55 protein-coding genes and 1 pseudogene (1 of these 56 cut by a window edge) are annotated in these 55426 nt (G+C 68.8%); 33 read left to right on the forward strand and 23 right to left on the reverse strand.

Annotated elements, in window-relative coordinates; all coding sequences use genetic code 11:
• The first annotated feature begins 342 nt into the window (after positions 1 to 342).
• The 5 genes from IT40_RS16940 to IT40_RS16960 all read left to right on the forward strand — a co-directional run bounded on the left by IT40_RS16940 (position 343) and on the right by IT40_RS16960 (position 5002).
• Complete coding sequence (locus tag IT40_RS16940; RefSeq protein WP_036757705.1) at positions 343 to 651, forward strand: DUF485 domain-containing protein; 309 nt, start codon at positions 343 to 345, stop codon at positions 649 to 651.
• A 26-nt stretch (positions 652 to 677) separates the two neighbouring features.
• Positions 678 to 2363: a cation acetate symporter gene (locus IT40_RS16945; protein WP_275600449.1), complete on the forward strand. Its 1686-nt coding sequence runs from the start codon at positions 678 to 680 to the stop codon at positions 2361 to 2363.
• Between the two features lie 93 nt (positions 2364 to 2456).
• Positions 2457 to 2828: a response regulator transcription factor gene (locus IT40_RS16950; RefSeq protein WP_036757709.1), complete on the forward strand. Its 372-nt coding sequence runs from the start codon at positions 2457 to 2459 to the stop codon at positions 2826 to 2828.
• A gap of 105 nt (positions 2829 to 2933) precedes the next feature.
• Positions 2934 to 3902, forward strand: a complete 969-nt coding sequence (locus IT40_RS16955; protein ID WP_279432832.1) for a bifunctional enoyl-CoA hydratase/phosphate acetyltransferase — start codon at positions 2934 to 2936, stop codon at positions 3900 to 3902.
• Positions 3899 to 5002, forward strand: a complete 1104-nt coding sequence (locus IT40_RS16960; protein WP_036757712.1) for an acetate/propionate family kinase — start codon at positions 3899 to 3901, stop codon at positions 5000 to 5002. Before IT40_RS16955 ends, IT40_RS16960 begins: the two co-directional genes overlap by 4 nt.
• Here the strand turns inward: IT40_RS16960 and IT40_RS16965 are convergent.
• The 6 genes and pseudogenes from IT40_RS16965 to IT40_RS16990 form a co-directional block, all read right to left on the reverse strand.
• Positions 4999 to 6765 carry a PHA/PHB synthase family protein gene (locus IT40_RS16965; protein ID WP_036757714.1) on the reverse strand — a complete coding sequence of 589 codons (1767 nt, stop codon included), beginning with the start codon at positions 6763 to 6765 and terminating at the stop codon, positions 4999 to 5001. The genes IT40_RS16960 and IT40_RS16965 overlap by 4 nt on opposite strands.
• A gap of 62 nt (positions 6766 to 6827) precedes the next feature.
• Entirely contained in the window at positions 6828 to 7811 is a 984-nt protein-coding gene (locus IT40_RS16970; RefSeq protein WP_036757716.1) for a zinc-dependent alcohol dehydrogenase family protein, read from the reverse strand.
• A 100-nt stretch (positions 7812 to 7911) separates the two neighbouring features.
• A pseudogene (locus tag IT40_RS16975) lies at positions 7912 to 8694 on the reverse strand (heme ABC transporter ATP-binding protein); the annotation flags it as partial.
• Complete coding sequence (locus tag IT40_RS16980) at positions 8682 to 9758, reverse strand: FecCD family ABC transporter permease (RefSeq protein ID WP_036757720.1); 1077 nt, start codon at positions 9756 to 9758, stop codon at positions 8682 to 8684. The pseudogene IT40_RS16975 and the gene IT40_RS16980, both read right to left, overlap by 13 nt.
• Positions 9758 to 10636: a heme/hemin ABC transporter substrate-binding protein gene (locus IT40_RS16985; RefSeq protein WP_036757722.1), complete on the reverse strand. Its 879-nt coding sequence runs from the start codon at positions 10634 to 10636 to the stop codon at positions 9758 to 9760. The genes IT40_RS16980 and IT40_RS16985 overlap by 1 nt, the downstream gene beginning before the upstream one ends.
• The gene (locus tag IT40_RS16990; RefSeq protein ID WP_036757724.1) at positions 10633 to 11673 is read right to left on the reverse strand and encodes a hemin-degrading factor; all 1041 of its coding nucleotides are present in this window, start codon (positions 11671 to 11673) and stop codon (positions 10633 to 10635) included. The genes IT40_RS16985 and IT40_RS16990 overlap by 4 nt, the downstream gene beginning before the upstream one ends.
• Before the next feature lie 148 nt (positions 11674 to 11821).
• Between IT40_RS16990 and IT40_RS16995 the strand changes: the two genes are divergently transcribed.
• The 5 genes from IT40_RS16995 (at position 11822) to IT40_RS17015 (ending at position 18436) form a co-directional block, all read left to right on the forward strand.
• Positions 11822 to 13876, forward strand: a complete 2055-nt coding sequence (locus tag IT40_RS16995; RefSeq protein ID WP_036757726.1) for a TonB-dependent receptor domain-containing protein — start codon at positions 11822 to 11824, stop codon at positions 13874 to 13876.
• Between the two features lie 411 nt (positions 13877 to 14287).
• Complete coding sequence (ugpB, locus tag IT40_RS17000) at positions 14288 to 15583, forward strand: sn-glycerol-3-phosphate ABC transporter substrate-binding protein UgpB (RefSeq protein ID WP_036757728.1); 1296 nt, start codon at positions 14288 to 14290, stop codon at positions 15581 to 15583.
• 50 nt (positions 15584 to 15633) lie between these two features.
• Complete coding sequence (ugpA, locus tag IT40_RS17005) at positions 15634 to 16515, forward strand: sn-glycerol-3-phosphate ABC transporter permease UgpA (protein ID WP_036757729.1); 882 nt, start codon at positions 15634 to 15636, stop codon at positions 16513 to 16515.
• Complete coding sequence (gene ugpE, locus IT40_RS17010) at positions 16508 to 17371, forward strand: sn-glycerol-3-phosphate ABC transporter permease UgpE (protein WP_036757731.1); 864 nt, start codon at positions 16508 to 16510, stop codon at positions 17369 to 17371. The genes ugpA and ugpE overlap by 8 nt, the downstream gene beginning before the upstream one ends.
• Positions 17372 to 18436, forward strand: a complete 1065-nt coding sequence (locus IT40_RS17015) for a sn-glycerol-3-phosphate import ATP-binding protein UgpC (RefSeq protein ID WP_036757733.1) — start codon at positions 17372 to 17374, stop codon at positions 18434 to 18436.
• Between the two features lie 17 nt (positions 18437 to 18453).
• Here IT40_RS17015 and ligD read toward each other — a convergent pair whose 3' ends face one another.
• Entirely contained in the window at positions 18454 to 19362 is a 909-nt protein-coding gene (ligD, locus tag IT40_RS17020) for a non-homologous end-joining DNA ligase (RefSeq protein WP_052096087.1), read from the reverse strand.
• 126 nt (positions 19363 to 19488) lie between these two features.
• Between ligD and IT40_RS17025 the strand changes: the two genes are divergently transcribed.
• The 12 genes from IT40_RS17025 (at position 19489) to IT40_RS17080 (ending at position 31170) form a co-directional block, all read left to right on the forward strand.
• A complete protein-coding gene (locus IT40_RS17025) occupies positions 19489 to 20919 on the forward strand; it encodes an alkaline phosphatase D family protein (RefSeq protein WP_116171216.1) in 1431 nt (476 codons plus the stop codon).
• A gap of 94 nt (positions 20920 to 21013) precedes the next feature.
• Positions 21014 to 21715 carry a 7-cyano-7-deazaguanine synthase QueC gene (queC, locus tag IT40_RS17030; protein WP_036757735.1) on the forward strand — a complete coding sequence of 234 codons (702 nt, stop codon included), beginning with the start codon at positions 21014 to 21016 and terminating at the stop codon, positions 21713 to 21715.
• Positions 21715 to 22068 carry a 6-pyruvoyl trahydropterin synthase family protein gene (locus IT40_RS17035; RefSeq protein WP_036757737.1) on the forward strand — a complete coding sequence of 118 codons (354 nt, stop codon included), beginning with the start codon at positions 21715 to 21717 and terminating at the stop codon, positions 22066 to 22068. Before queC ends, IT40_RS17035 begins: the two co-directional genes overlap by 1 nt.
• A complete protein-coding gene (gene queE, locus IT40_RS17040; protein ID WP_036757739.1) occupies positions 22065 to 22772 on the forward strand; it encodes a 7-carboxy-7-deazaguanine synthase QueE in 708 nt (235 codons plus the stop codon). Before IT40_RS17035 ends, queE begins: the two co-directional genes overlap by 4 nt.
• 17 nt (positions 22773 to 22789) lie before the next feature.
• On the forward strand, positions 22790 to 23254 hold the full coding sequence (gene queF / locus IT40_RS17045) for a preQ(1) synthase (protein WP_036757741.1): 465 nt from the start codon (positions 22790 to 22792) through the stop codon (positions 23252 to 23254).
• A 146-nt stretch (positions 23255 to 23400) separates the two neighbouring features.
• Entirely contained in the window at positions 23401 to 24708 is a 1308-nt protein-coding gene (locus IT40_RS17050) for an ABC transporter substrate-binding protein (RefSeq protein ID WP_036757743.1), read from the forward strand.
• Positions 24709 to 24807: 99 nt separating this feature from the next.
• Entirely contained in the window at positions 24808 to 25677 is an 870-nt protein-coding gene (locus tag IT40_RS17055) for a carbohydrate ABC transporter permease (RefSeq protein WP_036757744.1), read from the forward strand.
• A 5-nt stretch (positions 25678 to 25682) separates the two neighbouring features.
• On the forward strand, positions 25683 to 26513 hold the full coding sequence (locus tag IT40_RS17060) for a carbohydrate ABC transporter permease (protein WP_036757746.1): 831 nt from the start codon (positions 25683 to 25685) through the stop codon (positions 26511 to 26513).
• A 10-nt stretch (positions 26514 to 26523) separates the two neighbouring features.
• Positions 26524 to 27522 carry an ABC transporter ATP-binding protein gene (locus IT40_RS17065; RefSeq protein WP_036757748.1) on the forward strand — a complete coding sequence of 333 codons (999 nt, stop codon included), beginning with the start codon at positions 26524 to 26526 and terminating at the stop codon, positions 27520 to 27522.
• A gap of 65 nt (positions 27523 to 27587) precedes the next feature.
• Positions 27588 to 29051 (forward strand): mannitol dehydrogenase family protein, encoded by a 1464-nt coding sequence (locus IT40_RS17070; protein ID WP_036757750.1) that lies wholly within the window; start codon positions 27588 to 27590, stop codon positions 29049 to 29051.
• Between the two features lie 4 nt (positions 29052 to 29055).
• Positions 29056 to 29712: an HAD-IA family hydrolase gene (locus IT40_RS17075; RefSeq protein ID WP_036757752.1), complete on the forward strand. Its 657-nt coding sequence runs from the start codon at positions 29056 to 29058 to the stop codon at positions 29710 to 29712.
• 15 nt (positions 29713 to 29727) lie between these two features.
• Positions 29728 to 31170 carry an FGGY-family carbohydrate kinase gene (locus IT40_RS17080; protein ID WP_036757754.1) on the forward strand — a complete coding sequence of 481 codons (1443 nt, stop codon included), beginning with the start codon at positions 29728 to 29730 and terminating at the stop codon, positions 31168 to 31170.
• A gap of 3 nt (positions 31171 to 31173) precedes the next feature.
• Here IT40_RS17080 and IT40_RS17085 read toward each other — a convergent pair whose 3' ends face one another.
• A complete protein-coding gene (locus IT40_RS17085) occupies positions 31174 to 32106 on the reverse strand; it encodes a sugar-binding transcriptional regulator (RefSeq protein WP_036757755.1) in 933 nt (310 codons plus the stop codon).
• Positions 32107 to 32417: 311 nt separating this feature from the next.
• On the opposite strand from IT40_RS17085, the gene IT40_RS17090 reads away from it, so the two are divergent.
• From IT40_RS17090 to IT40_RS17125, 8 genes are all read left to right on the forward strand, one after another.
• Positions 32418 to 34640 (forward strand): TonB-dependent receptor family protein, encoded by a 2223-nt coding sequence (locus tag IT40_RS17090; RefSeq protein WP_036757756.1) that lies wholly within the window; start codon positions 32418 to 32420, stop codon positions 34638 to 34640.
• 143 nt (positions 34641 to 34783) lie between these two features.
• On the forward strand, positions 34784 to 35191 hold the full coding sequence (locus IT40_RS17095; protein WP_036757796.1) for an RrF2 family transcriptional regulator: 408 nt from the start codon (positions 34784 to 34786) through the stop codon (positions 35189 to 35191).
• Between the two features lie 3 nt (positions 35192 to 35194).
• Positions 35195 to 35815 (forward strand): hypothetical protein, encoded by a 621-nt coding sequence (locus IT40_RS17100; protein ID WP_036757757.1) that lies wholly within the window; start codon positions 35195 to 35197, stop codon positions 35813 to 35815.
• Positions 35812 to 36117, forward strand: coding sequence for a TehB family protein (locus IT40_RS17105; RefSeq protein WP_036757758.1), 306 nt, complete (start codon positions 35812 to 35814; stop codon positions 36115 to 36117). Before IT40_RS17100 ends, IT40_RS17105 begins: the two co-directional genes overlap by 4 nt.
• A 106-nt stretch (positions 36118 to 36223) precedes the next feature.
• Positions 36224 to 37219 carry an ABC transporter substrate-binding protein gene (locus IT40_RS17110; protein ID WP_036757759.1) on the forward strand — a complete coding sequence of 332 codons (996 nt, stop codon included), beginning with the start codon at positions 36224 to 36226 and terminating at the stop codon, positions 37217 to 37219.
• The gene (locus IT40_RS17115) at positions 37216 to 38034 is read left to right on the forward strand and encodes an ABC transporter permease (protein ID WP_052096088.1); all 819 of its coding nucleotides are present in this window, start codon (positions 37216 to 37218) and stop codon (positions 38032 to 38034) included. Before IT40_RS17110 ends, IT40_RS17115 begins: the two co-directional genes overlap by 4 nt.
• Positions 38031 to 38780, forward strand: a complete 750-nt coding sequence (locus IT40_RS17120) for an ABC transporter ATP-binding protein (protein WP_036757760.1) — start codon at positions 38031 to 38033, stop codon at positions 38778 to 38780. The genes IT40_RS17115 and IT40_RS17120 overlap by 4 nt, the downstream gene beginning before the upstream one ends.
• Entirely contained in the window at positions 38777 to 39946 is a 1170-nt protein-coding gene (locus tag IT40_RS17125; protein ID WP_036757761.1) for an NnrS family protein, read from the forward strand. The genes IT40_RS17120 and IT40_RS17125 overlap by 4 nt, the downstream gene beginning before the upstream one ends.
• Before the next feature lie 20 nt (positions 39947 to 39966).
• Here the strand turns inward: IT40_RS17125 and IT40_RS17130 are convergent, their stop codons facing one another.
• A complete protein-coding gene (locus tag IT40_RS17130; RefSeq protein ID WP_036757762.1) occupies positions 39967 to 40515 on the reverse strand; it encodes an FMN-dependent NADH-azoreductase in 549 nt (182 codons plus the stop codon).
• 135 nt (positions 40516 to 40650) lie between these two features.
• Between IT40_RS17130 and IT40_RS17135 the strand changes: the two genes are divergently transcribed.
• A complete protein-coding gene (locus tag IT40_RS17135; RefSeq protein ID WP_036757763.1) occupies positions 40651 to 41016 on the forward strand; it encodes a winged helix-turn-helix transcriptional regulator in 366 nt (121 codons plus the stop codon).
• A 43-nt stretch (positions 41017 to 41059) separates the two neighbouring features.
• Here the strand turns inward: IT40_RS17135 and IT40_RS17140 are convergent, their stop codons facing one another.
• Entirely contained in the window at positions 41060 to 41371 is a 312-nt protein-coding gene (locus IT40_RS17140; RefSeq protein WP_036757764.1) for an H-NS histone family protein, read from the reverse strand.
• Positions 41372 to 41887: 516 nt separating this feature from the next.
• Between IT40_RS17140 and IT40_RS17145 the strand changes: the two genes are divergently transcribed.
• Both IT40_RS17145 and IT40_RS17150 read left to right on the forward strand, forming a co-directional pair.
• Positions 41888 to 42949 (forward strand): YeeE/YedE family protein, encoded by a 1062-nt coding sequence (locus IT40_RS17145; protein ID WP_036757799.1) that lies wholly within the window; start codon positions 41888 to 41890, stop codon positions 42947 to 42949.
• Positions 42950 to 43071: 122 nt separating this feature from the next.
• On the forward strand, positions 43072 to 43656 hold the full coding sequence (locus tag IT40_RS17150; RefSeq protein WP_036757766.1) for a rhodanese-like domain-containing protein: 585 nt from the start codon (positions 43072 to 43074) through the stop codon (positions 43654 to 43656).
• Positions 43657 to 43707: 51 nt separating this feature from the next.
• Here the strand turns inward: IT40_RS17150 and IT40_RS17155 are convergent, their stop codons facing one another.
• The 13 genes from IT40_RS17155 to IT40_RS17215 form a co-directional block, all read right to left on the reverse strand.
• On the reverse strand, positions 43708 to 44646 hold the full coding sequence (locus IT40_RS17155; protein ID WP_036757768.1) for an MBL fold metallo-hydrolase: 939 nt from the start codon (positions 44644 to 44646) through the stop codon (positions 43708 to 43710).
• Positions 44646 to 45557, reverse strand: coding sequence for an MBL fold metallo-hydrolase (locus IT40_RS17160; RefSeq protein WP_036757770.1), 912 nt, complete (start codon positions 45555 to 45557; stop codon positions 44646 to 44648). Before IT40_RS17160 ends, IT40_RS17155 begins: the two co-directional genes overlap by 1 nt.
• 17 nt (positions 45558 to 45574) lie before the next feature.
• On the reverse strand, positions 45575 to 46837 hold the full coding sequence (locus IT40_RS17165) for an NAD(P)/FAD-dependent oxidoreductase (protein ID WP_036757772.1): 1263 nt from the start codon (positions 46835 to 46837) through the stop codon (positions 45575 to 45577).
• Between the two features lie 54 nt (positions 46838 to 46891).
• Positions 46892 to 47602 carry a c-type cytochrome gene (locus IT40_RS17170; protein WP_036757774.1) on the reverse strand — a complete coding sequence of 237 codons (711 nt, stop codon included), beginning with the start codon at positions 47600 to 47602 and terminating at the stop codon, positions 46892 to 46894.
• Positions 47603 to 47605: 3 nt separating this feature from the next.
• Positions 47606 to 48757, reverse strand: a complete 1152-nt coding sequence (locus tag IT40_RS17175; protein WP_036757776.1) for a c-type cytochrome — start codon at positions 48755 to 48757, stop codon at positions 47606 to 47608.
• Entirely contained in the window at positions 48741 to 50033 is a 1293-nt protein-coding gene (gene soxC, locus IT40_RS17180) for a sulfite dehydrogenase (RefSeq protein ID WP_036757778.1), read from the reverse strand. The genes IT40_RS17175 and soxC overlap by 17 nt, the downstream gene beginning before the upstream one ends.
• A 23-nt stretch (positions 50034 to 50056) precedes the next feature.
• Positions 50057 to 51751 carry a thiosulfohydrolase SoxB gene (soxB, locus tag IT40_RS17185; RefSeq protein WP_036757779.1) on the reverse strand — a complete coding sequence of 565 codons (1695 nt, stop codon included), beginning with the start codon at positions 51749 to 51751 and terminating at the stop codon, positions 50057 to 50059.
• Between the two features lie 120 nt (positions 51752 to 51871).
• The gene (gene soxA / locus IT40_RS17190) at positions 51872 to 52744 is read right to left on the reverse strand and encodes a sulfur oxidation c-type cytochrome SoxA (RefSeq protein ID WP_036757781.1); all 873 of its coding nucleotides are present in this window, start codon (positions 52742 to 52744) and stop codon (positions 51872 to 51874) included.
• A 35-nt stretch (positions 52745 to 52779) separates the two neighbouring features.
• Complete coding sequence (gene soxZ, locus IT40_RS17195) at positions 52780 to 53109, reverse strand: thiosulfate oxidation carrier complex protein SoxZ (RefSeq protein ID WP_036757783.1); 330 nt, start codon at positions 53107 to 53109, stop codon at positions 52780 to 52782.
• A gap of 22 nt (positions 53110 to 53131) precedes the next feature.
• The gene (soxY, locus tag IT40_RS17200; RefSeq protein WP_036757785.1) at positions 53132 to 53554 is read right to left on the reverse strand and encodes a thiosulfate oxidation carrier protein SoxY; all 423 of its coding nucleotides are present in this window, start codon (positions 53552 to 53554) and stop codon (positions 53132 to 53134) included.
• Positions 53555 to 53593: 39 nt separating this feature from the next.
• Positions 53594 to 54067 (reverse strand): sulfur oxidation c-type cytochrome SoxX, encoded by a 474-nt coding sequence (gene soxX, locus IT40_RS17205; protein WP_036757787.1) that lies wholly within the window; start codon positions 54065 to 54067, stop codon positions 53594 to 53596.
• A gap of 114 nt (positions 54068 to 54181) precedes the next feature.
• Complete coding sequence (locus tag IT40_RS17210) at positions 54182 to 54742, reverse strand: SoxW family protein (protein ID WP_116171215.1); 561 nt, start codon at positions 54740 to 54742, stop codon at positions 54182 to 54184.
• 13 nt (positions 54743 to 54755) lie between these two features.
• On the reverse strand, positions 54756 to 55426 hold the 3' portion of the coding sequence (locus IT40_RS17215) for a cytochrome c biogenesis CcdA family protein (RefSeq protein ID WP_036757789.1). Its footprint extends 67 nt past the window's final position; 671 of the gene's 738 nt are visible here — the last part of the coding sequence; the start codon falls outside the window, past its right edge; its stop codon occupies positions 54756 to 54758.

Raw genomic sequence — 55426 nt, forward strand, 5'->3', positions numbered from 1 at the left:
GCTCGGGCAAGATCATGCGCCGCATCCTGCGCAAGATCGCCGAGGACGATTTCGGCGCGCTCGGCGACATCTCGACGCTGGCCGACCCCGGCGTCGTCGACGAACTGATCGAGAACCGGATGAACCGGCACTGACAGCCGCAGCGGGCCGTCGGCGGATCGCCGGCCCGGCATGGTGCAAGACGGACCGCCATGGGCGATGCGCGCCCATGGACCGGTCGCGGCATGGCCGGAGGAGCCTGCCGCCCGCCGAAAAGCCTTCCAGAAGAAGATCGTCTCGCCGGCATGGCGCCGGCGCGGCTGAAAAGACAGCATATCGTGGCAGTGGAGGAGCACGACCCCGATGCAAGACAACCTGGCCGAACGGATCGCCGCAGATCCGAACTATCAATTACTGAAAGCGAAACGATCCCGCTATGGCTGGATCCTGACGATTGCGATGCTCGTGGTCTATTACGGCTATATCCTGCTGATCGCCTTCGACAAGGAACTGCTCGCCTCGCGGATCGGCGACGGCGTCATGACCTGGGGCATCCCCCTGGGCTTCGGCGTGATCGTCTTTACCATCATCATCACCGGCGTCTACGTGCGCCGCGCGAACAGCGAGTTCGACGAGCTGAGCGAGAAGGTTCGCCGGGAGGCGCTGAAATGACCCACAAGATCCTGCGCAACGGCCTGATGGCCGCGGCCCTGGCCATGCCGGGCGCCGCCATGGCCGCCGACGTGATCCAGGGCGCCGAGAAACAGGCGACGAACTGGACCGCGATCACCATGTTCGCCGCCTTCGTGCTGGCGACGCTCTACATCACCAAATGGGCGGCGTCGCGGACCAAGTCGGCGGCGGATTTCTATACCGCGGGCGGCGGCATCACCGGCTTCCAGAACGGGCTTGCCATCGCCGGGGACTACATGTCGGCCGCCTCGTTCCTGGGGATCTCGGCCGCGGTCATGATCTCGGGCTATGACGGGCTGATCTATTCGATCGGCTTCCTGGTCGGCTGGCCGATCCTGACCTTCCTGATGGCAGAGCGGCTGCGCAACCTCGGCCGCTTCACCTTTGCCGACGTGGCGGCCTTCCGCTTTGCCCAGACCCCGGTGCGCATCTTTGCCGCCTCGGGCACGCTGGTCGTGGTGGCCTTCTACCTGATCGCGCAGATGGTGGGCGCGGGCTCGCTGATCCAGCTGCTGTTCGGCCTGGACTACTGGATCGCGGTGGTGATCGTCGGCGCGCTGATGATGATCTACGTGCTGTTCGGCGGCATGACCGCGACGACCTGGGTGCAGATCATCAAGGCCTGCCTGCTTCTGGGCGGCGCGACCTTCATGTCCTTCATGGTCATGTGGCACTATGGCTTCAGCCCCGAGGCGATGTTCGCCGATGCGGTCCGCGTCAAGGCCGATCTGGCCACCGCCGGCGGCAAGACCGCCGAGGAAGCCGCCGTCGCCGGCCAGTCGATCATGGGTCCGGGCACCTTCATCAAGGATCCGATCTCGGCCATCAGCTTCGGCATGGCGCTGATGTTCGGCACCGCCGGCCTGCCGCATATCCTGATGCGCTTCTTCACCGTGCCGAGCGCCAAGGAAGCGCGCAAGTCGGTGATGTGGGCGACCGGCTGGATCGGCTATTTCTACCTCCTGACCTTCATCATCGGCTTCGGCGCCATCACCTTCGTGCTGACCAACCCGGAATTCCTGGACGGCTCCGGCGCTCTGGTCGGCGGCAGCAACATGGCGGCGGTGCATCTGGCCAAGGCGGTGGGCGGCAACGTCTTCCTGGGCTTCATCTCGGCCGTGGCCTTTGCCACCATCCTGGCGGTGGTCGCCGGCCTGACGCTCTCGGGCGCCTCGGCGGTCAGCCACGACCTCTATGCGACCGTGATCAAGAACGGCAACCCCGCGCCGGGCAGCGAGCTGCGCGTCTCGCGCATCACCACGGTGGCCCTGGGCCTGGTGGCGGTCGTGCTCGGCATCGCCTTCAAGAACCAGAACATCGCCTTCATGGTGTCGCTGGCCTTCGCGGTGGCTGCCTCGGCCAACTTCCCGGTGCTGTTCATGTCGGTGCTGTGGAAGGATTGCACGACCAAGGGCGCCGTGGTCGGCGGCTTCCTGGGGCTGATCTCCTCGGTGGTGCTGACGGTGCTGTCGCCCTCGGTCTGGGAAGCCACGCTGGGCAACCCCGCCGGCTCGGCGCCCTTCCCCTATACCTCGCCGGCGCTGTTCTCGATGACCCTGGCCTTCCTGGGCATCTGGCTGGTGTCCAAGATGGACAACGGCACGCGGGCGCGCATCGACCGGGCCGGCTTCCTGGCCCAGCAGGTGCGCTCGGAAACCGGGATCGGCGCGGCGGAAGCCTCGTCGCACTGAAAACGCAGGCCCGCCCCCTTGGGGGCGGGCCATCGTCGTCCCGGAACCGACCCGCCTGGCCCGGCTTCGGTGTCCGATCCTTCGGAGGGGGTGATGGCCCATATCCTGATCGTCGAGGACGAGGACAATATCGCCGCCGCGCTGGAGTTCCTGCTGGCGCGGGCCGGCCACAGCTACAGGCGGATCGCCGGCGGCACCGCCGCGCTGGACGAGATCCGCGCCAACCGCCCCGACCTGGTGCTGCTGGACATCATGCTGCCCGACATCTCGGGCTACCAGATCGTCGAGGCGCTGCGCGCCGACCCCGGCCTGCGCGACGTGCGGGTGCTGCTGATGACCGCCCGTGGCTCGGTGGTGGAACGCCGCAAGGGGCTGGCGCTTGGCGCCGACGGCTTCATCGCCAAACCCTTCGAGCTGTCGGAACTGCGGGCCGAGATCGCCCGGCTTCTGGACCGCACCGGCTGACCGCCGACGCCGGCCCCCGCGCCGGATCGTCGCAGCGGGCCGGCCTTTCCCGCGGCGCTTGCGGCGGGACGCCGCTTTTCCCTTGCCTCCCGCCGGCATATCGGGATCCTCGGGGGCGCGGGATCCGCGCCAGCACGGAGGATAGCGATGACCGACGCCTATCAAGCCATCATCGACCGCTGCGCCGGTTTGCCGCCACTGCGCACCGCCGTGGTCCACCCGGTCAGCCATACCGTCTTCGACGCGGTGGAAGAGGCGCGCGCGGCCGGGCTGATCGAGCCGGTGCTGGTCGGCCCCGCCGCCCGCATCGCCGCCGCGCTGACCGAGGCGGGGCAGGCCCCCGACACCTATGAGATCGTGGATACCGAACACAGCCACGCCGCCGCCGCCCGCGCCGCGCAGATGGCCGCGACGGGCCAGGTCGGCGCGATCATGAAGGGCTCGCTGCATTCCGACGAGCTGCTGGGCGCGGTGATCCACCCGCAATGCGGGCTGCGCACCGAGCGGCGGATCAGCCACGCCTTCCTGATGCTGACCGAGGATTATCCGCGCCCCTTCATCATCACCGATGCGGCGGTCAACATCGCCCCCGACCTGATGGTCAAGGCGGACATCCTGCACAATGCCATCGTGCTCTGGCGCGTGCTGTGGGGGCCGGCCCGGCCCAAGGCCGCGATCCTTGCCGCGGTCGAGACGGTCAATCCCAAGATGCAGGCCACGCTGGACGCGGCGGCGCTGTGCAAGATGGCCGATCGCGGCCAGATCGAGGACGCCGATCTGGACGGGCCGCTGGCCTTCGACAATGCGATCAGCCCGGCGGCGGCGCGGGAAAAGGGCATCGTCTCGCCCGTGGCGGGGCAGGCCGACATCCTGCTGGTGCCCGACATCGAATCGGGCAACATGCTGGCCAAGCAGCTGGTTTTCATGGGCGGCGCCGATGCGGCGGGGATCGTGCTGGGTGCGCGGGTGCCGGTCGTCCTGACCAGCCGCGCCGATTCCGTGCGCGCCCGGATGCTGTCCACCGCGCTGGCCGTGCTGATGGCCGAGGCGCGCCGGCTGGGGCAGGTGAAATGACCCCGGCGATCCTGACGCTGAATGCCGGCTCGTCGAGCCTCAAGTTCCGGGTCTTCGCGCGCGAGGGGCTGGCGCTTCTGGCGCGCGGCGCGGTCAGCCGGATCGGCGCGGATGCCGAGCTGGCGGCCCGGCTGGCCGGCGAGCCCGAGTTCCGCGGCCCGGTCGCGGGCGGCGATCATGCCGCCGCCATGCAGGCCGTGCTGGATTTCATCGACGCCCATGACGAGGGCTGGCGGATCGAGGCGGTGGCGCATCGCATCGTCCATGGCGGCACGCGCTATGTCCGCTCGACCCCGGTCACGCCGCAGGTGCTGGAGGATCTGGCGGCGCTGATCCCGCTGGCGCCGCTGCACCAACCGCACGGGCTGGCCGCCATCGCCGCCGCCCGCCGGCTGGTGGGCGACGAGGTGCCGAACCTTGCCTGTTTCGACACCGCCTTCCATGCCGGGCGGGATGCCCTTTTCACCCATTTCGCCCTGCCCGAGCCGCTGTTCGAACAGGGCGTGCGCCGCTATGGCTTTCACGGCCTGTCCTATCAATGGCTGGCGCAGGTGCTGGCGCGCGACCATCCCGACCTGCACCGGGGCCGGGTGGTCGCCGCGCATCTGGGCAATGGCGCCAGCCTTTGCGCCATGCATCAGGGGCGCAGCGTCGATACCACCATGGGCATGACCGCGGTGGACGGCATTCCCATGGGCACGCGCTCGGGCGCCGTCGATCCCGGCGCGATCCTGCTGATGCAGCGCAGCTTCGGCATGACGCCCGAAGAGATCGAGGATCTGATCTATAACCGTTCGGGCCTTTTGGGCATGTCGGGCAAGTCGAACGATGTGGCGGCGCTGCTGGCGGATGGCTCGGCGCAGTCGCGTTTCGCGCTGGACTATTTCGCGCTCAGATGCGCGCAGGCGGCGGCGGCCATGGCGGTCTCGCTGGGCGGCATCGACGCCATGGTCTTCACCGGCGGCATCGGCGAGAACGCCGCCCCGGTGCGCGAGGCGATCCTGCGCCGCATGGCGCCCTTGGGCGATTTCGCGACGCTGATCATCCCCGCCAACGAAGAGCGGATGATGGCGATGGAGGCCGCCGCCCTGCTGGCCTAGCGCTGGCGGACATAGCTGCCCGGCGCGTCCTCCAGCGCCGGATAGCCCGCGGCGGCCGCGCCCATGCCCGGCGGCGCCACCCGCTCGGCCGCGGAATGCCGCGCCAGCCAGTCGATCCAGGCCGGCCACCAGCAGCCCTCGCGCAGCGCGGCGGCGTGCAGCCAGTCGTCGGGCGGCAGGCAGGTGCCGTCCCGCCCGCGGGTGGCGATGCGGTGATGGCCGGGTCCGGCCGGGTCCAGGATGATCCCCGCCAGGTGGTCCCGATCCCCCAGCACGAAGGTCAGCTCGGCATCGCTGAGGCAGTGCAGCCGATAGACCGAGCGCCAGGGGGCGACGTAATCCTCTTCGGTGCCGACGGCAAAGACCGGCGCGCGGATGTTGCGCAACGCCACGGGCCGGCCGTCGGCCAGCAGCCGGTCGCCGGCCAGCGCGTTTTCCAGGTAGAAGCGGCGCAGGTATTCGCCCTGCATGCGATAGGGCATCCGGGTCGAATCGCTGCTCCAGGCCAGCATGTCGGTCATCGGCTCGCGCTCGCCCATCAGATAGGCGCGCACCATGCGCGACCAGATCAGGTCGTTCGAGCGCAGGAAGCGGAAGGCGCCCAGCATCTGTTCGGCCGTCAGGTAGCCGCGTTGCCGCATCGCGCTTTCCAGGCTGTTGAGCTGGTCGTGGTCGATGAACAGCCCCAGCTCGCCCGGCTCGGCGAAATCCGTCTGCGCCGCCAGCAGCGAGACGCTGGCCAGCCGGTCGTCCCGCGCCCCGCCCATCGCTGCCGCCGCGATGGCCAGCAGCGTGCCGCCCAGGCAATAGCCCGCCGCATGGATGCCCCGCCCCGGCAGGATGGCCGAGATCGCATCCACCGCCGCCATCACCCCCAGGCTGCGGTAATCCTCCAGCGTCAGGTCGCGGTCCTCGGCCGTGGGATTGCGCCATGAGATGCAGAAGACCGTGTGCCCGGCGCCGACCAGGTGCCGGACCAGCGAGTTTTCCGGCGAAAGGTCGAGGATATAGTATTTCATGATCCAGGCCGGGACCAGCAGCACCGGCTCGGCCAGCACGGTGTCGGTCGCGGGGGCGTATTGGATCAGCTCGATCAGGTGGTTGCGATAGACCACCTTGCCGGGGCTTGCCGCGACTTCGTGGCCGACGCGGAATTGCTCGGCCCCGACCGGGGGCTTGCCGGCGGCCAGCCGGGCCATGTCCTCGGCCCAGTTGCGCATGCCCATCCATTGGTTCAGCCCGCCGGTCTGCAGGGTGCGGGCGATCACCTCGGGATTGGTGAAGGGCAGGTTCGCCGGCGAGGCCATGTCGAGCCATTGCTGCACCATCGCCGACAGCAGGTTCTGGCGATGCGGATCGACGCCGGGCACGTCGCGCGTCGCCTCCTGCCACCATTGCCGCGCCAGCAGGAAGCCCTGGGCCCAGAGGCTGAAGGGCGGGTTCTGCCAGGCCGCGGCGGCGAAGCGGCGGTCCTGCGGGGGCGGCCGGATCACCGGCTCGGCCGCCGGATCGGCGGCGAGCGCCGCGGCATGGGCCAGCAGCGCCGCCGTCTCGCGCGCGGCCTTGTCGGCCAGCTCCAGCCGCTTGCCCGGCGCGGCGGCCAGGTGCGCCGACCAGTCCATCAGCGCCATGCCGAGCGCCAGGGGCGAGACGCCGGTGCCGAAGCCGGCGGCCATCGCCTCGCGCAGCCGGTCGATGGCGCGAAAGGGGCCGGCATCGGTCGGGACGGGGCCGGTTGCAAGGGTATTCGCCGTTTCCTTCATGGCAGCAGATCCCGGTCGGAAAGAGAGGGGCTGGCCGGGCGCGGCCGCGCCCGGCGGGCGGCTCAGGGCACCAGCACGGCCGCGCCGTCGAAGCGGCCGGCGCGCAGGTCGTCCAGCGCGCGATTGGCCTCGCGCAGCGGATAGGTCGTGGTTTCGGTGGCGATGCCGATGCGGGGCGCCAGCGACAGGAAGTCCAGCCCGTCCTGCCGCGTCAGGTTGGCGACCGAGGCGATCTGGCGTTCGTGCCAGAGCAGCGCATAGGGAAAGGCGGGGATGTCGCTCATGTGGATGCCGGCGCAGACCACGCGGCCGCCCTTGCGCACCGCCTTCAGCGCCGCCGGAACCAACTCGCCCACCGGGGCGAAGATGATCGCTGCATCCAGCGGCTCGGGCGGGGGCTGGTCCGAGCCGCCGGCCCAGACCGCGCCCAGCCGGCGCGCGAAATCCTGCGAGCGCAGGTCGCCGGGGCGGGTGAAGGCATGGACCGCGCGGCCCTGCCACGCCGCCACCTGCGCGATGATATGGGCGGCCGCGCCAAAGCCGTAAAGCCCCAGCCGCGGCGCCTTGCCCGCGATCACCAGCGCGCGCCAGCCGATCAGCCCGGCGCAAAGCAGGGGCGCCAGCGCCACGTCCTCGCCGGCCTCGCCCAGGGGAAAGGCGAAACGCGCGTCGGCGATCGCCGCGGTCGCATAGCCGCCGTCCCGCGTGTAGCCGGTAAAGCCCGGCGCGTCGCACAGGTTCTCGCGCCCGTCGCGGCAATAGGGGCAGGCGCCGCAGGCGTGGCCCAGCCAGGGGATGCCGACCCGCTGGCCCAGGGCAAGGCCGGTAACGCCGGGGCCGAGCGCATCGACCCGGCCGACGATCTCGTGTCCGGGGATGATCGGCAGCACCGGGTCGGGCAATTCGCCGTCGACCACGTGCAGGTCGGTGCGGCAGACCCCGCAGGCCAGGACGCGGACCCGGATCTCGCCCGGACCGGGGTCACGGTCGGGCAGTTCGGTCCAGACCAGCGGCGCGCCGATCCTGTGCAGCAGCATGGCATGCATCGGGCATCTCTCAACAGCGGGGTCATGTCCAATATGCGGATGCCGGGGCGGGCTTGTAAATGGGCGCGGCCTTTGGTCGCGGGTCTTTCGGCCCGGCCGGTCACGCCGCCGCGTGCGGCAGCACCCAGATGCCGCTGTCGGGCACGGCATTGACGCGCAGCCGGCAGCCATAGGCGCTGGACAGCGCCTCGTCGGTCAAGACCTCGTCGGGGCGGCCCTGGCACAGGACGCGGCCGCCGCTCATCAGCACCAGCTTTTGCGCGAAAAGCGCGGTCAGGTTCAGGTCGTGCATGACCGCCACCACGCCGCCGCCGGCCCTGGCGTAATCGGCGGCCAGCCGCATCACCGTCAGCTGATGGGCGATGTCGAGGCTGCTGACCGGCTCGTCCAGCATCAGCCAGCGCGGGCCGTCCGCGTCCAGCGGCTGCCAGACCTGCGCCAGGACGCGGGCCAGTTGCACCCGCTGCTGCTCGCCCCCCGAAAGCTCCTGGTAGAGCCGGCCGGAAAAGCCCGGCAGATCGACCGCCCCCAGCGCCGCCGGCACCAGCGCATCGGCGCGCTCGCCGCGGGCCTCGACGCCGATGCGCACCACCTCGGCCACGGTAAAGGGGAATGACAGGGCGGCGGCCTGCGGCAGCACGGCACGGCGCCGGGCCAGTTCCTCGGGCGACAGGGCGGCGATGTCGTGCCCGTTCAGGGTGACGGCCCCGCGGCAGGCGAGTTCCCCGGTCAGGCTGCGCATCAGCGTGGTCTTGCCCGAGCCGTTCGGCCCGACGATGGCGGTGATCTCGCCCGCCCGCGCCTCGACCGAGACGCCGTGCAGGATCTGCTTGCGGCCAAGGCTGACCTGGATGTCGCTGGCGATCAGGCTCACAGGTCCAGCACCCCGCGGTTGCGCAGAAGGATCCACAGGAAGAACGGCCCGCCCATGACGGCGGTGACGATGCCGATGGGCAGCTCGGCCGGGGCGATCACCGTGCGGCTGACCATGTCGGCCAGCAGCAGCGTCACCGCGCCCAGAAGCGCCGAGTTGACCAGCAGCCAGCGGTGGTCCGGCCCGCTCGCCAGCCGCAACAGATGCGGCACGACGATGCCGACGAAGCCGATCCCGCCCGAGACCGCGACCGCGGCGCCGGTGGCGGCGGCGACGGTCAGGATGGCGCGGTTCTTGACCTTCTGCACGCGGATGCCGACATGGCCGGCCGCCGCCTCTCCCAGCGCCAGCGCATTGAGTCCGCGCGCGAGCCAGGGGGCGTAGAGCAGGGCCAGCGCCATGATCGGCGCCCCGGCCAGCAGCTTGGGCCAGTTCGCCCCGGCCAGCGAGCCGAGGCCCCAGAAGGTCAGGTCGCGCAGCTCGCGGTCGTTGGCGCGCAGGATCGCCAGCCCGGCCAGCGCCCCCATGATCGCGGCCAGCGCGATGCCGGCCAGCAGCATGGTCGCGACCGAGGTGCGCCCGCGCCGGGTGGCGATGCGGTAAAGCGCCATGGTGGTCAGCCAGCCGCCGGCAAAGGCGGCGACCGGGACCAGATACCAGCCGAAGAACGCCGCCACCCAGCCGGGCAGCGCGCCGCCCAGCACGATGGCCAGGATCGCCCCAAGCGAGGCGCCGGAACTGACGCCGACGATGCCCGGATCGGCCAGCGGGTTGCGGAACAGCCCCTGCATCACCGCGCCCGAGACCGCCAGCGAGGCGCCGACGAAGATGCCCATCAGCACCCGCGGCAGCCGGATGTCCAGCAGCACCACCCGGTCCTGCACCGCGAGTTCGCGCCCCGCCAGCAGGTCCGAGAGCGCGCGGGCCAGCGACGTCCCCGAGGCGCCCCAGCCCAGCGAGATCACCGCGACCACCGCCAGCAGCAGCGCCAGGAACAGCCCCAGGCGCCGCGCGCGATGGCTGCGGTCGCCTTCCAGCCGTCCGGGGCGAAGGTCGGGCGTCGCGGCCACCATCACGACCCCGCGTATATCAGGTCGTGCAGCTCGACCGCCGCCTCGCCGGTGCGGGGACCGAACCCCAGGAGCTTCAGCCCGTCCATCATCACCACCGCCCCCGCGCGGCCCGCCGGGGTCTGGGCCAGCGCCGGCATGGCCAGCACCGCCTCTTTCGCCGCGGTGTGGCTGCTGCCGCCATTGGCCTGCGCATCCGCCTGTTCGTCGCCGCGGCGCATCATCAGGATGACGTCGGGCGCGGCCTCGATCACCGCCTCGTCGGTGACGGGCTTGTAGCCCTCGACACCCTGCAGGGCGTTCTGCGCCCCGGCCAGGCGGATGATGCCGTCCGCCGCGGTGTCCGCGCCAGCGGCCATGACCCGCTCGCCTTGCAGCGACAGCACGAACAGCACCTTTTTCGGCTCGCCCGCCACCGCCTGCGCCCGGCCGAGCGCCGCTTGCAGGTCGGCCGCCAGCTTGTCGTGCAGCGCGCGACCCTTCTCCGGCACGCCAAGCGCCTCGGCCACCGCATCGACCTTGTCCAGCACGCCCTCGGCGTCATAGCGCTCGTCCACGCTGACGAAGGCCACGCCGGCCGATTGCAGCACCGAGACCGCCTCGGGTGGGCCTGCGCCCTCTTCGGCGATGATCAGGTCGGGCGAGACCGACAGCACCCCTTCGGGCGACAGCGCGCGGACATAGCCGACATCGGGCAGGGCATTGGCCTGGGGCGGCCAGTTCGAGGTGGTGTCGCGGCCGATCAGCCGCGCCTCTTCCCCCAGCGCATAGACGATTTCCGTCACAGAGCCGCCCAGCGACAGCACGCGCCGGGCCTCGGGGTGGCCCTCCGCGCCGGCCGGGCCGGCCAGCAGGACCAGGGCAAGCGCCAGCCGTTTCATTCTGCCGCCTCGGCCAGCGCCGGCAGGCCGGCGACCAGCGCCGCCCATTGTTCGGCATTACCGCCCTTTTCCGGGCGCAACCCGAAGCATTGGAAGATCAGCGCCCCCTCGGCATCGAAGGCCTCGACCGAGATCGCCGGGCCGCGCTTGGTGGGCTTGTCCACCGCCCAGACCTCGGCGACGTGGTCGCCGCGCAGGTGCAGGTTGAAGCGCGGGTCCATGACGTTCAGCCACGGCCCCATGGGCCTCAGCGAATGGATCTTGCCGGAATGGATCTCGATGCAGCCCATGTTGCCGACGAAGAACATCACCCCCACGCCATCGGCATGGACGCGCTCCAGCAGCGCCGGCACCGCCTCGACCGCCAGCGGCCGCACCAGCGGCGCGCCGGCGATGCGATAGGCGCCCAGCCGGTTCATCTTGAGCCGGCGGATCAGGATGTTGAACTGATGCGTATCGGTCATGTCGGCCCATTCCCGGCGCAGCGCATCGGCGCGCTCGGCGCCGGCCCTGGGCGGCTCGACCGGCGCGCGCGGCTCGAAGCGGGCGGTGTCGGACTGGTCCGCCAGCGCCAGGTCGCGACGCAGCGCCTCCCAGGCTGCCAGGTCCGAGCCCTCGCGCAGGTGGATCTTGTGGACCGCGTCGCCCGCCGCGTCGAAGACCTGGACCGAGCGGCGAGTGCCGCTCTCGGCCTGCTGCTCGACGGCGAAGGCATGGACCCAATGGCGGGGAAAGATGCGCAGGTCGATCTCGGGGTCCACGGTCATGGCGGCATGCTCGCCGTCGTGGAAATCGTTGTAGGTGCCGACCTTCTCGATCACGCAAGAGCGGTTGCGGGTCAGCGCCATGACCTCGCCCAGGGCCTGCACCTGCGGGATCAGCCGGCCGGGCAGGGCGTCGATGCAGGTCGCGCCATGGCCGACCCGCGCCGCGACCAGCGCCGCCTCGGGGACGCCCAGCCGCTCGGCCAGGTCAAAGGGACGGCCGCCGTCCTCGGCCAGGATGCGGCGCAGCTCTGCGGGGGAATGGTCGGTCATCGCGGTGCCTTTCGCTGCTGTTGCATGCCCGGTTCGGACCGGGAAGATGCAAGGAATCATTGACAGTTTTACTAAGAATATTTTAACCGGCGCAAGATGCCAGCCCCGTGGCCAGCCGTAAACTTCACGACATGACGACGGGGATCACATGCCACGCCATCCGATTCGCGGCGCGCTTCTGGCCGGAAGTGCCTGCACCCTTCTCTTTTCCGCTCCGCTGCTGGCGCAGGAACGCGCCGAGGCCCAGTCCGCGCAGACCGCCTATGTGCTGGACCAGATCGTGCTGCGCGCCGGCAAGCCCAAGGTGGCTTCCGAGGTGCCGCAATCGGTTTCCGTGGTCGACGGCCAGCAGCTTCAGGACATCGACCCTGGCCATATCGGCGAGGTGCTGGCGACCGTGCCCGGCGTCGCCGGCGTCGGCTCGGGCAGCTTCTTCGGGCAGGGGTTCAACATCCGCGGCTTCGGCGCCAGCGAGCAGGCGGCGTCCGAGGCGGGCATCGTGCAGCTGCTCGACGGCGAAAAGAAGTTCTACGAATCCTATCGCCAGGGCGCGCTGTTCGTGGAACCGGACTTCCTGCGCCAGGTCGAGGTGCTGCGCGGTCCCGGCTCGTCCACGCTTTACGGCGCCGGCGCGCTTGGCGGCGTGATCGCCATGGAGACCATCGAGCCGGGCGACCTGATCGCCGAGGGCCAGACCTTCGGCGGCCGGGCCAAGCTGGGCTATGCCAGCAATCCCGACACGGTGCTGGGCAGCATCGCGCTTGGCTGGCGGCCGAGCCATGACTTCGAGGCGCTGGCGGCGCTGGCCTGGCGCAAGCTGGGCGATACCAAGGATGCGGACGGCAACACCACGATCCGCTCGAACTCCAAGACGCCGAACCTGCTGCTGAAGGCAAGAAAGAGCTTCGGCGACCACTATGTCGCCCTCTCCTATCAGCACCTGGAGGCCAAGGGCGAGGACCAGGATTTCGACCAGCTGAACGGGGCGCAGAAGGATCTGTTCTATCCCGGCTTTTCCTGGGGCGTGGGCGACATCACCACGCGCGACCAGACGGCCAGGCTGACCTGGGGCTGGAACCCGCAGGACAACCGCTATGTCGATCTGACGGCGACGCTGTCCTATACCAACACCATGAAGGAGGTGCAGCAGGGCGACGACCCCGCCGAGCCGATCATGGCGTCCTTGCTGGGCCGGCGCGACTACCGGCTGTGGAAGTTCCGGCTGCAGAACGCCGCCGACCTGTCCGGCGCCGGCTATGACCACCACCTGACCGCGGGGATGGAACTGTCCCGGCAGGACCGTTCCTCGCGCGTGCCCTCGTCCTCGCATCCCGAGGGGATCACCCGGTTCTGGTCCGCCTTTGCGCTGTCCGAGGTGACGTGGGGCGACCTGACCGTGAACACCGGCCTGCGCTATGACCGCCAGCGCATCGAGCCCAAGGCATCGGTGACGGCCACCGACGACCGCTACAGCTCGGATTCCTTCGAGCCGCAGCTGGCCGCGATCTGGCGGCTGGACGACAACTGGTCGGTCTTCGGCTCGGCCGCCTTCGTGAACCGGATGCCCACGGCGGACGAGCTGTTCGATACCTATATGGGCGGCGCGCCCTCGCCCGACCTGAAGGACGAAAAGGGCAAGAACCTGGAGGCCGGCGTCTCCTATCGCGGCTCGGGCATCTTTGCCGAGGGCGACGAGGCGGTGATGAAGCTGACGCTGTTCCGCAACCATATCGACGACATGATCGTGCGCACCGGGGCGGCGGCGCCCACGCCCGCCTATGTCAATATCGACCGCGCCTATCTGCGCGGCGGCGAGCTGGAGGCGACCTACAGCATCGACGCCTTCGAACTGGGCGCCGCGGTCTCGGTCGTCGATGGCAAGGACCAGGACGGCACGGTGCTGGACACGCTGCCCAACGACCGCGTGACCTTGCAGGCGATCTGGCAGGCCAGCGACGCCTGGCGGCTGGGCCTGCGCAGCACCCTGGCCAAGGGCCGCGACAAGGCGGATGGCGAACATCGCGCCGGCTACGGCGTGCATGACGTTTTTGCCACCTGGGCGCCGCAAGCCGGGGCGGCGGCGGGGATCGAGGTCCATCTCGGCGTCGACAACCTTACCGACCGCGACTATACGCCCGCCTCCTGGCTCAGCGGCCCGGCGCCGGGGCGGAACTTCAAGCTGTCGGTCTCGCGCAGCTTCTGACGGGGCTTTCGGGCAGTCACCGGAACGGCCGGCCCTGGTGGCCGGCCGATTTCATGCCCCGCACCGGCTGCGGCCGTCCATGCGACCCTGCCAACCCCCGGCGGTTTACGCTACGGAACCGGTGCCTGCCCCTTGCTGCCGACAGGGGGCGGGCAGTCGGAAATTGCCTCAAAAGATTGATTTTACCCATTGCTGTCATTGGATTTTCACAAATCCATGCCACAGAGCCGGAGTTTCCGGCGCGGTGCTTGCCTGCCGCCTGCCATACCAAACCGACCAGTTGCGAATTGACACCCCGGCCCCCGGCAGGTGACAAATCCGCACAGGGAGGCGGATGGCGCATGGCGGGCCCTGGCCCAGCTGCTGCCGTCCGGGAACGATGACGCCGCAAGGCACGACTCGGAGGATACCATGCAGAAAACCCCATTCTGGCTTGCAGGGCTGATGGCGCTGCCCGTCGCGGCCGAGGCCAAGACCGAAATCTCGTGGTGGCACGCCATGACCGGCGCCAATGCCGAGGTGGTGACCAAGATCGCCGGCGATTTCAACGCAAGCCAGGCCGATTACGAACTCAAGCCCGTCTTCAAGGGCACCTATCCCGAAACCCTGAACGCCGGCATCGCCGCCTTCCGCGCGGGCCAGGCCCCCGACATCATCCAGGTCTTCGACGTCGGCACCGGCGTCATGATGGGCGCGCAGGGCGCCATCAAGCCGGTGGCCGAGGTGCTGCAGGAAGGCGGCTACGAATTCGACAAGAGCCAGTATCTGCCCGGCATCGTCGGCTATTACTCGACGCCCGAGGGGGACATGCTGTCCTTCCCCTACAACTCCTCCTCGCCGATCCTGTATTACAACAAGGACATCTTCGAAAAGGCGGGGCTGGACGTCGAGAACCCGCCCAAGACCTGGGCCGAGGTCTGGGCCGCCGCGCGCAAGATCAAGGAATCGGGGGCGGCGACCTGCGGCTATACCTCGACCTGGCTGACCTGGATCCATACCGAGAACTTCGCCGCCTGGAACAACGTCAGCTGGGGCACGAACGAGAACGGCCTGGCCGGCACGCCCGAGCTGAAGATCGACGGGCCCCTGTTCGTCAAGCATTTCCAGGAACTTGCGGACCTGGCGAAGGAGGGCGTCTTCGTCTATGGCGGCCGCACCAGCGAGGCCAAGCAGAACTTCACCTCGGGCGAATGCGGCATCCTGACCGAAAGCTCGGGCGGGCTTGGCGACATCGTCAAGTCGGGCATGAACTACGGCATCGGCCAGCTGCCCTATGACGAGACCGCCGAGGGCGCGCCGCAGAACACCACGCCGGGCGGCGCCTCGCTCTGGGTGATGGGCGGCAAGTCGGACGAGACCTACAAGGGCGTCGCCGCCTTCTTCAACTATCTGTCCCAGACCGAGGTGCAGCAATACCTGCACGAGCAATCGGGCTATCTGCCGGTGACGATGGCGGCCTACGAGGCGACCAAGGGCTCGGATTTCTACCAGCAGAACCCCGGCCGCGAGACGCCGATCCTGCAGATGATGGGCAAGCAGCCGACTGAGAACTCCAAGGGCGTGCGCGCGCCGAACCTGCCGCAGCTGCGCGACATCCAGAACGAGGAGTATGAAAAGATGCTGGCCGGCCAGCAGGATGCGGCCACGGCGCTGAAGAACGCCGCCGAGCGCGGCAATGCCGCCATCCGCGAGGCCGCCGGCGGCTGAGGCCAAGGGGCGGGCGTTCCGGCGCCCGCCCGATGCGACAAGGGGGACGGATGAGACGCACGGTCTTTCCGCACAAGCTGCTGCCCTGGCTGCTGCTGGCGCCGCAGCTGGCGATCACGCTGATCTTCTTCTATTGGCCGGCGGCGCAGGCCTTTCGCCAGTCGGTGCTGCGCGAGGATGCCTTTGGCCTGAAGACGACCTTCGTCGGGCTGGCGAATTTCCGCAAGGTGCTGGGCGATCCGAACTACCTGAACTCGGTCCGGGTGACGGTGGTGTTTTCGGTGCTGGTCGCCTTTTGCGCCATGGCGATCGCGCTGTTCCTGGCGGTGCAGGCGGAAAAGATCGTCCGCGGCAAGGGGTTCTATCGCACGCTGATGATCTGGCCCTATGCGGTGGCGCCCGCCATCGCCGGCATGCTGTGGCTGTTCATGTTCAACCCCAGCTTCGGCACGCTGGCCTGGCCGCTGCGGCAGATGGGCATCTACTGGAACCCGCTGCTGGACGGCGAGCAGGCGATGGCGCTGGTGGTCGCGGCCGCGACGTGGAAGCAGATCAGCTACAACTTCCTGTTCTTCGTCGCCGGCCTGCAGGCGATCCCCCGCTCGCTGCTGGAGGCGGCGGCCATCGACGGCGCCTCGCGCCGCCATGCCTTCTGGACCATCACCTTCCCGCTGCTGGCGCCGACGACCTTCTTCCTGCTGGTGGTGAACACGGTCTATGCGCTGTTCGACACCTTCGGCATCATCCATGCCGTGACCGGCGGCGGCCCCGGCAAGGCGACCGAGACGCTGGTCTACAAGGTCTATAACGACGGTTTCGTGAACCTGATCATGGGCGACAGCGCCGCGCAATCGGTGATCCTGATGATCATCGTGATCGCGCTGACCGCCTTCCAGTTCCGCTTCATCGAAAGGAGGGTGCATTATGGCTGAGCCCTCCCCCCTGGCCGCGCGCGGCGCCGGGCGGCTGCTGGCGCATCTGTGGATGGTGCTGGGCGTGATCGTGGTGGCCTTCCCGGTCTATTACGTCTTCGTCGCCTCGACCCATTCGGTGCAGACCATCCTGCGCCCGCCGCTGCCCCTGCTGCCCGGACCCGAGGCGGCGCGGAACTATTCCGACGCCTTCTCGGGCGGGATCAGCCGCATCGGCGGGGTCAGCCTGTGGCGGCTTCTGGCCAATACCACCATCGTCGCCATGGGCATCGCGCTGGGAAAGATCGCGATCTCGATGGCCTCGGCCTATGCCATCGTCTTTTTCCGCTTTCCGCTGCGCATGGCCTGCTTCTGGCTGATCTTCATCACCCTGATGCTGCCGGTCGAGGTGCGCATCCAGCCGACCTACAAGGTCATGGTCGACCTGGGCCTGATCGACACCTATCCGGGGCTGATCCTGCCGCTGATCGCCTCGGCCACCGCGACGCTTCTGTTCCGGCAGTTCTTCATGACCATCCCGGACGAGCTGCTGGAGGCGGCGCGGGTCGACGGCGCCGGGCCCTGGCGGTTCTTCAAGGACATCCTGTGGCCGCTGTCGCTGACCAATGTGGCGGCGATCTTCGTGATCCAGTTCATCTATGGCTGGACGCAATACCTGTGGCCGCTGCTGGTCACCAATTCCAACGAAATGAACACCATCGTCATCGCGCTGAAGAAGATGATCTCCTTTGCCGATGCCGATACGCCCTGGAACCTCGTGATGGTCACAAGCGTGCTGGCCATCCTGCCGCCGATCCTGGTGGTGGTGCTGATGCAGCGCTGGTTCGTCAAGGGCCTGGTCGAGACGGAGAAATAGATGGCCCGCATCCTGCTCAACGACGTCCGCAAGAGCTATGCGGGAAACCAGGTCATCCACGGCATCACCATGGAGATCGCCGACGGCGAATTCGTGGTGATCGTCGGGCCGTCCGGCTGCGGCAAGTCCACGCTCCTGCGCATGGTGGCGGGGCTCGAGGCGATCAGCGCCGGCACGGTCGAGATCGGCGGCAAGGTGGTCAACGAGCTTGAGCCGCGCCAGCGAGACATCGCCATGGTGTTCCAGAACTACGCGCTTTATCCGCATATGTCGGTGCGCGAGAACATGGCCTACGGGCTCAAGATCGCGAAGCTCCCGAAAGCCGAGATCGAGGCCCGCGTCGCCAAGGCCGCGACCATGCTGGAGCTGGAGCCCTATCTGGACCGCAAGCCGCGCGCGCTGTCGGGCGGCCAGCGCCAGCGCGTCGCCATGGGCCGGGCGCTGGTGCGCGAGCCCGCGGCGCTGCTTCTGGACGAGCCGCTGTCGAATCTCGACGCCAAGCTGCGGGTGCAGATGCGCCTGCAGATCAAGGAGATGCACCTGCGCACCGGCCAGACCACGCTTTACGTCACCCATGACCAGGTCGAGGCGATGACGCTGGCCGACCGGCTGATCGTGATGAACAAGGGCGTGGCCGAACAGATCGCGACGCCGCTCGAGGTCTACCAGCGCCCGGCCAGCGAATTCGTGGCCGGCTTCATCGGCTCGCCGGCGATGAACATCTTCACCGTTTCGGCGGCCGAGGGGCGGGCCACGCTGCCCGGCGGGGCGGTGCTGCCGCTGCCGGGCCTGCCGCGCGGCGGCGATCTGCGGCTTGGCCTGCGTCCCGAGCATCTGCGGCCCGCCGCGCCGGGCGAGGCGGCGATCCCGGTCGTGCTGCGCTCGGTCGAACGACTGGGCGCCGATGCCTTCGGCTATGGCATGATCGAGGGCTCGGACGTGCCCCTGGTGCTGCGCCTGCCCGGCACCAGCGGGCTGGCGCGCGGCGACCGGGTCGAGGTGGCGCCCGATCCGGGGCACCTGCATTTCTTCGATGCGCAAGACGGCCGGCGCATCGAGGGCTGAACGGGGCTGAACCGGGCTCAGCCGGCCCCGGCCAGCGCCTTGTCCAGCGCGGCGAAGATCGGCCGGGTCAGGCCTTGCGGCTTGCGCGTCACGCCGGCCCAGCCGCGTTCCTGCGCCGCCTGGGTGTCGAAGGCGCGGGCGGTGGTGATCCCGGCCAGCTCGTCCCAGCCGACCGGCGCCGCCACCGGGGCGCCCGGCCGCGCCCGCACCGAAAACGGCGCCACCGCCGTCGAGCCGCGCTCGTTGCGCAGCCAGTCGATGAAGATGCGGCCCTTGCGGCCGGCCTTGGCCAGTTCCACCGTATAGCGGTCCGGTTCGTCCTGCGCGCAAAGCGCGGCGAAGCCGCGGGCGAAGCGCTTCAGATCGCCCCAGCCGATGCTGCGGCGCAGGGGCACCACCAGATGCACCCCCTTGCCGCCGGTCAGCATCGCCCAAGGGTCAAGGCCCAGGTCCAGCAGCCGGCCGCGCAGCGACAGCGCGGCGCTGCGCACGGCGTCGAAGCCCAGCCCCTCGTCGGGGTCGAGGTCGAAGACCAGCCGGTCGGGCCGCTCCAGCCGGTCGCGGCGGGCGGGCCAGATGTGGAACTCGACCGTGCCCATCTGCACCGCGGCGACCAGCCCGGCCGCGTCGGCGACATAGGCATAGGCCGCATCCTCGCCGTCGCTTTCGGTGATCTGCATCTGCCGGATCGCCTTGGGAAAGCCCTTGCCGGGGTGCTTCTGGAAGAACCGCTCGCCCGCCATCCCGTCGGGCAGGCGCAGAAGCGACAGCGGGCGGTCCGCGGCCTCTTCCAGCATCAGCGGCGCGATCCGCTGGTAATAGCGCGCCAGCCCCGCCTTGGTCAGCCCGGCCTTGCCCGGCCCGGCATCGTCAAAGATCACCCGCTCGGGATGCGAGATGGTCACGCCTTCGATCCGCTCGGTCATCGCCGGCTCCTGCGCTGCCTTTCGGGACCAACGCCGGCACCGGGGCCGCGGTTCGCCGCCGGTCCGGTTTGCGCTTGGCCGCGCCGCACCTATATCCCTCGCTGCAATGCGAAAGGGACAGGTTGAATGATGGACGAGGCGCAGCAACCCGGCCGGGCGGGGCCGATCCTGCATTTCCGCGGCATGGCGGGGCAGGGCATCCGGCTGGCGGCCATCGTCATCCGGCCGAAGGACGAGCCCGCGCCGCCGCCGATCCGCCTGTCCGGCAGCGAAATCCCGGCGCGCCGCATCGCCGAGATCGCCGGCATCGCCGCCTGGCGCCACGATTTCACCCTGACCCCGGCGGATCGCGGCTATGAGTTCGAGGGCCGTTTTCACGCGGTCGCGACCGATCTGTCGGGCGACCTGCGCCTGGCCTTCGTTTCTTGCAACGGCGAGGAGAACGGCGACCTGGACCGCGACGGCGCCGAGCGCAACCTGATGTGGACGCGGCTGGCGCGCGACCATGCCCAGGCGCCCTTTGCGTTGCTGTTGCAGGGCGGCGACCAGATCTATGCCGACGAGGCGACGCAGGGCCATCCGCTGAGCCAGGACTGGCCCGACAAGGTGCCGCAGGTGGAGGATCCCGCCCAGCTTGCCGATCTGGCCGCGCATCTGCGCCGCCGCTTCGTCGCCCGCTATCTGCATGTGCTGCAGGCGCCGGGCTATGCCGCGATGGCGGCGCAGGTGCCGGCGTTGTCGGTCTGGGACGACCATGACATCTGCGACGGCTGGGGCTCGCTGCCCGAGAAGCGCAGCCGCTCGGCCGTGGGCCAGACCCTGTTCGCCGTCGCGCGCGAAACCTATCTGCTGTTCCAGCACGGCGCGGTCGAAAGCGACATTCCCGAGCTGTTCCTGGATGCCTCGGGCGCGAGCCTCAGCTGGAAGCGCGAGCTGCCCGGCCTGACCATCGCCGCGCCCGACCTGCGCTCGGAACGCCACCGCCATCGCATCATGGGGCCCGCCGGCTGGCAGGCGGTCGAGGCGCTGGCGCCGCAGGGCGAGCAGGTGTTCCTGGTCTCCAGCGTGCCGCTGCTGGGTCCCCGCCTGTCGCTGCTGGAGCGGGTGATGATGGCCATGCCGCGCATGCAGCATTACGAGGACGACCTGCGCGACCAGTGGCAAAGCCGCGCGCATCGCGCCGAATGGCGGCGGATGCTGGGCGAGGTGCTGAAATGGCGCACCCGTGCCCATGTCACCGCGCTGTCGGGCGAGATCCATCTGGCGACCCGCGCCGTCATGGGGCCGGAGGCGCAGCGGGTGCATCAGCTGGTCGCCTCGGGCATCTCGCATCGCGCGCCGCCGCAGGCCTATGCCCGCGCGCTGGGGCTGTTCGCGGGGCTGGGCGAGGCGCCCTTGCCCCGCCATCCGATCCGCATCCACCCGCTCCCCGGCCAGCGCCACCGCTATGTGGCGGAACGGAACTACCTGACCCTGGCCCGCCAGGACGGGCGCTGGCAGGCGGTCTGGCACCTGGAGGACAGCGGCGAGACCCCGGCGCTGGATCTGTCCGACTGACGCCGGCGGGCGGTTGCGCCGCCCGCCAAAGCCCGCTATGTCGGGCGCCCATACCGGTCGCAGCCTACCCGGTCATCAAAACAAGGGTCACATCATGAAGACGACAGTTGTCTGCTCGGGCGGACTCGATTCCGTGTCGCTGGCGCATATGGTCGCGGCGCAAGGGAGCCTGACGCGCCTGATCTCCTTCGACTACGGCCAGCGCCACCGCAAGGAGCTGGATTTTGCCGCCGCCGCCGCCCGGCGGCTGGGCGTGCCGCATCACGTCATCGACATGCGCGGGGTGGGGGCGGTGCTGACCGGCTCGGCCCTGACCGGCGGGGCCGAGGTGCCGGACGGGCATTATGCCGAGGAAACCATGCGCATCACCGTGGTCCTGAACCGCAACGCCATCATGCTGACCATCGCCTTCGGCATGGCGGCGGCGATGGGCGACGAGGCGGTGGCGACCGCCGTGCATGGCGGCGATCATTTCATCTATCCCGACTGCCGCCCCGCCTTCAGCGAGGCGTTCCAGCACATGCAGGACGCCGCGCTCGACGGCTATGCGCAGCTGCGGCTGCTGACCCCCTTCGTGCATCGGACCAAGGCCGACATCGTGGCCGAGGGCGCGCGCCACGGCACGCCCTTTGCCGAGACCTGGTCCTGCTACAAGGGCGGGGCCGTCCATTGCGGGCGCTGCGGCACCTGCGTCGAGCGGCGCGAGGCCTTCCACCTGGCCGGCATCCCCGACCCGACCGCCTATGAGGATGCGGATTTCTGGCGGCAGGCCATCGCGGAACGGGGGCGGGCCTGATGTTCCGCATTGCGAAGGAGTTCCATTTCTCGGCCTCGCACCAGCTTGCGCATCTGCCGCCGGACCACCAATGTGCCCGGCTGCACGGGCACAATTATGTCGTGGTGGTCGAACTGGCCGCCGCGGAACTGAACGCCGACGGCTTCGTGCGCGACTATCACGAGCTTGCGCTGCTGAAGCATTACATCGACACGCATTTCGACCATCGCCACCTGAACGACGTGCTGGACGGCCCCTCGACCGCCGAGAACATGGCGCGGCATTTCCATGACTGGTGCAAGGTGCGCTGGCCCGAGACGGTGGCGGTCCGGGTCTCGGAAACGCCCAAGACCTGGGCCGAGTATCGGCCATGACGCTGCGCATCGCGGAAATCTTTGGCCCGACCATCCAGGGCGAGGGCGCGCTGATCGGCGAACCCACGGTCTTCGTGCGTGCGGGGGGCTGCGATTACCGTTGCGTCTGGTGCGACAGCCCGCACGCGGTGGAGAGCCGCCACCGCCACGAATGGCGGCCGATGAGCGCCGAGGCGGTCTGGGCCGAGGTGCGGCGCCTGTCCGGCGGCCAGCCGCTGACCGTCTCGCTGTCCGGCGGCAATCCGGCGATCCAGGACTTCGCCCCGCTGATCGCGCTGGGGCGTGCGGCCGGCTATCGCTTTGCCTGCGAGACGCAGGGATCGGTCGCGCAGCCCTGGTTCGCGGATCTCGCCATGCTGGTGCTGTCGCCGAAACCGCCGTCGAGCGGGCAGGTGGTCGATTGGGACGCGTTCGACCGCTGTGTGCAGGCGGGCGTGGGCGCGGCGCAGCGGGTGCTGAAGATCGTGATCTTCGACCAGGCCGACCTGGACTGGGCGCACGAGGTCGCGGCCCGCCATCCCGACCTGCCGCTTTACCTGCAACCCGGCAACCCCGAGACCGACCCCGCCCTGCCGGTCGATCCGCAGGCCCTGGCCGACCGGCTGCTGTGGCTGGTCGAGAACACGGTCGGCCGCGGCTGGCTGAAACCGCGCATCCTGCCGCAGCTGCATGTCCTGATCTGGGGCAACCGGCGCGGCGTCTGACATCCCGGAGGGAAACCATGACCGAGACGATCTACAGCGGCCTCAAGCAATTGGGCGGCGCCACCCGGCTGCCCGAAAGCCCCGACCAGGCCGAACTGGAGCGGGTGCAGAACCCGCAGGCCGACGTGGCCTATAACGTGCGCTTCACCGTGCCCGAGTTCACCTCGCTCTGCCCGATGACGGGGCAACCCGATTTCGCGCATCTGGTCATCGACTATATGCCGGGCGACTGGCTGGTCGAATCGAAATCGCTGAAGCTTTACCTTGGAAGCTTCCGTAATCACGGCGCTTTCCACGAGGATTGCACCGTCTCGATCGGCCGGCGGCTGGCCGGGTTCCTCAAGCCGCGCTGGCTGCGCATCGGCGGCTACTGGTATCCGCGCGGCGGCATGCCCATCGACGTGTTCTGGCAGACCGGCCCCATGCCCGAGGCGGTCTGGATCCCCGACCAGGGCGTGCCGCCCTATCGCGGCCGCGGCTGAACCCCACCCATCCCTGCAAGAAACTATCGGTCGGCGCGGTCCCGGAGTATCGGGCCGCGCCGATTTCGCTTGACAGCTTGGCGGCGAGTATGTGAGCATTTGCCCATCGCATTAGCAAATGCTGATCCGCAGGGGAGGACAATCGAATGAGCATGATGCTGCGCGGCCTGATGGGGGCCTGCGCCATGACGGCGCTGGCGGTGCCTGCAGTGGCCGAGACGCTGACCATCGCCACCGTGAACAATGGCGACATGATCCGCATGCAGAAGATGACCAAGCCGTTCACCGACGCGAACCCGGACATCCAGCTGGAATGGGTGACGCTGGAAGAGAACGTGCTGCGCCAGCGCGTCACCACCGACATCGCCACCAAGGGCGGGCAATACGACATCGTGACCGTCGGCAATTACGAGGTGCCGATCTGGGCCAAGCAGGGCTGGCTGCTCGCGCTCGAGGACATGGGCGAGGATTACGACGCCGCCGACATCCTGCCCCCCATCGCCGAGGGGCTGTCGCTGGACGGCAAGCTTTACGCCGCGCCCTTCTATGGCGAATCCGCGATGATCATGTATCGCACCGACCTGATGGAAAAGGCCGGGCTGGAAATGCCCGAGCGCCCGACTTGGGACTTCGTCTTCGACGCGGCGCGCAAGATGACCGACAAATCGGCCGAGGTCTATGGCATCTGCCTGCGCGGCAAGGCCGGCTGGGGCGAGAACATGGCCTTCCTGACCTCGATGGGCGCCAGCTACGGCGCGCCCTGGTTCGACATGGAATGGAAGCCGCAATTCTCGGGCGAGGCCTGGAAGAAGGCGCTGACCGATTACGTCGCCGTCATGAACGAGGCCGGCCCGCCCGGCGCCTCGTCGAACGGCTTCAACGAGAACCTGGCGCTGTTCCAGACCGGCAAATGCGGCATGTGGATCGACGCCACCGTGGCCGCCAGCTTCGTGTCGAACCCCAAGGACTCGACCGTTGCCGACAAGGTGGGCTATGCGCTGGCCCCCGAGGGCGAGAAGCCGCAGATGTGGCTCTGGGCCTGGACGCTGGCGGTTCCGTCCTCGACCGACGCGCCGGATGCCGCGAAGAAATTCGTCGCCTGGGCAACCTCCAAGGCTTACACCGAGCAGGTCGCGGCGGAAGAGGGCTGGGCGAACGTCCCGCCCGGCACCCGGACCTCGCTTTACGAGAACCCCGCCTATCTTGAGGCCGCGCCCTTTGCCAAGCCGACGCTGGACAGCATCATGTCGGCCGACCTGAAGAACCCGACCACCGTCGAGGTGCCCTATATCGGCACGCAATGGGTGGGCATCCCCGAGTTCCAGGCGCTTGGCACCGCGGTCGGCCAGCAATTCTCGGCCGCCCTGGCCGGGCAGGCCAGCGTCGACCAGGCGTTGCAGATGGCCCAGCAGATCGCCGAGCGCGAGATGGCCAAGGCCGGCTATCCCAAGTGACGCCCGGCCCGGCCTGACGGCCGCGAAACGGCGCAGGGGGCGGCAAGCCCGGCCCCTGCCGCAATCCGAACCCTCATCGCTCGCGTGGGAGGCGCGCCGATGGCTACCCGACATCAGAAAACACTCGCGCGCCTGATGGTCGCGCCCTCGGTCCTGCTGCTGCTGGGCTGGATGATCGTGCCGCTGGCCATGACGCTGTGGTTCAGCTTCCAGAGCTACAACCTGCTCTCGCCCGGCATGGAACAGTTCATCGGCTGGACCAACTACAAGTATTTCCTGTCCGATCCCGCCTTCTGGACGGCGATGCAGAACACGCTGCTGCTGGTCGGGGGCGTGCTGGTCATCACCGTCGGCGGCGGCATCCTGCTGGCCTTGCTGCTGGACCAGCCCATGTTCGGGCAGGGCGTGGTGCGCATCCTGGTGATCGCGCCCTTCTTCATCATGCCGACCGTCTCGGCACTGGTGTGGAAGAACATGTTCATGAACCCGGTCAACGGGCTTTTCGCCTGGCTCGCCAAGGCGGTGGGGGCGCAGCCCATCGACTTTCTGGCGCAATATCCGCTGCTGTCGATCATCCTGATCGTCGCCTGGCAATGGCTGCCCTTTGCCACGCTGATCCTGCTGACCGCGCTGCAATCCTTGGATAGCGAGCAGATGGAGGCGGCCGAGATGGACGGCGCCGGCACCTGGGCCAAGTTCACCCACCTGATCCTGCCGCACCTGTCGCGCGCCATCACCGTGGTGATCCTGATCGAGACCATCTTCCTGCTTTCGGTCTTTGCCGAGATCCTGGTCACGACCAACGGCGGCCCCGGCTACCAGTCCACCAACCTGACCTATCTGGTCTATAGCCAGGCGCTGCTGCAATTCGACGTGGGCGGCGCATCCGCCGGGGGCATCATTGCCGTCATCCTTGCCAATATCGTCGCGATCTTCCTGATGCGGATGATCGGCAAGACGCTGGAGTAAGAACCATGGCCCGCAAAGTCACGAATAGCCGCCGCTGGACCTTCACCATCCTGGCCTGGGGCGTGGCGCTGCTGATCTTCTTCCCGATCCTGTGGACGATCCTGACCAGCTTCAAGTCCGAGGCCGATGCCATCGCCAGCCCGCCCAAGTTCCTGTTCTTCGACTGGACGACCGAGAACTATGCCGAGGTGCAGTCCCGCTCGCCCTATTTCCGACATTTCATGAACTCGGTCATCATCTCGGTCGGCTCGACGCTCTTGGGCCTGCTGATCGCCATTCCGGCCGCCTGGTCGATGGCCTTCCAGCCGGCCAAGCGGACCAAGGATCTGCTGATGTGGATGCTGTCGACCAAGATGATGCCGGCCGCGGGCGTGCTGATCCCGATGTATCTGCTGTTCCGGTCCTGGGGCCTTCTGGATACGCGGCTGGGCATCACCGTCGTGCTGATGCTCATCAACCTGCCGATCATCACCTGGATGCTCTATACCTATTTCCGCGAGATCCCGTCCGAGATCCTCGAGGCGGCGCGGATGGACGGCGCCAGCCTGATGAAGGAAATCCTGCATGTGCTGACGCCGATGGCGGTCCCCGGCATCGCCTCGACCCTGCTGCTGAACGTCATCCTGGCCTGGAACGAGGCGTTCTGGACCCTGAACCTGACCACCTCCAGGGCGGCGCCGCTGACGACCTTCATCGCCAGCTATTCCAGCCCCGAGGGGCTCTTTTACGCGAAACTTTCGGCGGCCTCGACCATGGCCATCGCCCCGATCCTGATCCTCGGCTGGTTCAGCCAGAAGCAACTCGTGCGCGGCCTGACCTTCGGCGCGGTGAAATAAGGAGGAAACCATGGGTAGCATTACGCTTCAACAGGTCCGCAAGAGCTTTGGCGATGTCGAGGTCATTCCGGGCGTCGATCTGGAAATCAACGACGGCGAGTTCGTCGTCTTCGTCGGCCCCTCGGGCTGCGGCAAGTCCACGCTGCTGCGGCTGATCGCCGGGCTCGAGGACGTGACCTCGGGCCAGATCATGATCGACGGGCGGGACGTGACCCATGCGCCGCCCTCGCAGCGCAAGCTGGCGATGGTGTTCCAGTCCTATGCGCTTTACCCGCATATGTCGGTCAGGAAGAACATCGCCTTTCCGCTGAAGATGGCCGGCATGGCCGCGGCCGAACAGGAGCGGCGCGTCCAGCACGCGGCCGGCATCCTGAACCTGACCGATTACCTGGACCGCCGTCCCGGCCAGCTGTCGGGCGGCCAGCGCCAGCGCGTCGCCATCGGCCGGGCCATCGTGCGCGAGCCCTCGGCCTTCCTCTTCGACGAGCCCTTGTCGAACCTCGACGCGGCGCTGCGGGTGAACATGCGGGTCGAGATTTCCGAGCTGCACAAGAAGCTGGCGACGACCATGGTTTATGTCACCCACGACCAGGTCGAGGCGATGACCATGGCCGACAAGATCGTCGTCCTGCGCGCCGGCCGGGTCGAGCAGGTGGGCAGCCCGCTGGAGCTTTACCGCAAGCCCGCAAACCGCTTCGTCGCGGGCTTCATCGGCAGCCCGAACATGAACTTCATCGAGGGCGAGGCCGCGGCGCGCCTGGGCGCCCATGCCATCGGCGTGCGCCCCGAGCATTTTGCCATGTCCACCACCGACGGCGCCTTTGCCGGCACGGTGGGCGTGGCCGAGCATCTGGGCTCGGACACCTTCCTGCATGTCGAGCTGGACGGCGGCACCCCCATCGTCGCGCGGGCGGCGGGCGAGTTCCCGGTGGACCACGGCGACCGCATCTGGCTGACCCCGCAGGAGGGCCGGGTCTATCGCTTCGATCAGCAGGGGCTGGCGCTTTGACGGCAGCCCCGTCGGGGTCGCCGCCGCGGCCCCATCCTCACAGATCAGAACCGGGATGAATTCGGATGGACAGGCTTTCCAACCAGACCCTTGACCGCCTCGGCCAGCCGGTGCCGGGCTATGACCGCGCCGCCCTGCGCCCCGGCATCCTGCATTTCGGCGTCGGCAATTTCTTCCGTGCCCACCAGGCCGCCTATCTGGACCGGCTGATGAACATGGGGCTGGCGCAGGACTTCGCCATCATCGGCGCCGGCGTCATGCCGGGCGATGCGCGGATGCGCGACACGCTGGCCGCGCAGGATTACCTCTATACGCTGGTCGAGCAATCGGCCTCCCGCTCGGACGCGCGGGTGCTGGGGCCGATCGTGGACTATATCGCGCCCGGCGACCATGGGCGGGTGATCGCCGCGCTGGCCGATCCGGCGATCCGCATCGTGGCGCTGACCATCACCGAGGGCGGCTATTTCATCGACGCCGCCACCGGGCATTTCGACAGGGCGCATCCCGCCATCGCCGCCGATGCGGCCAATCCCGACGCGCCGCAGACCGTCTTCGGCCTGATCGTCGCGGGGCTCAGGGCGCGCCGCGCGGCGGGGCACGCGCCCTTCACCGTCATGTGCTGCGACAACATCCCGCATAACGGCAACGTCACCTGCGAGGCGGTCGTGGAAACCGCGCGGCTGTCGGACCCGGAACTGGCGGGGTGGATCGCCGCGACCGTAGCCTTCCCGAACGCCATGGTGGACCGCATCACCCCGGCCACCAGCGACCGCGAACGCCGCATGGTGCGCGAGGATTTCGGCATCCAGGACGAGGCCCCGGTCTTTTGCGAGGATTTCATCCAATGGGTGCTGGAGGACAACTTCCCCGCCGGCCGGCCGCCGCTTGAGAAAGCCGGCGTCGAGTTCGTCGCCGACGTGACGCCATGGGAACTGATGAAGATCCGCATCCTGAACGGCGGCCATGCGGTGATCGCCTATCCGGCCGGGCTTCTGGACATCCATTTCGTGCATGAGGCGATGGAGGACGCGCAGGTCCGCGCCTTCCTGGAAAAGATCGAGGCGGACGAGATCATCCCCGCCGTGCCGCCGGTGCCCGGCACCGACCTGCAAGCCTATTTCGCCAAGGTGGCCGAGCGCTGCGCCAATCCCAAGATCGGCGACACGGTGCGCCGGTTGTGCCTGGACGGCTCGAACCGGCAGCCCAAGTTCATCGTGCCGACCATCGCGCATCGGCTTGAGCGCGGGTTGCCCGTGGATGGGCTGGCGCTGGAATCGGCGCTCTGGTGCCGCTATTGCGCCGGGACCAGCGACAGCGGTGCGGTGATCGAGCCGAACGATCCGAACTGGGACCGGCTGGTGCAGGTGGCGCGGGCGGCCCGGACCGACCCCTCGGCCTGGCTCGACATGGCCGAGATCTATGGCGAGACCGGCCGCGATCCGCGCCTGGCCGAACCCTTTGCCCGCTGGCTCGCCATGCTGTGGCAGAAGGGCACGCGCGCGACGCTCGACGCCTATCTCAAGGGCTGAGGGCTTGGCGCGCGGGCTGATCTTCGACTGCGACGGGGTGCTGGTCGATTCCGAGCCCCTGGCCGCGGCCGAGATCGAGGCGCTGCTGCAAGGGCTGGGCGCGCCGATCACCCGCGCCCGCATCTATGACGAGTTCCTGGGCCGTTCCTTTTCGACCATCGTCGAGGCGGCGCGGGACCAGGGTGTGGACCTGGGCCCGGCGCTGCCCGGCTATGCCGAGGCCCTGGCGCTGCGTTTTCGCCGCGAATTGCGCCCGGTGCCCGGCATGGCCGAGGCGCTGGCGCAACTCTCGGGGCCGCGCGCCGTGGCATCCTCCAGCGTGCCCGAGCGGCTGCGGTTGTCGCTGTCGCTGACCGGGCTTGCGCCGCTGTTCGGGCCGCATGTCTATTCCGCGACGCAGGTGGCGCGCGGCAAGCCCGAGCCCGACCTGTTCCTGTTCGCCGCCCGGCACCTGGGCATCGCCCCGGCCGATTGCGTGGTGATCGAGGACAGCCCGGCCGGGCTGCGCGCGGCCCGCGCGGCGGGGATGCGGGTGATCGGCTTTCTGGGCGGCAGCCATGCCGCCCCCGCGCGCCTGGCCGAAAAGCTGGCGGCGCTGGCCCCCGATGCGCTGATTGACCAGGCGCGGGATTTGCCCAAGACTTTGGCCGGTCTGGGCTAGGGAAGGGGAATCGGCGTGCTGATCGGGGCCGTGGATGTGGGCTCGGCCCGCGCGCGAGCGGGGCTTTTCACCCCCGACGGCCGGCTGGTCGCCCGCGCAAGCCGCGGCTTCGCCACCCTTCCGGGGCCCGACCGGCAAGCCATGCACGATTTCGCCGAGATCTGGCGGGCCGTGGCCGAGGCCCTGGCCGAGGCGCGGCGGCAGGCCGGCGCCAGCCCGGCGCAGGTCGGCGCGCTGGCCTTTGACGCCACCTGCTCGCTGGTGGTCGAGGCGCCGGGCTTTGCCCCCGACGTGATCGCCTGGCACGACCACCGCGCCGTGGCCGAGGCGGCCGAGCTGAGCCGCATCCCGCATGAGATCGTCGCGCGGGCCGGCGGCTCGGTCTCGCCCGAGATGCAGACGCCGAAGCTGATGTGGCTTCGCCGCCACCGGCCCGAGGTCTGGGCGGCGCTGACGGGCGTGCGCGACCTTTGCGACCATCTGGCCTTTCGCGCCACCGGCATCGAGGCGCGTTCGCTTTGCGCCGCGGCGGCGAAATGGCCCTGGCTGCCCGACCGCGGCGGCTGGCAGCAGGACTTGCTGGACCGGGCCGGGATCGCCGATTTCCCGCGCCCCGGCCCGGTCCTGCCGCCCGGCACGCGCATCGGCCCGCTGTCGCCGCAAGGCGCGGCCGAGCTGGGGCTGGAGCCTGAGACGCTGGTCGCCGCCGGGCTGATCGACGCCTTTGCCGGCGCGCTCGGCGCGGCGCCGGAGATGCCGGCGCTGATCGCCGGCACCTCGAACTGCGTCATGGCGACGGGGCTCGCGCCGCGCGCGGCGCTGTGGGGGCCCTATCCGGGCGCGATCCTGCCCGGCGAAAGCGTCAGCGAGGGCGGCCAGTCCGCCACCGGCGCGCTGCTGGAGCGGGTGCGCGGGCTTTACCCGCAGCCGGCGGGCCATGACGACATCCTGGCCCGGATCGCCGCCGATCCCGAGCCCGAGCCGGACCTGCATGTCCTGCCCGACATCAAGGGCAGCCGCACGCCCTTTGCCGATCCGCTGCTGCGCGGCGCGATCCACGGCCTGACGCTGGAGCGCAGCCCGCAGGCGCTGGACGCACTGTATTGGCGCGCGGCGGTGGGCATCGCGCTGGGGACGCGGCAGGTCATCGCCCATATGGGGCTGGCGCCCGCCGCGCTGGCCATGGCCGGGGGGCAGGCGCGCTCGGCCCTGCTGCGCCAGCTTTATGCCGATGCCATCGGGGCCGAGATCCACTGGCAGCCCGAGGATGCGGTGCTGCGCGGCACCGCCATCGCCGCCGCAGCGCCGCTTCTGGGCGGCATCCGCGCGGCGCGGGCGCGCTTCGCCCGCCCGGTCGAGATCACCCGCCCCGAGCCCGCCGCCCGCGCCCGGCGCGAGCGGGACTGGCGCATCTTCCTGCGCATGCAGCAGCAGCGCGCCGAGATCGCGGCGATGTAGGGGTCAATCGGCCAGCAGCGCCGCCCCGGTCTCGGCATCGGTGATCAGCCCGCTGACCAGTCCGCCGCGCAGCGCGCCGCGGATCGCCGGCACCTTTTCGACGCCATGGGCGGCGCCGATGACCAGCGTCGTCTCGCGCGGGGGGATCGGGGCCGAGGCCACGCGGTCGTTGCTGAGCCCAGGCACCAGCGCGCCCTGCGCGTCATAGGCCCAGCCGGTGATCTCGCCCACCGCGCCGGCCGCGACCAGCGCGTCCAGGTCGGGCTGCGACAGGAACCCGTCCAGCATCAGCGGCGCGCGCGCGCCCACCGTGCCGATGCCGACAAAGGCCACCGCGGCCTCGGCCGACATGCGGATCAGCCGCTCGATGCTGGGCTGGCCGTTGACCGCCTGCCGCTCGCGCACGCTGGGGGCGATGACCGGCAAGGGCAGGGGAAAGCTGCGCGCTGTCACCAGGTCCGAAAGCGTGAACAGCACGTTGTAATAGGCGGTCGAGCCGTCGGGCGCGATATTGCCGGTCAGCGAGACGATGCGGTGCTGCGGGCAGTCGATGTGCGGCAATTGCGCGATGGCGCTGCGCAGGGTGCGGCCGGTGCCGATGGCCATGGTCATCGGCTGGGGGCGGCGCAGCCATTGCTCGATCGCATCGGCCAGCATCAGCGCCACCCCGGCCTCGGGGGCGTCGGAAGGGGCGATCTGGCAGAACGCCAGCGCGTATTTGCGCTGCAATCCGGCGGCAATATCCATGCAATGCGCAAAGGGATGGTCGATGCGGATCTTGACGATGCCCTCGGCCATGGCCTGCGCCACCAGGCGCTGCGCGGTCTGGCGCGAGATGCCCATGATCCCCGCGATCTCGTCCTGGGTCTTGCCCGCGACATAGGAAAGCCACGCCGCCTTGGCCGCCTGTTCCAGTTTCCGGCCCTGGTTCGACATGGATGGGGCTTTTCCGTCTTTCGCGCTGGTTCGGGTCGCTTTTGCGGTTCCTGTGTAGCGTGCCTGCGGCCCGGCTGTCCAGCGCACCCCGCGCGGGCCGGGGCTGCGGCAAAAGCGCCCCGGATAAAATATGACCTTCACATTCATGTTTGATCGGCCTATGCAGGCGGGGTCATTCCGGCGCGTCCGCAGCCCATGCCCGCCGCCGCTATGCCGCATCGCAAGCCTTGTGCCAGCCGTCTCATTGCCACCCTCGCGCCGCGCATTGCCGTGGGCGCTGTCCCCTGCGGGAAGATCAAGGACGTGCCGACATGGACGCTGACGACAAGACGAAACGCTTTGCGCGAATGATCCCCGCCCTGACCGGGCTGGCGGCGGCCGGGCTGTCCTTGCAGGCCGGGGCCGCCTTGGCGCAATCGGCCGCGCCCGGCGCGGTGATCGTGCTGGACGAGATCGAGATCCGCGCCGACACCACCGCGCGGCGCTTCGAGGCGACGCCCGGCGCGGTCACGCTGATCGACCGCAGCGAGGCCATGGGCGAGGCGGCGCCGACGCTGGCCGACTCGCTTTCCGAGGTGCCGGGCGTGGTCGTGCAGGAATTCTTCGGCGGCAACGACCAGCCGCGCATCCAGATCCGCGGCTCGGGCCTGCAGCAGAACCCGGCCGAGCGCGGCTTGCTGATCCTTCAGGACGGGATGCCGGTGAACCGCGCCGACGGCTCCTATGTCGTGGGCCTTGCCGCGCCGGGCCAGGCCGAGAGCATCGAGGTGTTTCGCGGCGCCGCGGCCAACCGTATCGGCGCCAACGTGCTGGGCGGCGCGATCAACTTCGCCTCGCCCTCGGGGGCGACGGCGCCGGGGATGCGGCTCAGCTTCGGCGGCGGCAGCTTCGGGCGGGGCGAGGTCGCGGGCAGCTATGGCATCGACGGCGAGCGCGCCGATGTGCTGCTGCGCTTCGAACATGCGCAGAAGGACGGCTATCGCGACTACAACGGCTCGCGCCGCAGCGCCATCGGCGGCAACGTCACCCTGCAGACCGGCGAGGCGGTGACGCGGCTGTTCTTCAGCCATACCGACCTGGAATTCGACGTGGCCGGGCCGCTGACCTGGGACGCGATCCAGAACGATCCCGAAAGCAACCACGCCGGCCCGGTGATCGTCGGCGGCGTGCCGGTCGGTCCGGGACCGAACGTACTGCGCGACCAGCCGCGGCGCGACACCCGCCAGACCCTGGCAGGCGCGCGCACGACGCTGGAGCGCGGCGAGAACATCTATGACTTCGGCCTGAGCCTGTCGCGGACCGACGACAGCTTCGCCTTTCCGATCTCGGCCGGGTTCCGCGACACCGAGGGCAGCGACGCCACGCTGACCGCGCGCTACAGCCGGCTGGGCGAGGGGGAATTGCCGCTGTTCGAGACCGGGCTGACCTGGTCCTTCGGCAAGGCCGACCGCGACTATGACCACAACCTGGGCGGCGCGCGCGGTCCGGCCTTCGGCCGCAACCGGCTGACGGCCGATACGCTGTCCATCTTTGCCGGGGCGAACCTGCCATGGGGCGGCTTCACCCTGTCGCCCTCGATCGCCTTCAACCATGCCAGCCGCGAAAGCGAGGATCGCTGGACTGCCGCGACCCGGCCGACCGTGGCCTACAGCCCGATGAACCCCGGCATGCACCTGCCCGATGGCGCGGTGCCGGCGACCTCGACCAGCTACGACCGCAGCTATAGCGGCTTCACCCCGGCGCTGGCCCTGTCCTGGGCCCCGGCCGAGGGGCAGTTCGCCTGGATCTCGCTGGCGCGCGGCTTCGAGCCGCCGACCCATGACGACCTGCTGGGCACGGTGGGCGGCACGCCCAACAGCGGGCCGGGCCGGCCGAACCCCGCCGATCCCGCCGCGCCTGCGGCCATGTTCGCCACGCCCGATCTGGAGGCGCAGACCTCGACCACGCTGGAGCTGGGCTGGCGCGGGACATGGCAGCGCCTGTCCTGGGACGCGACCGTCTATCACGCGCGGCTGAAGAACGAGCTGCTGTCGCTGCGCGACGTGACCGGCGCCACGCTCGCCTCGGTCAACGCCGGGCGGACGCGGCACAGCGGGGTCGAGCTTGGCCTGTCGGGCGAGCTGACGGAAACGCTGTCGGGGCGGCTGGCCTGGACCTGGCAGGATTTCCGCTTCGACGACGATCCCTTGCGCGGCGACAACCGCATCGCCGGCGCGCCGCGCAACGTCGTCACGCTGGCGCTGGACTGGCGCCCGGTCGAGCGGCTGACGCTGCGCGGCAAGCTGCATTGGGTGCCGGGCAGGACGCCGGTGGACAACATGAACACGGTCTTCAACGATTCCTATGCGCTGGTGGACCTGGGCGCCGAATATGCCCTGACCGAGAATGCCGCGGTCCATGTCGAGGTCACGAACCTGACCGATGAGCGCTATGCCGCCTCGACCCTGGTGCTGGACCAGGCAGTGGCGGGGCAGGCGGCCTTCATCCCCGGCGAGGGGCGGGCCTTCTACCTGGGCACGCGGCTGCGGTTCTGATGATGGCGGTCGCCGCTTTCGCCCCGTCGCCGCCCGCCCCGCGGATCTGGCCCCAGGCCGGGCCGCGCCGGGCCCTGGCGCGCGCCATTGACCGCCTGGCGCGGGCCGTGCTTTTGTGCGGGCGGATCGAGGAAGCCCCCTGCATGCGACTGACCAGCTTTTCGGATTACGCCCTGCGCCTGCTGATCTATGCGGCGCGGCATCCCGACCGGCTGGTCACGATCGAAGAGGCGGCCGCCGCCTATGACATCTCGCGCAGCCACCTGACCAAGGTGGCGAACGTGCTGACGCGGGCGGGGTTCCTGAACTCGGTCCGCGGCCGCTCGGGCGGGTTGGAGCTGGGGCGCGACCCCGCCGTGCTGCCCCTGGGCGAGGTGCTGCGCGTGACCGAGCCGGACATGGCCGCCGCCGAATGCTTCGGCCCCGAAGAGATCCGCGACCCGAACCGCCCCGGCGCGCTGGACGCGGCGATCCGCGACGCGCTGGCCGCCTTCCTGCAAGTGATGGACCACCGCACGCTGGCCGACCTGCTGGCCGAGGAACAGGAGTGAGCCATGGTTTTTCCCGCCTTCTTCGCTGATGCGCCGGCGATCCGGCTCCGCGATCCCCTGGCGGGCTTCCTGGGCTCGGCCGAGGACGGGGTGATGACCTATAGCTTCGCGGATGCGGTGCGGCTTTGCGGCCATTCCTGCCCGGTGGTGGCCGGGGCCTGGCTGATGGTGCTGGCCGGGCTGGAATGGCTTTACGGCGACGACCTGCCCGAACGCGGCGGCATCGAAGTCCACATGCGCGACGGCGTCGGGCAGGGCACGACCGGGGTCGTCGCCTCGGTCGCGACGCTGCTGACCGGCGCGGCGGCCGAGGGCGGCTTTCACGGCATCGGCGCGGGGCACCTGTTCGCGCGCCGCGGGCTCTTGCGCTTCGAGGCGCCGATCGACGGGGTGATGGCGCTGCGCCGGCGCGACAATGGCGCCGGCGTGGTCGTGGACATCGACACCGGCCGTGTGCCCCACGATCCCGCCATGGCCGAGCTGATGCCGCGCGCGGTCGCGGGGCGGGCCGAGCCGGCCGAGCTGGCCCGTTTCGCGGCGCTGTTCCAGGATCGGGTGCGACGGATGCTGGCGGCGGCCGACGATCCCAAGCTGGTCCATCTCTACGATTGGCCCGCGGCATGAGCCTGCCGGCCTGGCCCGACGACGCCGCGCCCTATCGGCGCACGCCGGAGTTCACCGAGGCCAGCGTGCCCAAGGGCCTCTTGCGCGCCCATGCGACCCGGCCCGGCACCTGGGCGCGGCTGCATGTGCTTGAGGGCGGGCTGGTCTTTCGCGACCTGGTCGACGGGGCCGAGCTGCTCTTGGGGCCCGGCATCCATCCGCTGATCCACCCGGAGCGGCTGCACGAGGTCGCAGCTGCGGGTCCGGTGCGGTTTTTCATCGAGTTCTGCGCCCGGCCGGGGGATTTCGCGGCGCCGGCCTGACCTAAATCAAGGACGGTCGATCCCGGCCGCCTATGGTATCGTCAACCCCGCGCCAGCCCTCCGCCAGCGATCCCCCGTTCATCTTGCGACTGCCAGGAGGGCAGACATGTCCCAAACCCCTCGTCATCCCTCGCGCCGCGCCCTTCTTGCCGGGGCCGGCGCGCTTGCCGCCACCCTGGCCGCGCCCGGCATCCTGCGCGCAGCACCCCTGGCGCGGCTTGCGCTGTTCGGGCCGCCTGCCGGGCCCAGCATCACCCTGGCCCATGCCGTGGCCAGCGGCGCGCTGAAGGATCTGTCGGCCGAGGTGTCGCTGACCGTCTGGCGCACCCCGGACGAGTTGCGCGCCGGGCTGACCTCGGGGACCATCGACCTGTCGGTGGTGCCGGTGCAGGTCGCCGCGAATCTCTATAACCGCGGCATGGGGCTGCGGCTGGTCAATACCATGACCGACGGGCTGCTGTTCATCGTGGCCGAATCCGGCGCGGTCGCCGATTTCACCGGGCTGGAGGGCAGGCGCCTGGCCGTGCCCTTCGTCAACGACACGCCCGATTTCGTGCTGCGCGCGCTGCTGGCGCGGCAGGGCATCGCCGACAAGGTGCAGCTGGTGCCCGTCGGCAGCCCCATCGAGGCGGCGCAGATGCTGCTGGCCGGCCAGATCGAGGCGGCGCTGCTCGGCGAGCCGGCCTCCAGCGTGGCGATCATGCGCGGGCGGACCGTGGGCAAGGCTTTCGCGCGGGTGATCGACCTGCAAGAGGAATGGGGCCGGCAGGGCGATGTCGGCCCGGTGCTGCCGCAGGCCGGGCTGGCCGCGACCGATGCCTTCATGGCCGGCGGCGCCGAGGTGCTGGCGCCGTTGCAGGCCGCGCTGGCGCAGGCGAACGGCGAGGTGCTGGCCGATCCGGTGCAGGCCGCGACCGAAGCCGCCGGCGCCCTGGACATGCCCGCCCCGATCCTGGCGCTGTCGGTGCCGCATTCCCGGCTGGCCGTGCGCCCCGCCGGCGAGGCGCGGCCGGCGATCGAGGCGATCCTGTCGCTGATGGCCGAGACCGATGCCGCGATCATCGGCGGCAAGCTGCCCGACGACGGGTTCTATCTGCTGTGAGCCTGCTTTCGGCCTGTCTCGACCGGCTGGCGCGGCTGGGCCGGTTCCTGTGGTCGGCCTGGGCGGGGCTCGCGGGCCTGGCGCTGATCGGCGCGCTGTGGCAGGCCGGGCACGAGGCCTATGGCGATTTCATCCTGACCGCGCCGCTGGACACGCTGGCCGCGGCGGCGCGGCTTATGCACGAGGGCAGGGCGCAGGAACTGCTGGCCCTGACCACCGCCCGCGCGCTGGCCGGCTTCGGGCTTTGCGCGCTGATCGGCACGCTTTTCGGGGTGGCGGCGGGCTATTCCCCGGCCACGCTGCGGCTGTCGCGGCCGATCCTGACCCTGCTTCTGGGCGTGCCGCCCATCGCCTGGATCGTGCTGGCGATGATCTGGTTCGGCCCCTCGGACCTGACCGTGGCGGTGACGATCCTGATCTCGGCCACGCCGGTCGTCTTCGTCGGCGCGGTCGAGGGGGTGGTGACGCGCGACCGCGGCCTGGACGACATGGCGCAGGTCTTTGGCGCCGGGCCGCTGCGGCGCTTCCTGTTCGTCTCGGCCCGGCAGATTTCGGCGCAGCTGTTCCCGGCGCTGATCCTGGCGCTCGGCTCGGCCTTCAAGGTGGCGATCATGGCCGAGCTGCTGGCCAATGCCGGCGGCATCGGCGGCGCGCTGGCGCGGGCGCGGGCCATGCTGGACATCGCCGAGGCGCTGGCCTGGGTCAGCCTGGCCGTCGCCGCGCTGATCGCGGTCGAATACATCCTGATCCGCCCGGTCCGGGCCGAGCTGGAGCGCTGGCGCGAGGCCGCAGCGCCCTGGGGCGTCAAGCGATGAGCCTGCTGGAACTGAACCGCATCGGCCACGCCTTTTTCGGCCGCACCGTGCTCGAGGGCATCACGCTGGGCGTCGCCCGGCAAGAGATCGTGGCGCTGGTCGGGCCGTCGGGTTCGGGCAAGTCCACGCTTGCGCATATCGCCGCCGGGCTGGTCGAGCCGCGCGAGGGGCGCATCGCCCGCCACTACCTGCGCCACGCGATGGTCTTCCAGGAGCCGCGGCTGATGCCCTGGGCCACCGCGGCCGGCAATATCGGCTTTCCGCTGCGCCTGTCGCGCGCGCCGCGCCGGATGCGGCGCCGGGTGATCGCCGATGCCGCCCTGCGCGCCGGCCTGCTGCCCGAGGATCTGGGGAAATACCCGTCCGAGCTTTCGGGCGGCATGCGCCAGCGCGCCGCCATCGCCCGCGCCCTGGTGACGGACCCGGATTTCATCTATTTCGACGAACCCTTCACCGCGCTGGATGTGGCGCTGAAGCGGCGGATGCAGGATCTGGTGATCGAGGCCGCCGCCTCGGCGCGCTTCGCCGCGCTCTTCATCACCCATGACCTGCTGGAGGCGATCCGCATCAGCCACCGTATCCTGGTCCTGGACGCGGGCGGGCGCGGCATCGCCGGCGAGCGCCTGCCGCCGGGCAGCCCCGGCACCCGCGACGAGGCGGCGATCTTTGCCCTGCGCCAGCACTACCTGACCGCCGACCCGCTGTTTGCGCATATCCACGACATCGACGAACGGCTGCGCCCATGACGCCTCCGCTGCACCGCGTGCTGTCCGACGAAGGCTTCCGGCTGTTCTTTCCGCTGGCGGCGCTGCATGCCGGGCTGTGGCCGCTCGTCTGGGTCGGGCTCTGGTCCTTCGACCTGCCCCTTGCGCGGCAGATCCCGGCCGGCATCTGGCATGCGAACGAGATGATCTTCGGCGCCTGGGGCGCGGCGCTGCTGGGCTTTCTGACCACCGCCGCGCCGGAATGGAGCGACACCCCCCGCCTGCGCGGACGGCCGCTTTGGGTGCTGGCCGCACTTTGGGGCCTGGCGCGGATCGCGGGGCTTCTGGGCGCGGACCTGCTGGTCCTGCCGGCGATGCTGGCGGACCTGGCCTGGCTGGTGCTGCTGCTGGCCTATCTGCTCAAGGTCTCGCTGCGGCAGCGGACCACGCGGCTGCTCAGCTTTGCGGGCTGGCTTTTCGCGCTGGCGCTGGCCGGGCTGATGGCGCGCATGGCGATGCTGGCCGGGCAGGCCGAGGCGGCGGCGGAATGGCTGCGCGTCGCCGGGCTGGTGTTTCTGGGGCTGCTGTCCCTGGCGTTGGCGCGCATCAGCGTGCCGGTGACGAATATCGTGCTGGACCCCAGCGAAAGCACCTCGCCCTTTCGGCCGCATCCGGGGCGGCTGAACCTGTCGGCCGGGCTGGTGGCGCTGGCCCTGGCGGGGCAGGTCGCGGGGCTCTCGCCGGCGGTCGCGGGCTTTCTGTGGATCGCCGCCGGCGCCGCCTTCATGGACCGCATGGCCGAGGGCTTTGTCGGTGCCGAGGCGTTTCGCGCCGAGATCATGGTGCTGATGGCGGCGGCGGGATTTGCCGGCGCGGGGCTGCTGGGCTTGGGTGCCGCCGCGCTTGGCGCGCCCTGGGCCGAGGCCGGGCCGCTGCATCTGGCGCTGATGGGCGGCCTGGGCCTGGGCGTGCTGGCGGTGCTGGCGATCGCCGGGCGGTTCCATACCGGGCAGGGGCTTGGCCTGAACCGGCCGACCCGCGCGGCTTTCGTGCTGGCCGGACTGGCGGTGCTGCTGCGCGCCCTGCCCGAGATGGGGTTGATGCCATGGCCGCCCGGCCCGCTGCACCTGCTCGCCGCCCTGCTGTGGGCGGCGGCGTTCCTGCTGTGGCTGGCCGATTACTGGCCGGCGATACGCCGCCTGCCCTAGGGGGACGGGCGGCGCGGGGTTCATGCGGCAAGCTGCCGGGTCTGGCCAAGCGCCTGGTCGATGGCGGCCTGGCGCTGTTCGGGGCCGATGCTCACGCCGTCGGCCATCACGAATTCGGCCTCGATGCCGATGAAGGCAAAGACCGAGCGCAGGTAGCTTTCCAGATGTTCCAGCGCCACCCGCGCGTCGTCGCTGTAAAAGCCGCCGCGCGCCAGCGCGATGATCACGCGCTTGCCGCCGGCCAGCCCCTCCGGTCCCTCGGCGGTATAGCGGAAGGTCTTGCCGGCGACGACGATGCGGTCGATCCAGGCCTTGAGCTGGCTGGGCAGGGTGAAGTTATACATCGGCGCGCCGATCACCACCGTCTCGGCGGCCAGGAACTCGTCCAGAACCGCGCTGTCGGCCAGCGCATCCAGCGTCAGATGCGGCAGCGGCGCGCCGGCCAGGTCGCGGCGGATGACGGGGACGCCGGGCCGGGCCTCGGCCAGCCGGTCGATGATCGCCTGGCTGACGATGCGGCTGACGCTGTTGTCGCCGGTGATGCTGCTGTCGATATGCAGGATGGTCACTTTTGTCTCCTAGGTATGGAATTTATACTGAGGCCGCTTAGATAACCATCGGGAAGACCCCCGCAAGAAGGCACAATCCTGTGCCGCAGTTACATGGCTGTGACCCGGTCACGGCAAGGAAACCGGAGAAACCAGATGCATGACCCCAACAGTTTCGGTTGCCGGGCCTTTGCCGCCGTCCTGCAGCGGATCGGCGACAAATGGAGCCTGCTGATCGTTTCGGTCCTGGCCGAGGGGCCGCGGCGGTTCAGCGAATTGCGCCGCGAGATCCCCAGCATTTCCCAGCGCATGCTGACGCTGACCCTGCGCGGGCTGGAGCGCGACGGGCTGGTGTCGCGCACGGTGACGCCCAGCATTCCGCCGCGCGTGGATTACGAATTGACCGAGCTTGGCCGTTCGCTGCGCAAGCCGGTCTGCGCGCTGGCGGAATGGGCGATGGCGAATATCGACGCGATCCATGATGCCCAGGCCCGTTTCGACCGGGCGGGCGAAAAGGTCTAGCCGGGACAAGGCCCCGCATTCGATCTGCCGGGGGCAATGCCGTTCAGATGGCGAAATCTTCCAGCGCCTTGCCGGCGGCCAATCCTTCGGCGATCCAGCGGGGTTTGCGGCCGCGCCCGCTCCAGGTCAGATCGGGATTCTCGGGGTGGACATATTTCGGCGCGGCCGCGGGACGCTGCGCCGCCGTCTCGATCAATTGCGTCAGGGAAAAGCCGAATTGTTTCGCGGCTTCCTCGGCCTTGGCGCGGGCTTCGGCCTTGCGGCGGGCCTCGAAACCGGTGATGGCCCTTTCGACATTCTTGCGCAGCTGTTTCAGCTCGGCCAGGGACATGGCGTTCAGATCGATCTCGGTCATTTGCAGTTCCTTTCGATAGGCGATTGGCGCCGCTGCCGCATTCACGCCGGAAACCGGCGGCCGGCGAAGGCGCCGCGCTGATCGTTCGAAAATAACCGCCGGGCGGTCGGAATATCAAGATCCAGCGCCGCGGTTTTTCAATCACTCCATTGGCGCCGCCGGCAGCATTTCAAGCCGCCCGATGGCCATGCGCGGCATGCGATCTTAATCCCGGCGATCATCGGGTTTTGCGTCGCTGGGGCCGCAGGAGATCGCCTGTCCATTCCAGCGTTTTGCCTGATCGATTTGCGCCGATGGGCGCACCGATTATGCGATCTTCATCGCTCGGCTTCCAGAAACCTTGCCGGCCGGTTGTCCTGGAATCCGCCGGATCATTGGCGTTTTTATCGCAGGCGACCGGCAATTCCGGGCGGGGCGGCCACGTGCCGCGTTGATGCCTGGGCTTTGGCCCGGATATGATCCATGTCAAGGCGCGGTCGGGGCGGCCGGGGCCATATGTCGAAAAGGATGGCGGCCATGGATCTCGACTTTCTGCTTGAGCATGTTCCCGAGCCGCAACTGGCCGCGATCTTCGGCCTGCTGGTCGGGGCCGTCTTTGGCTTTTCCGCGGAACGGTCGTCCTTTTGCCTGCGCGCGGCCACGGTGGAATTCGCCCGCGGCAGCCTGGGGCCCAAGGTCGCGGTCTGGCTGCTGACCTTTTCGACCGCGGTGATCTGGGTTCAGGGCGCGGGGCTTCTGGGCCTGTTCCGCGCCGAGGAGGCGCGGATGATGGCCGTCACCGGCAGCTGGTCGGGCGCGGTGATCGGCGGGCTGATGTTCGGCGCCGGCATGGTGCTGGCGCGCGGCTGTTCGGGGCGGCTTCTGGTGCTGGCGGCGACGGGGAACCTGCGCTCGGTCGTGTCGGGGCTGATCTTCGCGGTGGTGGCGCAGATGGCGCTGCATGGCTGGCTGGCCCCTTTGCGGCAGGAGCTGGCGGGGCTGTGGACCACGCCGGGCGGGCGCAATGTCAGCCTGCTGACGGCGCTGCCGCTGCGCGAATCCGGCGCCATCCTGGTCGGCATCGGCTGTGCCGTGCTGGCGCTTTGGCTGGCGCGGGCGAACCGGATCGGCCTGCCGGTGCTGGTCTTTGCCTCGGGCGTGGGCTTTGCGGTGGCGCTTGGCTGGGTGCTGACCTTTTCGCTGTCGCAGCAGGCCTTCGATCCGGTCAGCGTGACCTCGGCCACCTTTTCGGGGCCTTCCGCCAGCACCCTGATGTTCTTTCTGACCGAAAGCCCGGTCCTGGATTTCGACATCGGCCTGGTGCCGGGCGTCTTTGTCGGCGCCTTCCTGTCGGCGGCGCTGAAGCGGCGGCTGAAGTTCCAGGGCTTCGAGGGCGAGGGGCAGATGCGGCGATCGATGCTGGGGGCGGCGCTGATGGGCTTCGGCGCCATGCTGGCCGGGGGCTGCGCCATCGGCGCCGGCGTCTCGGGCGGCTCGATCTTCGTGGCGACGGCCTGGCTTGCGCTGTTGTGCATGTGGATCGGCGCCGTCATCACCGACTGGCTGGTGGACCAATCCGCGCATCGGGCGACGGCCTGACCGGCCGGGGGGCGGGAAAAGGCAGGGGCCGGAAAATGCCGGCCCGGACGCATGAAATCGCTTCGTTATATCGCTCAGGTCGTATATTCGTATCTTGCTATATAAGCAGGAGAGGATTTCACATGCGTGCCATTCTTTTTGGCCTGGCATTGTCGGCGCTGTCGCCCCTGGCTCCGGCCTGGGCGAGCGATGCGGCGGCCTTGCCCGAAAACAAGCAGACGGTGCAGAAGCTGTATCTGACCGCGGCCGAGGCCTATGAAAAGGTCGTGCAGTCCCCGCAGGAGGTGCTGTTTCTGGATGTGCGCTCGCCCGGCGAGGTGGCCTTTGTCGGCATGGCGACCGTCGCGGATGCCAACGTGCCCCACATGATCCAGCCCGCATCGCCCGCCTGGGACGACAAGCGCTCGACCTTCAAGATGGAAAGCAATCCCGGCTTCATCGACGAGGTCCGGGTCCGCCTGGGGGCCAAGGGCCTTGGCCAGGATGCGGCCATCGTCCTGATTTGCCGGTCGGGCGACCGCAGCGCCAAGGCGGCCAACGAACTGGCCAAGGCGGGCTTCGGCAATGTCTGGTCGGTGACGGACGGGTTCGAGGGCGACCTTGCCAAGGACGGGCCGCTGGCCGGAACCCGCAGCGTCAACGGCTGGAAGAACGCGGGCCTGCCCTGGAGCTACAAGCTGGACAAGGCCAAGATGCACGGGATGTGACCCGGCGGGCCGGAGCGGCCGGGCAGGGCAGGTGCCCGCCCGGCCGCAGCCTTATTCGAACTCCATCTCGGCAAAGACCACGCCGGCATTCTTGGTCGCCAGTTCCTCGAACGTATCGAGCCGCGACCAGCGCGACTGGTCGACGTAATAGGCGCCGCCCAGGTCGCCGCCCTCTTCGATATGCGCGCCGATCTTTTCGCGCAGATCGGCCAGGTAGTCGCGGGTATAGCGCGTCACCTGCGCCAGGTTGGTCGGATGGCCATGGCCGGGAATGACATGGGCCGGGGCCAGCGGCGCGAATTTCGTCTCCCATGTCTCGATCCAGCACGAGGTGCAGGTGCCCTCGAAGATCGGCGGCATGCGCTCGTGAAAGGCGATGTCGCCGGCGATCATCATCGACCATTGCGGGATCCAGACCTGGGTGTCGCCGGGCGAATGCGCGGGCCCCAAGTGCAGCACCTCGATGGCGACGCCGCCCATGGTGATGTCCTTGCGGTCGGTGAAGGTCTCGGTCGGATGGGCGATGACCGTGCCCTCGGCCCTTTCGCGGGCATAGTTCTGCAGGCCGGCCAGATCCTGCGGCGCGCCGTCGGCGAATTCGGCGGCGGCCTCTTCATGCGCCAGGATCGGCACGCCCTGCGCCGCCCAGTAGCCGTTGCCCAGCATGGCGTGGCCCTGGCCGTTTTCGTTGATGACCAGCTTGACCGGCTGGTCGGTGACGGCGCGGATTTCCGCGTGCAGCGCCTCGGCCAGCTGCCACGAGGCGCCCGAGTTCACCACCACCACGCCCTCGTCGGTCACGATGAAGCTGAGGTTGTTGTTGTGCCCGGCATTGTCATAGGTCGGCGGCGCGGTGGCGCCGATGGCCGAAAAGACGTTCGGGATCACCTCGACCGGCTTCGAATACAGGACCGATTGCGGGTATTGGTCGGGGATGTCCTCGGAGGCGAAGGCGGGCGCGGCGACCAGGCAAAGCATCAGTCTGCGCATCAGATCTCTCCCGTGAAGCGATAGCCGGTTTCCGCCTTCTCGACCCGGCCGAGCCCGCCTTGCGGCAGGTGGTAGCCGATGAAGGGCATGGCATCCGCCGCCAGCCGTTCCAGCAGCGCAATGCGGGTGGTGGCGGCCAGAGGCGGATCCTGGTCCGAGGGCGAGGGCCAGTCGGGGCGCTCGAAGGCGATGTGGTGGTTGCCGATCGCATCGCCCACGACCATCAGCGCGCCCTCGGGCGTCGCGATCTCATAGGCCAGGTGGCCGGGGGTATGGCCGGGGGTCAGACGCGCGGTGATGCCGGGCAGGGCCTCTTCGCCGTCCGCCAGCTTGCGGATGCTGTCGGCCACCACCTCCAGCCGGCGCGAGGCGCCGATGGCAAAGCTGGCGCGTTCCTCGCCGATGCTGTCGACGGTGGCGGGGTCCATCCAATAGTCGAACTCGGCCTGGCCGATCATGTATTCGGCCTGGGTAAAGACCGGCTCGTCGAATTCGTCCAGCAGGCCCCAGAGGTGATCGGGATGGCCATGGGTGATCAGCACATGGGTCACGTCCTCGGGCGCCAGCCCCAGTGCCTCCAGCGCCTCGATCACCTTGCCGGCGGTCGGCATGAAGTCCGGGCCCGATCCCAGGTCGAACAGCACCGTGTTGGTGCCGTCGCGCAGCAGCGTCAGGTTGCAGGGGGGCGTCAGCGCGCCCGCCGCCAGCCCGTGCCGGGCCATGAGGGCCGAGACCTCGGCCTCGGGCAGCCCGGCGAAGGTGAAGTCCAGCGGCAGTTCCAGATGCCCGTCCGACAGGCTGTCGATGCGCACCGGACCCATGGTCAGGGTGGTGGCGGCCCAGGCCCGCCTGTAGGGCAGGGCCAGGGCGGCGGCCGAGGCCGCAAGGAAATGGCGGCGGCTCAGTTGCATGGGTTCGTCCTTCCGGTTCAGCCGAAGATGTCGGCGGTGATGCCCGCATACCAACCGAGGCTTTCCTCATAGGTCAGCTTGCGCAGCGCGGCATCCTCGCCGGTGTTGCTGATGAAGTTCTCGACGCTGGCGATCCGGTCGCCGTTCGGCTGGTAGGACGCGCCCAGCTTTATGCCGTCATCGGGGGCCAGCAGCGACCAGCAGGTGTTGGAATACTTGGCCGGGAACACCCGCGAGCCGGTCAGCTCGCCGCGGATCGCCATGGCGGCGACCTTAGCCTGGCTGTTGGCCGAGAAGGCGGATTTCGGCATGTCGCCCTGGGCGCTGGAATCGCCCAGGACCCAGACATTCTCGTCCATCCGCGACTTCATGCTGTCGGGATGCACAGGGGCCCAGCCGCTCTCGTCGGTCAGCCCGGCGATGGCGGCGATCCGGCCGGCGCTCTGGGCCGGGATGACGTTGCAGCAATCGACCTTTTGCGCCGTGCCCTCGACCAGCACCTCCATGCTGTCGGGGCGCACCTCGACGCTGGCGCCGCCGAATTCGGGGCTGATCCATTCGACCATGCCGTTGTAATATTTCCCCCAGCCCTCCTCGAACAGCGTCTGCTTGGAGAATTTTTCCTTGGGGTCCAGGATGATGATCTTGGCGGTCGGATTGCCCTGCTTGAGCAGATGCGCGACCATGCTGATCCGCTCATAGGGGCCGGGCGGGCAGCGATAGGGGTTGGGGGGCGCGACCATGGCGAAGACGCCGCCCTGGGGCATCGACTCGATCATGCGCCTGAGCAGCTGGGTCTGCGGCCCGGCCTTGTAGGCATGGGGCATGATTTCGGCCGCCTCGAGCGACCAGCCGGGGACCGAATCCTCCTTGAACTCGATGCCGGGCGACAGCACCAGCCGGTCATAGGGCAGCACCTGCCCGCCCGCCAGCGTGACCGTCCGCGCCGCGCGATCCACCCCGACGGCCGTGTCGTTGACGACGGCGACCCCGGCGGCGGACAGCTTGTCATAGCCGTGCTGAAGGCTTTCGAAATCGCGGAACCCGCCGATATAGAGATTCGAGAAGAAGCAGGTCGTATAGACCGGATTGGCCTCGACCAGGGTCACGTCCAGCGCGCCCTGGGAATCCCTGGCCATGTAATGGGCCGCCGTGCCGCCGCCGGCGCCGCCGCCGATGACGACGACCTTCGGCTTGCCCTGTCCCAGGACGACGGGCGCATAAAGCAGCCCGGTGGCGGCAGTGGCGCCCGCGATCAGCGATCGTCTCGTCAGGATCATCTTTCTCTCCTCCCTGATGAACGGTCCGGTGCGTGGCAACCGGCCGCTTTTCGGTCATTCGAGCGTGGCGAAGAAGGCGGCCAGCGCCGCGATCTCTTCCTCGCTGAGCCTGCCGGCCATCATCTGCATCACCGGATGCGGCCGCAATTTCTGCTTGTAGGCGTGCATGGCGACCACGAAATCCTCCTGCGGCCAGCCGGCGATCGAGGGGATGCCCTGGTCGGAACCGTCGCGCTGGTGGCAGGTGGTGCATTCCGCCGACAGATAGGCGCCGAACTCGGGATCCCCGCGCAGGGCCAGCACCTCTTCGGACAGCACCGGCGCGTTGCGGCGGGCGGTGGGCTCGGCCTCGGGAATGTCCTGGGGCCGGTCGGAGTAGTCGCGCATATAGGCCATCAGATCGGCCCGCGCCTGGGGATCGGCCAGCCCGCGATAGGACATGCGCGTGCCGGTCACCAGCGCCTTGGGGTTCTCGATATAGGCGTCGAGCGTTTCCAGGGTCCAGGTCAGCCCGTCATTGCCCTTGCGCTTCATGGCCTTGGAATAGCTGAAATCGGCCAGGCTGGCGGCGCGGCGGCCGAAGACGCCGTTCAGCCGCGGGCCGACGGAATGGCGCGCGCCCTTGCCGATCCGGTGGCAGACCGAGCATTCCTTGCCGAACAGCTCTGCCCCGTGGACCGCGTCTCCGATTTCGGCCGCTGCGGCCGGCGTGGTGCCGGTCGCAGCGGCCAGGAACAGCGCGGGCAGAAGCTTGCGCTGTCTCATGGGTTACTTGGCGAAGGTGGCGAGATAGGCGATGACGGCGGCGCGCTCGTCCTCTTTCTTCAGCCCGGCAAAGGACATCTTGCCGCCCTTGATCATCCCCTTGGGGTTTTCCAGATAGGTGTGCAGGGAAGCATCGTCCCAGACCAGCCCATCCGCGGCCATGGCGAGCAGGGGCTTGGAGTATTTGAAGCCCTCGACCTTGCCCGCCGGGCTGCCGACGATGCCGTTCAGCGTCGGGCCGGTGCTGTTCTTGGCGCCGTCGCCGACCTTGTGGCAGGCGGCGCATTTCTTGAACACCTTTTCGCCCTGGGCCAGCAGCGCCGGGTCCGCGGCGGCCGCGGCTTCCGCCGGGGCCGGGGTTTCCGGCGCCGCGGCGGCGGTCTTGACCACGACCTCGGGCGCGGCTTGCGCCGGTGCCTCGACCGGCGCGGCCTCGGCCTTCTTCTCGGCCGGTGCGGCGGGTTCGGCCGGGTCGGCGGCTGCGCCCAGGTTGGGCATGCTGCCGGCCGGGCGGCCGTCGGGATCCTCGGGCGTCACGTTCAGATCGACCGCGCGCTTGGTGATCTCGACCCCGACCGCGCAATCCGTCATGCAGGGCTCTTTCGAGAACAGCGGATATTCGCTCTGGTCGCGGTCGTCGGGATAGAAGCCCTCGGCATTGGGCAGCACGACCTTGGTGAAGTTCTCGTGGGTCAGGACGAAATCGTCCTCAACCAGGCCGTTGGAATAAAGCAGGAAGGCGGTGATGGCATAGGTGTCGTCCACCGACAGGGTCTGCGCCGAGCCGAAGGGCATCGAGCGATGGACATAGTCGTAGACCGTCGACAGATAGGGCCAGTAGCTGCCGATGGTCTTGACCGGGCGCGGATCGGTCAGGCTGCCGTCGCCGCCCGCCAGCACCGGCCAGCTGTCCAGCCCCTCGGCGAAGTCGCCGTGGCACGAGGCGCAGTTGTCGGCGAAAAGCGCATCCCCCGTGGCGACATCGCCCGAGCCGGGGCGCAGCCCCTGGCCGTCGGGCAGGACCGCCGTGTCCCAGGCGCTGATCTCTTCGGGCAGGGCCACGCGGCCCAGTCCCAGCTTTTCCGCCATGGCCGGACCGGCAAGCACCGAGGCCGCCAGCACCGAGCCCAAAAACAGCTCAAGCGATTTCGACATTCTCGACCTCCCCGTCGGCCTTGACCCACCAGGTCTGGATGCCGTTGTTGTGATAGACGTTGTTGCGGCCGCGGATGGCGCGCAGGGCATCCTTGGTCGGCTGGACATAGCCGGTCTCGTCCACGGCGCGCGATTGCAGCAGCATTTCCGACCCGTCCCATTCGATGTCCAGGTGGAAGCGGGTCAGCGCCTTGGGCAGGGCCTGGCCGGTGATCCGCGCCGTGGTCCAGTTCTTGCCGCCGTCCAGCGAGACATCGACGCGGGTGACGCGGCCGTTGCCGCTCCAGGCCAGGCCGGAGATCACCAGCGGCCCCTTGCCGTGGCGGATCGGCACCTGCGGGCTGGGCGAGGTGATGACCGATTTCGCATCCATCACCCAGGTCCATTTCCGCGCCCGGCCGTCCGGCATCAGGTCGGTGTATTTCGAGGTCTCCTCGCGGCTTTCCACCGCCTTGTCATAGATCCCCAGGCGGCGGACCCATTTCACCCACATGTTGCCTTCCCAGCCCGGCACGACCAGGCGGGCGGGATAGCCGTGTTCCTTGCGCAGCGCCTCGCCATTGGCGAAGAAGGCCAGCATCATGTCGTCCATCACCTTTTCCATCGGGAAGGAGCGACCGTTGGACGAGGCATCCGCCCCCTCGGCGTAAAGCCATTTGCCCTCGGGCTTGACCCCGGCCTCGGCCAGCAGCACCGACAGCGGCACGCCGACATATTCCATGTTGTGGATCATGCCCTGGGTATACTGGCAGCCCTCCAGCTGCGCGCCGCCCCATTCCATGCCGCCGTTTGCCGCGCATTCGCAGAAGGCGGTGGTGGTGGTGCGGGGAAAGCGCAGCAGATCCTCGAAGGTGAAGACCAGCGGCTTTTCCACCAGCCCGTTGATCATCAGCCGGTAGTCCTGCTTGCTCAGCTCGATGGAGCCGGAATGGTGCCGCTCGAAGGCACAGCCCTGGGGCGTGATCGTGCCTTCCAGCGCATGGATCGGCGTGAAGTTGATCGAAGAGACCGGGCTTTCGGTCAGCCATTCGACATATTGCCGCTTCACATGCGATTCGAAATGGATCGGCAGGCCGTAGGGATTGGCATCGACCGCCTCGCCGAATTCCGAGGCCCAGGGCTGGATCTCGGTAATCAGCGGGTCGGGGGTTTCGGCCGCGCGGGCCAGGCCCGTGCCGGTGACAAGGCTGGCGCCGGCCACCGCGCCCCCGCGCAGAAAGGCGCGGCGCGAGGTGCCGACGGCGTCCTTGCCGTCCTTGGTGAGTTCGTCTTTCATGGGCGAACGCTCCTTCGTGATTGTCAGACCCCGGTCACGGTGACCGAGGTGTTGGGTTGCAGACGGACGGTGCCGATCTTGCGGATATGCGATTCGACCACGTCCCAGATTTGCGGGCCCTCGGTGCCTTCGTTGACCGATGCCCAGCCGGCGACTGTGTAGGATTTGGCGGGCTCGATGGCCTCGCCCGTGTCGGCCAGCGCCATGGCGCCGATCCGTTGCCCCATCGGCTTGGACACGTCGATCGCATAGGCCAGCCCGCCCACGCGCACCATGTCCCCGCCCTGCTGGTAATAGGGGTCCGTGTTGAAGATGTTGTCGGCGACGTCCTCCAGGACGGTCCTGAGCGTCTCGCCGGTCATTTCGGTGCGGTAGACCGCGCCATAGGTCATCGAGGTGACGTTGTGGACGTCCTCGCGGGTGATCGCATCGCCGGGCAGCAGCGTGGTGCCCCAGCGCACGCCCGGCGACAGCGCGATCTGCACGTCGCGTTCCGTGCGGATGGCGTCGCAGATCAGGTCGTCCCACGAGCCGTTGAAGTTGCCGCGGCGGTAGAGCAGGCTTTCGGTGGTGCCGATCTTTTCCTCGAGCTGCGCCTGGAAGGGCGCGCGCTCGGCGTCGATCAGGGCGGCCATGTCGGCATCGGGCGTGATGACGTCCGAGAAGATCGGGATCAGCTTGTGGCGGAAGCCCATCATCTTGCCGTCGCGCACGTCCAGGTCGACGCGGCTGACGAATTTCCCGTTCGAGCCGGTGGCGATCAGGATCGTCTCGCCGATCAGGACCGGCTCGGGGACGGCGTCATGGGTATGGCCCGACAGGATCACGTCGATGCCCTTGACCCGGCCGCCCATCTTCTTGTCGACGTCGAAGCCGTTGTGCGACAGGACCACGACCAGGTCGACGCCTTCGGCGCGCAGCTCGTCCACGACCTGCTGCATCCGTTCCTCGCGGATGCCGAAGCTGTATTCGGGGAACATCCATTTCGGGTTGGCGATGGGCATGTAGGGGAAGGCCTGGCCGATGACGCCGATGCGCTGGCCGCCGCGCTCGAAGATCTTGTAGGGCTCGAAGGCCGGCTCGTCCCATTCCACGTCGAAGATGTTCGCGCCGAGGAAGGGGAACTTCAGCTGGGTCTCGACGATCTCCTTGACCCGCTCGGTGCCATAGGTCCATTCCCAATGGCTGGTCATGGCATCGACGCCAAGCGCGTTCATCACGTTCACCATGTCCTGGCCCTTGGTCAGGAACGAGGTCATCGAGCCGTGCCAGGTGTCGCCGCCATCGAGCAGGATCGAGTCGGGCCGGGCGGCGCGGATCGCCTTGACCACGGTCGCGACGCGGTCCATGCCGCCCATCCGGCCGTAGCCGCGCGCCAAGGCCTCGAAATCCGGGTAGCTGAGCGCATAGGCATCGGCCGATCCGGGCGCGATGCCGAACATCTTCTGGAACTCGGCGCCGGTGACATGGGGCACCTTGCCCTTGGCGTCGCCCACGCCGATGTTGATCTCGGGCTCGCGGAAATAGATTGGTTTCAACTGGGCATGGATGTCGGTCACATGGATCAACGTCACATTGCCGAAATCGTCGAACTGCAGCAGCTGGTCCTGGGTCAGCGCCTGCTGCGCCGACACCCGCGACCATGTCCCGAAACCCGAGGCCCCGACCAGGGCCGAGGTGGCCATGGCGACCTGAATGAACTCACGTCGGGTAATCATCCCCCGGTTACTCCTGTGCGTTTCGGACAAGACTCTTCCGCCGCGCCAAGGCGCGCCGAAGCATTGCCCTTTCGATTGGTAGGGAAGGGGACCGCCGGCAGGGCCGGCGGTCGCAAGGCTTCAGTGCCGGACCGACACGCCTTCGACCGAAAGGCCGTTGCCGCGCGAGGCGACGTAAAGCTCCAGCGCCTTGAAGTCGTCCGAGCCGGCCTTGAAGGTCTCGGCGCGGGTGTCGCGGACGCAGCCCACGAAACGCTGCTGTGCCGTGACCATGCCCGAGTCCTTGAGCCGGTAGGTCGGGAAGCCGTTCACCTGGCCCTGGCTCAGGTGGTCGGCCCGGATCATCTGGCCGTTGTTGTCCTCGTGGCAGTTCGCGCAGGACATCTCCAGCTGGCCATAGCGGGTATAGTAGATCTCCTTGCCATGCTCCCAATAGGGGGCAGCGGGCCCGTCGATCTTGACGTTGACCGCCATGCCGCGCGACTGAAGCGAGATCAGCGACAGCATGTCCTTCATGTTCTCCGACGTCACGCCCCATTTCTCCAGGCCCATGCGCTCGGTCACGCAGGCGTTGACGTAATCCTCCATGATCATCAGCTTGCCGGTCTTTTCGTCGACCCGAGGCATGACGGCGCGCAGCCCGGCCATGGATTCCGGTCCCTGGTGGCAACTGGCGCAGCTTTCGCCGCCCGTGCCCATGGCCGCGTTCCACTTGTCGAGGCCGCGGTCCACGAAGACCATGGCGGGGTTGTCGAAATCGTCCCGCTCGAGATCCCGCGTGGTGTCGTCGCGAAAGTGCCAGCCGGAATAGATCGCGTCGAACGTATCGGCCAGAAAGGCGGGCGGTGCGGTCTTGGTCACGATCTCGACCTGGCCCTCCTCGGCTTCGATGACCAGTTCGTCCTCGACCGGGTCCGCGAAAGCCGCGCCCGCAAGGGCGAGGCCAAGGGCCGTGGCGGCCAAGGTGCCTTTTGTCTTGGTAAAGCGCAGCATCGCGTCTCCTCCCTGGATCTGGATGTTTGCGGCGCTCAGGCGACCGAGATCGGCTTCACGTCTTCGTAGACAGAGCCGTCGTCGTCATACCAGGTGAACTTGAATTCCCCGGCCGCATCGACCTTGGCGTCGAATTCGAAATAGGGGTTGGTCGAGACCGCCGGGTCGATCGCCACGTCCACCACGTTCACCCCGTTCAGGTCGCACGTGAAGCGGTTGATGATCGAGCGCGGGATCAGCTTGCCCTCGGCATCCTTGCGCTGGCCCGATTCCATCTTGTGCGAGATCAGCGCCTTGATCGTCACGCTTTCGCCCGCCTTGGCCGAACTCGGAACCTTCACGCGGGGCTTTGCATCATCTGCCATCGTAATTCTCCTGTTCCTGGACTCAGCCGCCGCAGCCGCCGATGGTGACTTTGACGGTGGTCTGGGCCTTCACGATCGAACCGTCGCCCATCTTCGCCAGCGCGATCACGTCCTGGGTCTGGGCCAGGCGGATGCGGGTCGCGGCGCGCTGGTCGGCGGCGGCGGGACCGAAGTTGAAGGTGGCGACCGCCGGCTCGGGGTTGCCCGCCGCCAGCAGCATGACCGACACCGCGCCGGGGGCGCTGACCTCGATCGGCACGGTATTGCCGTTCTCGGCGATCTCGGGGGCGGTCAGGGTGATCCCGCCTTCGCCCGCGGCCGCGCCGCCGGTGAAGGCCGCGGTCAACTCGTCAACGGTGCTCGCCATCACGGCCTTGCCCGGCAGGGCGGCGGCGGCAAGCCCGCCAAAGCCGATCCAGAGCGCCTCACGTCTTGAAAGGATCATGTCTTTCTCCTTGATTGTCGGGCCTGTAGAGATCAGGCGTCATTCCTTCAGCGTCACGAGGAAGGCCACGACATCCTCGATCTGCTGTGCGTTCAGGATGGGGGCCAGCGGCTCGGCCCCGGCCTTGCCGGTGAAGCCGTCGCCGGGCCGGACGAAGCCGTCCACCTTGTAGAAGGCCGGCATGAAGGTGCCCTCGAAGGTCATCTTCGCATTGGCGACGATGCCGCGCAGCTGGGCCTCGGTCCAGCGATCGCCGGCGCCGTCCAGCGGCGGGGCGATGGTGCCCGGAAACTCGACGTCCGGCAGCGCCCCGATCTGGTGGCAGGCCACGCAGTTGCCAAGCGCGTTGGTGGTCATGACCCGAACCCCTTCCTCGGGGTTGCCTGGGGCGCCGGTCAGGGAAGCCTCGACCGCGCCTTCGACATAGACCACTTCCTTAGGTGCCGTTTCACAGATGGCAGGCGTCGCGATGGCCATGGCCACCACCGACGCATACCATAGATGGCTGCTCATGCTGTCCTCCCTGTGCTCTCCCTGGGTTGATGATAGCGAATGGACGCCGGTCCTTACAACATAAATATAGCAATTTTTGAATATTTATATGTATGTCGGTCCGAAGGGGCCGGATCAGTCCTTGCGTTCCAGTTCGCGGGCCAGAAACTTCTGGAAATGCTCGCCATTTTCATAGCCATGCGCGCGGACCCAGGTCAGCAGGGCGCTGGTCGTGCCCTTGCCGAACGCCCCCGGCATCATCGCCACGGCGGCCTGGGCGGCGGTCTTGTCGGCCGGCACTTCCTCGGGAAGGAAGATCATCGTCGGCGTGAACATGACGCCCCAGCGCACGGCCATGTCCTTTTCCGAAAGGGCGGTGCCGTCGAAATCCGTGACCTCGACATTGCCGAACAGGTTCATCTGGACGACGAAATAGCCGTCGCGGATCAGCGCGTCGATCTCGGGGTCGGGAAAGACCTTCTCGTGCATCTCGGCGCAATAGATGCAGCCGCGCTGCTCGACCAGGATCAGCAGGCGCTTGTCCTGCGCATTGGCCTCGGCCAGATCCTCGCGCAGATCCTTGAAGGTCTCGCGCAGCCAGGTGGGCTTGTGCAGGCCGTCGTCGCCGATTTCGGCGGCGGCTGCGGGTGCTGCCGCCAGCAGCAGGCAGGCGGCCAGGGCGCGGATCGGTGTCATGGTCGGGCTCCTCTCAGGTAAGCGTGGCTGTCCAGTCGAAGTTGCGAATCATCCAGTCGGCGATGGCATTGACGGAATTGGTGGCGATCAGGATGCCGAAGACGATCAGCATGACCCCCATCGCCTTTTCCACATGCCCCATCATCGCGCGGTGCCGCGCGACCCAGGACAGGAACGGCGCCGCGAAAAAGGCCGCCAGCACGAAGGGCAGGGTCATCGCCAGGCCGTAGACCACCAGCAGCAGCCCGCCGCGCCACAACTCGCCCATGCCCGAGGCCACCATCAGGATCGCCGCCAGCGCCGGCCCCACGCAGGGCGTCCAGCCGAAGCCGAAGGCCAGCCCCATCACATAGGCGCCGATCAGGGTCGAGGGCTTGGCCTCGGTCTGCACCCGCGCCTCGCGGTAAAGCAGGCCGATCCGCAGCACGCCCAGGAAATGCAGGCCGAACAGGATCAGCACCCCGGCGGCGACCCAGGACAGGGTTTCCTTCCATTGCGCGAAGGCCTTGCCCAATGCCGTGGCCCCCAGCCCCAGCAGCAGGAAGATCGTCGTCACGCCCAGGGCAAAGGCCAGCGCGCGCAGCACCATCCGCCGGCGCGCGCCCGGCGCCACCGTGCCGCCGTCGCGCAATTCGCGCACCGACGCCCCCGCCATATAGGACAGGTAGAACGGCACCATCGGCA

This window comes from Paracoccus versutus (assembly GCF_000763885.1).
In the GTDB taxonomy this organism is placed as follows: Bacteria; Pseudomonadota; Alphaproteobacteria; order Rhodobacterales; family Rhodobacteraceae; genus Paracoccus; species Paracoccus versutus.

What these genes read in the sequence shown, in the direction of transcription:
- IT40_RS16940 (WP_036757705.1), top strand. Translation starts at nt 343, where the DNA reads ATGCAAGACAACCTGGCCGAACGGATCGCCGCAGATCCGAACTATCAA.
- IT40_RS16945 (WP_275600449.1), top strand. Translation starts at nt 678, where the DNA reads ATGGCCGCGGCCCTGGCCATGCCGGGCGCCGCCATGGCCGCCGACGTG.
- IT40_RS16950 (WP_036757709.1), top strand. Translation starts at nt 2,457, where the DNA reads ATGGCCCATATCCTGATCGTCGAGGACGAGGACAATATCGCCGCCGCG.
- IT40_RS16960 (WP_036757712.1), top strand. Translation starts at nt 3,899, where the DNA reads ATGACCCCGGCGATCCTGACGCTGAATGCCGGCTCGTCGAGCCTCAAG.
- IT40_RS16965 (WP_036757714.1), bottom strand. Translation starts at nt 6,765, where the DNA reads ATGAAGGAAACGGCGAATACCCTTGCAACCGGCCCCGTCCCGACCGAT.
- IT40_RS16970 (WP_036757716.1), bottom strand. Translation starts at nt 7,811, where the DNA reads ATGCATGCCATGCTGCTGCACAGGATCGGCGCGCCGCTGGTCTGGACC.
- IT40_RS16980 (WP_036757720.1), bottom strand. Translation starts at nt 9,758, where the DNA reads ATGGTGGCCGCGACGCCCGACCTTCGCCCCGGACGGCTGGAAGGCGAC.
- IT40_RS16985 (WP_036757722.1), bottom strand. Translation starts at nt 10,636, where the DNA reads ATGAAACGGCTGGCGCTTGCCCTGGTCCTGCTGGCCGGCCCGGCCGGC.
- IT40_RS16990 (WP_036757724.1), bottom strand. Translation starts at nt 11,673, where the DNA reads ATGACCGACCATTCCCCCGCAGAGCTGCGCCGCATCCTGGCCGAGGAC.
- IT40_RS16995 (WP_036757726.1), top strand. Translation starts at nt 11,822, where the DNA reads ATGCCACGCCATCCGATTCGCGGCGCGCTTCTGGCCGGAAGTGCCTGC.
- ugpB (WP_036757728.1), top strand. Translation starts at nt 14,288, where the DNA reads ATGCAGAAAACCCCATTCTGGCTTGCAGGGCTGATGGCGCTGCCCGTC.
- ugpA (WP_036757729.1), top strand. Translation starts at nt 15,634, where the DNA reads ATGAGACGCACGGTCTTTCCGCACAAGCTGCTGCCCTGGCTGCTGCTG.
- ugpE (WP_036757731.1), top strand. Translation starts at nt 16,508, where the DNA reads ATGGCTGAGCCCTCCCCCCTGGCCGCGCGCGGCGCCGGGCGGCTGCTG.
- IT40_RS17015 (WP_036757733.1), top strand. Translation starts at nt 17,372, where the DNA reads ATGGCCCGCATCCTGCTCAACGACGTCCGCAAGAGCTATGCGGGAAAC.
- ligD (WP_052096087.1), bottom strand. Translation starts at nt 19,362, where the DNA reads ATGACCGAGCGGATCGAAGGCGTGACCATCTCGCATCCCGAGCGGGTG.
- IT40_RS17025 (WP_116171216.1), top strand. Translation starts at nt 19,489, where the DNA reads ATGATGGACGAGGCGCAGCAACCCGGCCGGGCGGGGCCGATCCTGCAT.
- queC (WP_036757735.1), top strand. Translation starts at nt 21,014, where the DNA reads ATGAAGACGACAGTTGTCTGCTCGGGCGGACTCGATTCCGTGTCGCTG.
- IT40_RS17035 (WP_036757737.1), top strand. Translation starts at nt 21,715, where the DNA reads ATGTTCCGCATTGCGAAGGAGTTCCATTTCTCGGCCTCGCACCAGCTT.
- queE (WP_036757739.1), top strand. Translation starts at nt 22,065, where the DNA reads ATGACGCTGCGCATCGCGGAAATCTTTGGCCCGACCATCCAGGGCGAG.
- queF (WP_036757741.1), top strand. Translation starts at nt 22,790, where the DNA reads ATGACCGAGACGATCTACAGCGGCCTCAAGCAATTGGGCGGCGCCACC.
- IT40_RS17050 (WP_036757743.1), top strand. Translation starts at nt 23,401, where the DNA reads ATGAGCATGATGCTGCGCGGCCTGATGGGGGCCTGCGCCATGACGGCG.
- IT40_RS17055 (WP_036757744.1), top strand. Translation starts at nt 24,808, where the DNA reads ATGGCTACCCGACATCAGAAAACACTCGCGCGCCTGATGGTCGCGCCC.
- IT40_RS17060 (WP_036757746.1), top strand. Translation starts at nt 25,683, where the DNA reads ATGGCCCGCAAAGTCACGAATAGCCGCCGCTGGACCTTCACCATCCTG.
- IT40_RS17065 (WP_036757748.1), top strand. Translation starts at nt 26,524, where the DNA reads ATGGGTAGCATTACGCTTCAACAGGTCCGCAAGAGCTTTGGCGATGTC.
- IT40_RS17070 (WP_036757750.1), top strand. Translation starts at nt 27,588, where the DNA reads ATGGACAGGCTTTCCAACCAGACCCTTGACCGCCTCGGCCAGCCGGTG.
- IT40_RS17085 (WP_036757755.1), bottom strand. Translation starts at nt 32,106, where the DNA reads ATGTCGAACCAGGGCCGGAAACTGGAACAGGCGGCCAAGGCGGCGTGG.
- IT40_RS17090 (WP_036757756.1), top strand. Translation starts at nt 32,418, where the DNA reads ATGGACGCTGACGACAAGACGAAACGCTTTGCGCGAATGATCCCCGCC.
- IT40_RS17095 (WP_036757796.1), top strand. Translation starts at nt 34,784, where the DNA reads ATGCGACTGACCAGCTTTTCGGATTACGCCCTGCGCCTGCTGATCTAT.
- IT40_RS17100 (WP_036757757.1), top strand. Translation starts at nt 35,195, where the DNA reads ATGGTTTTTCCCGCCTTCTTCGCTGATGCGCCGGCGATCCGGCTCCGC.
- IT40_RS17105 (WP_036757758.1), top strand. Translation starts at nt 35,812, where the DNA reads ATGAGCCTGCCGGCCTGGCCCGACGACGCCGCGCCCTATCGGCGCACG.
- IT40_RS17110 (WP_036757759.1), top strand. Translation starts at nt 36,224, where the DNA reads ATGTCCCAAACCCCTCGTCATCCCTCGCGCCGCGCCCTTCTTGCCGGG.
- IT40_RS17120 (WP_036757760.1), top strand. Translation starts at nt 38,031, where the DNA reads ATGAGCCTGCTGGAACTGAACCGCATCGGCCACGCCTTTTTCGGCCGC.
- IT40_RS17125 (WP_036757761.1), top strand. Translation starts at nt 38,777, where the DNA reads ATGACGCCTCCGCTGCACCGCGTGCTGTCCGACGAAGGCTTCCGGCTG.
- IT40_RS17135 (WP_036757763.1), top strand. Translation starts at nt 40,651, where the DNA reads ATGCATGACCCCAACAGTTTCGGTTGCCGGGCCTTTGCCGCCGTCCTG.
- IT40_RS17140 (WP_036757764.1), bottom strand. Translation starts at nt 41,371, where the DNA reads ATGACCGAGATCGATCTGAACGCCATGTCCCTGGCCGAGCTGAAACAG.
- IT40_RS17145 (WP_036757799.1), top strand. Translation starts at nt 41,888, where the DNA reads ATGGATCTCGACTTTCTGCTTGAGCATGTTCCCGAGCCGCAACTGGCC.
- IT40_RS17150 (WP_036757766.1), top strand. Translation starts at nt 43,072, where the DNA reads ATGCGTGCCATTCTTTTTGGCCTGGCATTGTCGGCGCTGTCGCCCCTG.
- IT40_RS17155 (WP_036757768.1), bottom strand. Translation starts at nt 44,646, where the DNA reads ATGCGCAGACTGATGCTTTGCCTGGTCGCCGCGCCCGCCTTCGCCTCC.
- IT40_RS17160 (WP_036757770.1), bottom strand. Translation starts at nt 45,557, where the DNA reads ATGCAACTGAGCCGCCGCCATTTCCTTGCGGCCTCGGCCGCCGCCCTG.
- IT40_RS17165 (WP_036757772.1), bottom strand. Translation starts at nt 46,837, where the DNA reads ATGATCCTGACGAGACGATCGCTGATCGCGGGCGCCACTGCCGCCACC.
- IT40_RS17170 (WP_036757774.1), bottom strand. Translation starts at nt 47,602, where the DNA reads ATGAGACAGCGCAAGCTTCTGCCCGCGCTGTTCCTGGCCGCTGCGACC.
- IT40_RS17175 (WP_036757776.1), bottom strand. Translation starts at nt 48,757, where the DNA reads ATGTCGAAATCGCTTGAGCTGTTTTTGGGCTCGGTGCTGGCGGCCTCG.
- soxC (WP_036757778.1), bottom strand. Translation starts at nt 50,033, where the DNA reads ATGAAAGACGAACTCACCAAGGACGGCAAGGACGCCGTCGGCACCTCG.
- soxB (WP_036757779.1), bottom strand. Translation starts at nt 51,751, where the DNA reads ATGATTACCCGACGTGAGTTCATTCAGGTCGCCATGGCCACCTCGGCC.
- soxA (WP_036757781.1), bottom strand. Translation starts at nt 52,744, where the DNA reads ATGCTGCGCTTTACCAAGACAAAAGGCACCTTGGCCGCCACGGCCCTT.
- soxZ (WP_036757783.1), bottom strand. Translation starts at nt 53,109, where the DNA reads ATGGCAGATGATGCAAAGCCCCGCGTGAAGGTTCCGAGTTCGGCCAAG.
- soxY (WP_036757785.1), bottom strand. Translation starts at nt 53,554, where the DNA reads ATGATCCTTTCAAGACGTGAGGCGCTCTGGATCGGCTTTGGCGGGCTT.
- soxX (WP_036757787.1), bottom strand. Translation starts at nt 54,067, where the DNA reads ATGAGCAGCCATCTATGGTATGCGTCGGTGGTGGCCATGGCCATCGCG.
- IT40_RS17210 (WP_116171215.1), bottom strand. Translation starts at nt 54,742, where the DNA reads ATGACACCGATCCGCGCCCTGGCCGCCTGCCTGCTGCTGGCGGCAGCA.